Genomic DNA, 57,671 nt, shown 5'->3' with positions numbered 1-57,671 from the left:
ATCCTTTCGTTAGGCATCTCTTTTTGAACTTCTAAAAAACTGGCTGAATATTTATGCTACTTAAGGTGTTCCACTTCTACTTCATCAGCCGGATCGACTGGCCCACGCAAAGCCCGTTGGTTGGCCCGGTGAAGGTGAAATGCTTCCAGGATCGGAACCAATATCGAAGCGACAAGTCCGCCCGAAAAGCCATTATTGTAGAGGTTGACGCCGCCATGGAGATAGCCGATATTCATGACCAATGTCAGATGCATGGCTCCGGCGATGATGCCCGCTATGTTCCCGTAGCGACCGGCCAAAGGTGCCAAGGTTGTACCGAACAGTGCCGAAATCAGCACGATGGTTGACTGATTGTCCTGATAGTTGAGTCGGCCCATCAGAGTGACCCCAATCAGGATCGGCAGGACATTCTTGACGTTTTTCCCGAAGGCTCCAAAACCTATAACTGTGAAGATTCCTCCCAAAACGGGACCGTTGATTTCTCCCCCCATCAAAAGAATGTAAGTCGTAGACAGGAATCCAAGAAAAGACATGTTGATGAGCGTCGCACCCAAACCGCCAAGCTCCAGGTAATCAGTAGACAATTGGCCCGAATGGCGCATGATTCGCTTCAACCCCTTGAAGCTCCATCCGTTGAGCCACAAGCCAATCAGGAACATGCCACTGAACAATGAAAAGAGCAGCACTGAAAATGGGCCATTGTAGCCGCTGGCAAGGATATTTGCTGTTTTGATCTCGAAGCCGAAGTTGCGCATCAAAGAGATGAAGACCGTTCCGATGATGCCGCAGGTGAAGCCGACGTTATAGAGGCTGAATCCTCTTGTGAAGGTAACGAAATGATGCGCCAAGGGGGGGATCAGGAAGCCGGAAATGAAACCGGCGCCCAGCCCAAGAAGCACACCATAGGGTTGACCGATGCCGAGGCTGAAGGAGAGTTCACTGACCAGTGGTGCCAAGGCGGTTCCGAAAAGGGCGGCCAGCAATGATTTGTGCATCGGTACTTTTGTGACTCTTGCATAAGTGAAGGCACCGATGCTGATCGGCATGGAATTGAATAAGTTCTTTCCAAAAAAAGCGAATCCCGCAATCGTCAAAATGCCGGCTATGACCGGACCGTTAATCTTGGCATCCGCCATCCGGACAATCCAGAGAGCCTGCAAAGTCATCAAGGCAACGTTGAACAAGGCCGCGCCGACGTTCGTCAACGCCATGTAATCCGTAAACAGATTAGCCGGAGAGGCCAGTATGGTGAGGTTGCCTTCATAAATTTCGCGGGGGCTGTTGAACAGGAAGGCCACACCGCCCATCAATAGGGCAAAGCCGGTCAATAACCTAAATTTTAATCGCTCGTAGAGTTCCTCTGCGCCACTCATAGTAGGCTGTCTTTTCTGTATCATTAGTGTCCCCCAATCTTATAGTGTTGAAACTGATTAATGAAAATGAAATATGGAAATTGCTGTTTATCGGTATGGAACGACCCCAAGCTGACAAACTCATGTAAACGTTAACTTACATTTAATTATACAGGGCCGGAGCGACTCTCACAATATTTATTTTCAACTTTACTAAAATCCACTAATATTGCAACAGGAAATACACAAACGGAACAATCTGCGCTGAACATTTGGTCCAAAAGGCAGCACCCGAACCAAAAAAGACCGCACTTTTGTACCGATTCAGCTCGGATTTGTTTACATTCCGATATATACCGCTACAATATAGAGAGGAAGATACAATCATTTAGGAGGAGAAAATATGCTGACAATCGGATACATCGGAAACGGAAAAAGCACGAACCGTTATCATCTGCCATTTTCTTTATCAAGAAGCAACATCAAAGTCAAAACAATCTATAGCCGGAATCCGGAGAAGAGTGATTGGGAAAAAATCGAGGGCATCCACTACACTGGGAATATTGAGGATGTGCTGGAGGATGATGACATCCAGTTGGTGGTCATCTGTACGCATACGAATTCCCACTACGAGTTCGCCAAACAAGCTTTGGATCACGGCAAAAATGTACTGGTCGAAAAACCCTTCATGGCAACTTCCGAAGAAGCGGCCGCCATTTTTGCTTACGCGAAAGAAAAGGGCTTGCTGGTCCAGTGTTACCAGAACAGACGCTACGATTCGGACTTCCTGACGACGCAGAAAGTCATCGAAAGCGGCAAATTAGGCGATCTGTTGGAAGTCGAGATAGCAATCGATTATTATCGTCCGGAAATTCCTTTAGCGATTGACAGCTTCACCAAGGATACAAGCTACCTGTACGGAATCGGTAGCCATACCATCGATCAGGTCCTTTCCTATTTCGGCAAACCGGACAAAATCCACTATGATGTGCGCCAATTGTTGGGGCCGGGCCGGATGAACGATTACTTCGATTTGGATTTCCATTATCAGAATCTGAAGGTTTCCATCAAATCCAGCTTCTTCAGGCTGAAGGAGCGTCCGAGTTTTGTCGTATACGGGAAAAAGGGCATGTTCGTGAAACAGACCCGAGACCGTCAAGAAGAGCATCTGAAACAGTTCCACATGCCGAACCATTCCGATTTCGGGATCGACCTGCCGGAACATTACGGGGTTCTGACGTACATGGATGATGAAGGCGTCTACCATGAAGAGAAAGTGGTTTCCGAGAAAGGCGATTACGCCAGAGTCTATGACGATCTGTACAACGCAATCGTGAACGGTGCGGAAAAAGTTACCAAGGACGAGGAGACCCTGCTGCAGATGGAAATCATCGAAACAGGGATAGCGGGTATGGTCTAAAGAGTATGATAGTGAAAAAACCTTGAAATGGGTATGAATGCCCATTTTAAGGTTTTTTTTGATGTTTAGTTAATTTGCGCGAACATCCTTCATCGCATCCAAAATGGCTACATCTTCCGGCGAAATGGTGAAGTTAAGCTGTGTATTTTCGATGATGCGGGCCTCGTGCGTGGACTTCGGCAGAGGCAAAGTATCCTTCTCCAAGCAGTAACGGATGGATAATTGCGCCGGCGTCACGCCGTATTTTTCAGCCATCTGCTTGATTTCAGGGCTATCCAGAATAGCGCCGGTAGCTAAAGGTGAATAAGCTTCAACAACGATTTTATGCGTTTTGCAGAAAATCAGCAGGTCTTTTTGGTCACGGCCGATGTAGAAAGGAATCTGGTTCGCCATCGGTACGATGTCGCAGTTGTCCAGGATCGCTTGCAAGTCTTTGATGGAGAAGTTCGAAACCCCGATTGCGCGGATCCGGCCTTCGTCATAGAGCTGTTCCATGGCTTTCCAAACTTGGATGTTGCCTTCGGTGCAGTCCTTGCCGATTTCATCCCATGGCCATGGCGCATGGATCAAGTAAAGGTCCAAATAATCCAAGCCGAGATTGCTCATGGTTTCCTCGAAGTGCTGTAGCGCACCTTCGAAATCTTTGATTTGCGCCGGCAGCTTGCTGGTTACGAACACTTCTTCGCGGGCAATGCCGAAATCGCGGATCGCTTTCCCAACATTTTCTTCATTGTGATAAGCATGTGCCGTATCGATGTGTGTATAGCCGTTTTTCAAAGCCATCGTCACCGCTGCATAGGCTTCTTCGTTGGGGATTTGCCAAGTCCCGAAACCGATTGAGGGAATCGTCACACCGTTGTAAAAAGTGAATACATCTTTATTTGTCATTAAATAACCTCCTGATATGATAGCGTTTACTATTATTCAGTTTAGAGCAGTTGGAGGCAGATGTAAAAGAATACACCTCGAAAGGCCAAAAGAGACACAAATCAGATATGCCTATATAGAATAATTATCTCTACATGATCTAGTAATATATTACCGGTATGATAAACTGATGAGTAAAGACACAAGTGAGGTGAAGCCATGTATTCGTTGATAACCAACAGCAAAAAAGGGACCTTGTTGGATGAATTAGTCCAATCTTTGGAAACGTGCCAACGCTTTTACCTGAACGTGGCCTTCATCAACTTTTCCGGACTGCAATTATTGTTGGATCCTATCCAAAAAGCGGCTGAGAACGGTGCGTCAGGAAAAATACTGACCGGGACTTATTTGAATTTTACGGAACCGTATGCGTTGACCCGCTTAAAAGCATTTCATCATATCGATACGCGCATCTTTGTCGCCACTAAACAAACCGGCTTTCACCCAAAAGCCTATATTTTTGAATACACCAATTATTATAAAATCATCGTCGGCTCTTCCAATATCACTCAAAGCGCCTTAAAGAGCAACATTGAATGGAATCTTCAGATCATCACCAAGGACGGCAATGAGGACGAGGAATTCATTTCGGAAATTATGGAAGCCTATTCAATGATTTGGGAGAGCAGCGAAATACTGGATGATGCCTTCATCGACGATTACGCAAGTTTCTTAATAGATCGCAAAAAAGACCTCGTTGTCCAAGAGTCATATCCCATGGTTTTCCAGTTCACGCGCGTACCCTCGATCAAACCAAACATGATGCAGGAATTGGCGGTAGAAAAGCTGATGCGGTTGCGTGAAAAGCATCAGGATAAGGCATTAGTGGTCGCTGCGACCGGCACGGGCAAAACGTTCCTAGCGGCTTTTGATGTGAAACAAACAAAACCAGAGCGGCTTTTATTTCTGGTTCATCGGGAAGACATCCTGCACAGTGCAATGTCGTCTTTTAAAAAAATCATCAATCTGAAGGATAAATCGACCGGTATTTTATCCGGGACTTCCAAAGAGCATCAGTCTGATTATTTGTTTGCGACAATCCAGAGTATGAAGAATATTTATGCAGAATATGACCCGGGGCATTTCGACTATATTATCGTGGATGAAGCGCATCATGCGACCAGTCCGAGATATATGGAGGTTCTCGAGCATTTTAATCCCAAATTTCTGTTGGGGATGACTGCGACGCCGGAGCGGACGGATGGCGGAAACATCTTTGACTTGTTCGATAACAATGTGCCGGTTGAAATTCGGTTGCGTGAGGCTTTGGAATACGATTTGCTGGTGCCTTTCCACTATTTTGGTATCACCGATGAATCGGGTGTCGACTTAAAGGATTCGGAGAATCTGACGCCAGATCAAATTGCAGAGCGCCTCAGTGTTCATCGGCGAGTGGACTTCATCGTCGAAAAAATGAACTACTATGGGCATGATGGTTTGAAACGCAAAGCGTTAGGCTTCTGCATGACGATTGCGCACGCAGAATTTATGGCGGAAGAGTTCAATAAACGGGGGATCCCGAGCATCGCCTTATCCGGTGGCGATAAAGTTACCAGAAGAGAAGCCTACACGAAATTATTGGAAGCGGAAGATTCGGATTTGGAAGTGATCTTCACCGTGGATATTTTCAATGAAGGCATCGATATTCCCGGCGTCAATCTGGTAATGATGCTGCGGCCGACCCAGTCTTCCATTGTGTTCACACAACAATTAGGACGTGGCTTGCGCAAAAAAGACAACAAGGAATTCCTGACAGTTTTGGACTTCATCGGCAACTACAGCAAAAGCTTCCTGATTGCGATCGCTCTGAACGGGCGCCGTTTTTACGACAAGGACAGCGTCAAAACGTCAGTGAAACGCAATTTCTCGGATTTGCCGGGAGCGACCCATATCCAATTGGACGAAATCAGCAAACAACAGATTTTGGAACAGCTCGAACAGGAGAAGTTTTCGAGTCTGGCCTACTTGAAAAACAGTTATCTGGAGTTTAAGAACCTGAATAACGGGAAAATCCCTTGGTCATTGCAGGACTATTTGAAAGTGGACGCTGCTCCCGATCCGGTCACTTATTTTCACAGAGCCGGAACGGTATCCTCGAGAAATTATCTCGAGTTTATCAACAGGGTGGAAGAGAACAATGAATATGTACAAACCTTGACTTCAGATCCTTTGTTCATGAATATACTGTCGACGCTTTCCCAATGGCTGCCTTTGATCCGTCCGCATGAATGGATCATTTTGGAACTTTTATTAGCGCAAGAGACTTGTACGTTGGCGGAAGTGAAAAGCGAGTTGTTGGAATATGTCGATTCAGTGGATGATGCCACTGTATTGCATGCCTTCCGCACTTTGGCAATGGAATTTGCCGATAAAGGGGAAAGAGACAAAACAAGACCTATCGTTTCCTTGGACCACGACCTGAAACTGCACCGGACACCGGAGTTTGCGAAAATCCTTGACGATGAGACCTATCGTTTTTTCATCACGGATATCCTGCATTACGGACGGATGCGCTACTTGAAGGCTTTCGGTACCCTGAATTATGGAATTCCGCATCTGAAACTTTACGAGGAATACACCATGCGGGATATCGCGTTGGTGTCCAACTATCAAAAGACCCATTCTTCTTTCAGGGGACAAGGCGTCCTGAAGAATGATGAAATCAATCATTATTTCTTTTTTGTCGACCTTCATAAAGGCGAAGACGTAGAGGAACGGGTAAACTATAAGGACAAATTTATCAGCACCAAGCAATTCCAGTGGGAGTCGCCAAATAGCACAAAGGTTGCTACGGATCGCGGGCAAGACTTCGTCAATCCCGAAAACCGCGGCGTGACATTGCATCTGTTTGCCCGCAAATTCAAACAGATAGACAATGTCACTTCCAAGTTCATCTATCTCGGTGAAATCACACCAATATCCCATCGGAACGAAAAACCGATTGAAATCCAATACAAATTGGAAAAGGAAGTGCCTTGGGAATTGTATCAAGAGTTTGAACCGGAACTTTCCATCAAGTAGAGCAACTTATTGCAGGATTACCGGAAACTGCAGCCGCGATTATAGGCGAGCAACAGCTTCCGGTATTTGTCTGCAAACAAGCGATTGGATAGGGCTTCGTCAGATAATGATACAACCATTGTCAGGGTTAATTTGAGAACGCTTTAAAAAAACAGTATATTTTAGGCTAGGGTGGATGCTATAATTTCGCCAAGGGGGAATGACCATGAGCTTCGATAGGAATCAGTATTTACGTGAATTGGAGACGATCGTCAATATCGACAGTGGCAGCAGAAATGCTGCGGGCACACAAAAAGTGGCGACGTTTTTGGAAGAGAAATATAGGCAGCAAGGTTTTCTGACCGAGCTGGTTTCGGTCGGTCCGGAAGTGGGCCCTGTTCTGGTGGCGATGAATGCTCCGGACGAACCCATCGATCTGCTTTTCATCGGCCACACTGATACTGTGTTCCTGGATGGGGAAGCGACCAGACGGCCTTTCAAGATAGAGGGAGAGCGGCTCTATGGTCCGGGCGTCTATGACATGAAAGGCTGCAGCCTGTTGACGGCTTATTTGCTGGAAAATTTGCCCGCAGAATTGAAGCAAAGCCTCAATATCTGTGTGATCCACAATCCGGATGAGGAGATCAGCTCCTTTTATTCCCGCGAAGTGATCATCGAGAAAGCGAAAACGGCCAAGTTCGCCTTCGTCATGGAGCCGAGTTCAGCGGACGGTTCGATGATCAAGGAACGGAAAGGCATCGAAAAACTGAAGATCCATTTCAAGGGCCGACCATCCCACGCCGGCGATGCTCCCCAGGAAGGGCGCAGTGCCATCAACGAGCTGGCTCATTGGATCGTTCGCATGAATACTCTGATCGATTACAATGCCGGTGTGTCGGTCAATGCGGGCACGATCCAAGGCGGCAGCGTGCCGAATGTCGTTCCCGAGCATGCCCAGATGGAATTGGACTACCGTTACTCAAATCCTGCGGACGTCGCGGCTTTCTTTGATATGCTGGAGGAACTGCAGGCGCATGCCGCCGCAATGGAGATCGGCATCGACATCGAAGTCATCGGCAAGCGGCCGCCTATGGTCGACGTGCCGGGTGCAAAAGAATTACGGAGCGTCTTCGAGGATGTCGGCAAGCAAATGGACACAGTCGTTTCGTTCAAGAAATCGGGAGGCGTATCTGACGCCAACTTCACGACTAGCGTCGGGGTTCCGACGGTCTGCAGCATCGGTCTGATCGGCGGCGCTTTCCATACCGACCACGAATATGTGGAGCTGGATTCCATTCAGCAACGCTTGGATCTTTTGACGGCAGTTATAGCGGAAATGAGCTGCAGGAAGATGTTCTGCGAGAGCGCAGACCGGCTTTCTGTAAAATGATTTAGACATGAAAAATTATAAATAGAACAGCAGCGCGAAGGTCCTTTTCAGGTCCTCTGCGCTGCTGTTTTTTTGGATGGACGACACAGTGCTCCGCGGCGGAAATACTTGCCGAAGCACACTGGAAGAACAGCACTTTTGCCGCTCCGGATGCGATAATGGATGTATAGTATTTCAGCCTTAGATACCGATACGCGTAGCCTGCAGGCCGAGCAAATTGGTGATTGAATTGGATGATTCCGGGGGATTAAGCAGAAGGGGTGGTAACATGGTGAAGATTGGTGAGAAGACAGTTGTGTCCGTAACGTGCCAAGATGTTATTCTGCAATTAGCTGAGCAGTATTGTTCTGAAGGGGAGTACCTTCATTTCGGGATGAAAGAGAATCCGAAAAAATACGTATTGGTGACCGATGAAAAAATATATCTGATCAAATCCAAAGAGATGGCGGATGATAGGCATAAAGAGGATGTTTTCAGCATCCAGTACACGCAGATGCGAAAAGAGGAATTAAGGATGAAGTTTGAGGGCTGGTTTGTGGAAATGTCCACCAACAGCCTCGCGAAGAAAGAACCTCATTTCCATGTCATTTTGGACAAAATCCAAGGCTTCCGTCCGGACGAAAAAGAAACTACCTTAGAGAGTCCGCAACCCGTCTTGCCGGATTATCTGGATGCGGAAATCAACTGCTTAAAAGAAATATTGGCGGAAGGACTCATTACGCAGGAAGAATTCGAGAGCGTGAAGGACAGGCTGTCGGAATTGTAAGCAAGCAGCCGGTTCCGCCTAGTCGCGATACAGAACAACAAAAGAAAAACATGGAGCTGCCTCATTTTGAGGCAGCTCCATGTTTTTCTTTTGTTTGGTGCTATGATTGTCTAGTCTGGGGTTCAAGCTCGTGGCGGAATTACCCGCCAAAATGGTTTTGAAGGGGAATCTCGTGTTGTCCGAGGACGTTTTTCCCCGCCAAGGTGGTTTTGGCGGGGAACCTGACCGTGATTTAAACTGTTTTCCCCCGCCAAACCGCTTTTGGCGGGTTATCCGACAATTTCTTATGGAATTAAAATCAGACTGCCAAGCTCGTTCTTTTGAATGTATTGAACTGATCACGCAGAAGGGCGCGCGTCAGATGGTCTTCGAATGTCACGTTCAGATTCGGCAGCTTTGCGATATTGTAGATGTCGTTTGTATCCTCAACAAGCACCCAATTGTTCAATACCTTCACGACGATGGAAGACAGCGGTTCTGCGTGGCTGCACTTGAACAGCGTATCATCCACAAATTTTTTGAAAGGATTGGCCAGTTGCGTTTCCGGCAACATGTTCTCTGCCAAGTCCAGGGCATCATCCCGATAAATCGTGAATTCTTTTTCAAATACGGGAGGGGATTGTTTGATGAGTTCGTAATCCCGTTCCTTTATGTACGCCAAGGCATCCTGGTATCCTTTGCGGTATTCCTTAGTGGATTTGATGCCGCTACTCATATATGTTTTGGCTGCGATGACTTCTTCCAATGAATCTTCTGGAATCAACCAACCCTCTTTATTGCTGAATTTCACGGCGTCCTTGATTTTCCCTTTGCGGATCCATCTGCGAACCATTTCTTCTGAATGGGTTATATTTTTTTTGCTGAGTATTTTGACTGCTTCGGCTACGGTAAGCACTATTCATTCCTCCGTTATTACTTGTTTAGTTGATTCTATAGTAGCATTAAGCTTTCGGGATGTGGTGTTTCTTTTGTGTACTCCTAAACATAGTACAGTGAAAAAACACTTCACGGATGTGAAAAAGTCTAATACATCAAGAAAGTGTTTTTTTTCTGTTCAAAATATCAAGCACATCATAAGTACACCTCAATATCGGTACAAATACAGAAAAGCATACTATAATGAAGGCATTAAAACTACGGAGGTCGAGTATGGCAACAATTGAAACGTACCAAAGATCTGCATTGAAGAAAACCAATCCACTGTTAACTAAATTACGCACAACAGTCGAAACTGCTTTCTACGGCAGCAATATGCATGAAGTGGCGACACTTACAGAAGCTTATGAGTTGGCTAAAGCATCCCCAGGGGTCATCGTAACCGACCTTCCCATCAAAGAGACGGAAAAATTGGGACTGCCTGAAGATGCCAAAGTGCTGGTCGAAAATGGCGGAAAGATAGTCGGACGTACCGCTAAAGCAAGAAGGATCGTAGGCGAGGACAAAGCAGAGGACGAGCAATTGATTGCAATCGTCCGTGATGTCATCTACCAGAACCGTACCAAGAAGTACCACCATGCAACTGGCTATGTCGGATTGGATGAAGCGTTCATCATTAAAGCGCATATCGCATTTCCGGAAGGGAACGAAAATAATCTTTATTCTTGGTTGTTGAACTTCCAATGGGCCAATGACAGTTACAACGAATTGTACGCGCATTCAAAGAAGTATGATGAAGGGGATATCTACATCTATGCGGATCCTGATTGGCGCCATCCCGATTATCCGCTTGGCCTTGCTTACTTTGAACCCGATCATAACGTCGCCTGCATTTTGGGCATGCAGTATTTCGGGGAATTCAAAAAAGGCACGCTATCCCTGGCATGGGGTACCGCGCATCGCAACGGCTACGCTTCCTGCCACGGTGGCCTGAAGAAATTTGTGTTGGAAGACAAGAAACGCGTCTTTGCGTTCTTCGGTCTGTCCGGTTCGGGCAAGTCCACTTTGACGCATTCGAAGCACAACGGAAAGTACAAAGTGAAGGTATTGCATGATGATGCCTTCATCATCGATCTGGTTGACGGCTCCTCGATTGCGTTGGAACCGGCTTACTTCGACAAAACGCAGGATTATCCGGCTGACCATCCGGAGCAGGAATATTTCCTGACGGCACAGAACGTAGGGGTGACGAAGGACGTTGATGGAAAACGTGTCTTGGTGACAGAGGATATCCGCAACGGCAATGGCCGTACCGTCAAGTCCCGTTACGTGACGCCTGACCGAGTGGACAAGTTCCATTCGGCGATCGAGGGCATCTACTGGATCATGAAAGATGACGCCTTGCCGCCGCTCGTCAAAATCGAGGATCCGATCCTTGCCGCCACTTTCGGAGCAACGTTGGCAACGAAACGGTCGACTGCGGAAACTGCAAGAAAGGGCGAAGACAGAGACCGATTGGTTATCGAACCTTATGCCAATCCGTTCCGCGTATACCCGTTGATCGAGGATTACGAAGATTTTAAAGCCCTGCTGAGCAAAGAGGCAGTGGATTGCTACATCATCAATACCGGCGCTTTCCTGAATAAGGACATCACCAAAGATATCACGCTCGGCGTAATCGAAAGCATCGTCGAAGAGACTGCCATATTCAAACCTTTCGGGGACGGTACCGGCTTGGCGTACTTGGATGTGCCTGGCTATGAACCGCCGTTGGAAGACGAGAATTACAAGAAGCTGATCAAAGAACGGATGACAATGCGCACGGAGTTCCTGCAGACGTTCAACCAAGAACATCCCGACTGTCCGCTTCCGGATGAAGCCATCCATGCCTTTGACCAGATTGTCCGGTCTCTGTAAGTGCCAGCAGATCGGTTAATCCCTGATCTGAAAATAAAAAACCAACAACATTGTCCCCGTCAATCAGGAATAATGCTGTTGGTTTTCGTTTGTTGTTGTGTCAGCTTTTTTGGAGTGGGATATTGATGCAGACCGTCAAACCTTTTTGGGCTCTGTCCAGTCTGATTTGCCAATCATATTTATCAGCGATGGAAGAAACCACAAACAGTCCCAAACCGGACCCATTGCTGCCTTTCGTGGTGAAGAAAGGATCGAACAAGTCATTGCTCTCCAATCCTTCCGCGATTCCGGGTCCATCATCTGTGATGCATAAGACTGCGAATTCCTTGTCCTTCGTCACAATCGAACGCTTCTGCAATTCGGCGTTGCATTCGGCATCAGCTTTATTCAGCCGGATCGTCACATTGCCGGGACGCGTGTCGATCGCTTGGAAAGCATTTGTGAGAAGGTTATAAAGGACCACCTGCAAGTCCTGCTTATCGAAGCCTTCAACCAGGATGCCGGGAGCGATATCACTCTTGACTTTGATGCTCTTCGGCGTTAGGATCGTGATTTCGGAAATGGTGTCCTTGAGCACTTGCGAAAGATTGTGCGCGGTATCTTGTTGTCCTTCGCTGACCTTGGAAAAACGCAATACGTTCGTTGAGAGATCCTTTCCTTTTTCCGCCGCAAAGTAAATTTCCTGCAGTTCGCTGACCAATTCCTCGTTCTCGGCGTATTCATCCATCAACAACTGGGCGTTTCCCAGAATAGGGGTCAGGAAATTATTCATGTCGTGAACAATGGTCGTAGTCAAAAGTCCAATCGCTTCCAGTTTGCTTTCTTTCAAGATCCTTTTTTCCAATTGATGGCGCTCATTTTCGAATTTTTGTTTTTCGATGAGGCGTTGGCTTTCTTCATAAGCCTGATTCTTTTTGTTGTAACCCCTTATCAAAAGGATGAAGATGAGAATTATAGCAGAAATCAGCAATAATAGACTTAATAGGATATAATTGTTTTGAATAGGAACGCGGTTATGCTCGTAGAAATCCGAGTTCATTGCGATTACCCAGTGGGCTGCGCCGATATCAATCCACTCGAAGGCACCCAACTTCAGGACCTTGGTCGGATTTTCTTCGTCCCACCAATAGGAATAGTAGCTGAGCGTTCCTTGTTCTTGGGTGAGCTGAGCTTCCTCCAATCGCTTCAGATCGGAAAGATCCAGATCCGGGAACTGCTTTTGACGGTCGGAGATGATATCCAGTCCGACTTGGCTTTCGACAGGATGGATGACGACTTCCATATTGGCATTCTTCACCAAGGGATAGCCGCTGTAAACACTCGTATCGCTGAATATTTCCGCCTTGAACATATTCTCAAGGTTCAAGGGTGCAACAAAATAACCGGTGACTTGGCCATCGGTTGCAACAATGGTGGAATAAAGGTTCACGAAAGATTGGTTTTCCAGAAAATAATCGCTGCTGTTTTGGACGACTGGCCCGCTGTCGCGTAACGATTCCAGACTCGGGTCCGCTTGAAGCTGCATTTCGGCGATATCTCTGGGAAGTTCCTGAAGGATGCCCTCTTTGAACTGCCAAGCCTTCGCAAAAACACCCTCAGCATCAAGTTGGATCAGCACATTCATTTGATCTTCATGGGAACCGAGGTATGCGGCGACGAGAGCATCTTTTTCGGCTTCGGTGAGAGGTGTTTCCGGTAAATCCGTGGAACGCAACTTCTGGGAAAATTGCTGAAGCGATAAGGACCGGTTCTCGATGATAAGCTTCAGATTGTTGGTCACATAATTCAAGGTCTGCATCAGTTGTTCCTGACCGCTCTTCTTGGCATTTTCTTCCACGGTGTAGAAGCTTCCCGTGATCGTGACCAAGGTAATCGCGATGATGATGAATAACCCTGTCATGATGATATTGATGATACGTGTCGTCGGTTTGTTTTCCATCATAAAAGCCCTTTCTTAAAAAATGCACAGTATTTAAATAATCAGTTGACAAAACGATGTTCCGCTTGCGAAACTAGAGAACATTGAGGAGGAAAAATATGAACAACCAAAAAATTCTCGTCGTTGATGACGATATCGCAATCAGGCGGCTTATTTGGAAGTCGCTGCAATCAACGGGCGTGCTTATTTACCAAAGTGATTCCATCGAAAAAACATTGGATATCATGACTCGTGTGACTTTTGATCTTTTTCTGTTGGATATCAGTCTGGAATATGAGAATGACGGCTATCATTTGGCGCAGCTGATCCGCGCCGACTACCCGTTAACCCCTATTATATTTATAAGCGGCAAAAAAAGCGAGACCGATATCATCAACGGTCTCGAAACAGGGGCGGATTATTATATTACGAAGCCGTTTTCGCCCAATCTTTTGCGTGCTCAAATTTTGAGCACGTTGCAAAGAATGAAGACCATCCAGTCACAAAAAACAAATCCGAACAGCCGTGTATTGAAAGTGGGCGATTTTACTTTCGATAAAAACCTGTACCAACTGCAGAAGCGGGGGCAAGATATCGCCCTGTCATCCAAAGAAATCCAATTGATGCTGTTTTTCCTGGAAAATCCGAATCAAGTGTTTTCAAAGGAGCAGATCTATGCGAATGTATGGAACGATGGGGAGATGGACAACAACCTGATCATGGTATACATCAGCTACCTGCGCAACAAGATTGAGGATGACTCGAAAAAGCCGCGTTATTTGAAGACTGTCTGGGGTATTGGCTATACGTTCAGCCCGGACGGCGAATAAAAATCAGAAAAGATTTTCCAATTTTGCAAAAAAGACACCTAAAGATAAAAGATCGGCAGCTCCGCCTGGGCTCAAGTGTCTTTCTATCAAGACCAGGTCATAGCTGTACAGCAACTCTTTCAGGTTTCCTTCATACGAATCTTGCAGGAGTTGTTTTGCTTCCGTTTTGACTGTCTGCCAGGCGTCGATGCCTCCGCGGTGTATGATGTTGCCATCTTCAACTTGGCTCATCAACAGGAGCAGCGCCTTTAATAATAGCGTTTCAATGGGCTGGCTTTGATTTGCTCTTAAAAACGGCAAAATCAGTTCGCTCAAGGCAGGGTAGCCGGCTTCGGCTTCGCCGCGGATGCCGGTGATGCCGTAGCTGAGGTATAATTTTTCACCATACGTCAAGGAGTTTTTGGCTGCGAGATCGGCAAAATCATCCGTCACCAATCCATGACTCATTTCTTGGGCATAGGAGAGTACTTCTTGTGTATCATTTTGTGTGAAAGGAGGCTGCAGACCCCGACCGATGCAAGCACCGGTCGCCCCCAACAGTACAGCGAAAGAGAAGTTGGCGCCTTTGTGCGTATTGATGTTTTTGGTGGCAGCCAGCATCGCTTTTTCGGCATGAACGCCCATTGAGCGGACTTTATGGAACAACTCTTTTGCTGTTCCTTCATGTTCCATTCCTAATTTTACATATTGGTACAGGTAAGGGCTCAGGCTGACGATGCTGTCCAAAAAAGTAAAGAAGTTCATGTCAGAGTGGGCGCCGCTGTTGTTGCGGTCAACCAGACCGGGTTTTGGCGTCAATGCTACCTCATAAAGGAGAGCTTTCTCGGCTTGCCCGGCAATTTCGACAAGCAGCTCATTCATTGGTTTCAAAGTCAATTTTACGTTTCTCCATTTCTTTGACGATAAAATTCAGCGAGTGATCCAAATGTTCATGGGTGATGAGTTGGATCTGGAGCGCATCCTGTGTCTTCATCCCGCGGTAGATCAACCAGTGTTCCGCCAATGCAAAATCACGTCTTTCCTTCGAACTGATCGAGATGTCCCTGAAGTACATCAAGTATTCCGAAAGCTTCAAAACGATGGACTTCAAACGTTGCATCTGGCTTTTTTCGTATATGAAATCATTGAATTCCAAAAATTTCTGCTGTAATTCTTCAACTTTATCTTCCTGATTCAGCATTTCGCAATATTCCAAATGCAGGCGCATCACTTTGAAATCCTCGGCTGTCATCAGCTTCATAGCTGTTGTGGTAGCGAGGGTATCCAGCGCTTTGCGGATATCATAAATTTCGTACGCATCTTTTATGCTGATGCCTTTTACGACAACACCGACTCCAGGGACGTGTTTCACTAAATCTTCTTCGGTCAACTTTTTCAGAGCGTAGCGGATGGGTGTACGGCTGATGTTCATGTTTTCGGAGAATTCTTTTTCGTTGATGCGTTCTCCGGCTGGGATTTCGCCTAAAATGACGGTCTTGCGGAAAGCCTCGTAAATCAGGTCTTTAAGCGGCTTGTTTTGGCTAAGGTCTAAGTTTTTGCTGACTGCTTTGATTATAGTGCTCATCTTTTTCCCCTTCATCCTATTATTTTTTGGTTAATTGTTGGTTAGTTCTTTATGAGAGCGATTCCTTTATACTAAAAAGCCGAGCAGAGTCGCCCGGCTTTCCAGTCCTTATAAGGATTATACGTTTCTTTATTGTGGGATGTAAAGCGGCATTCCGCCGAACAATACGATTGTTACTACAAAAATAATGAAAACACCAAGCGCATATTTTGCAGCTTCTTTTTGCCAAGCACCCATATCCAAACCAGTCAAACGAAGTAACAGGTAGATGAATGCTACTAATGGGCTCAGTAAGTGGAACGCTTGTCCCATTAGAGAGGCTACAGCCATTTGCATGTTTGTAAAGCCATAAGAGCGACCTGCTTCTGCCAATACTGGCAATACACCGAAGTAGAATCCGTCATTGGAGATGAAGAACGCACCTGGCGCAGAAATCAGGGCAATCACGATTCCCCAGAAACCTGCCAATTGTTTAGGGATAACTTGTGTGAAGCTGTTCGCTAATGCGGTTGCCATACCAGAGCCTTGGAACAAGCCCATGAAGACACCAGCTGCTAGAACTAAGATAACAACTTGTACAGCATCGCCGCCGTTTGCGCCGATACGGGAAGATTGATCTTTAAGGACAGGATAGTTGACCATCAAAGCGATACAAGTACCGATCAAGAACAACATCAATGGCGGCAAAGCAATAGCTTCGATAAATGATCCAGCAATCAACCAAGCAATCAAAAGGATAGTTACAATACCGTTGAAAGCGAAGTTTTTTGGACGACGAATTTCTAATGTTTCAGGATCCGTCACAGTCGTCATTTCATCAATTTCAGCATCGGATAATATCGTTATGCCTAGACGAGCGCGTTCTTTGCGGCCCATGTGAGGAGCAACCCAGAAAGTTACATAAAGTAAAGCTAGAACCATACCCGGAGCAAGATAAGAAAGGATGCTTGCATCGACTTCCAAAACAGCCATAGCTCGAGCAGTAGGACCGCCCCAAGGAAGCAAGTTCATGATTGTGTTTTGCAGAATGACCAACACACCGAGATTCATCATGTTCATATTTAACTTCTTATAGATAGGAATGAAAGCAGAACAACAAATCAAAGTTGTTGTCGTTCCATCACCATTCAGGGAAACAGTGGCAGCAACGACAGCTGTTGCCATCAATACTTTCATCGGATCGCCTTTAGCGAAGTGGATCATTTTTTTAGTGATAGGGTCGAATAGACCGGCATCCAACATGATTGAGAAATAAAGAATAGCGAACAATAACATGATCCCTGTTTTAGAAGTGGTGGTAACCCCATCTAAAATAAAATCTCCGATATTTCCTTTTTCGGCAACACCCGCTACCATTGCAATGAGCGTGAAAATAAGTGGGATGATGACTAATGAGGTGAATGGTGATAATTTTTTCTTCATAATCGCAAACATGAACACTGCGATCATTCCATAAGCTAATACTGTAAGTAACATTTTTTTTCTCCTTCCGACTATAAAAATTTTTTTTGAGAGTGCCTGACCGCTTCTGTATTTAAATAAGTAAGTGAATCGATTCACATTTCTTCTAATTTAAAAAACCCGAAGTTGTTTGGGCTGTCTCTCTAAGAGCAATAATAGTTACTTTTCAAGTCAATTGAAAGCCGTTACTTTAAAAAAACACGAAAAACACACGCGAATTGAAACGCTTTCTTAAATGCGGCTTAACCAAATATTAAAAAAGTCTTAAATGCCTGTAAACGTTGATTTGACAACGTTTGTAGTGTTTGGTCGTTTTTGAGAACATAAAAAAAACAATAAAACAGGCGTAATGACCTGTTTTTAATGAGAGAAATTTCTATAATGGGATTAAATCCATAGAAAGGACGTGAGAAAATGATTTTTTTCAAAGGTTTCTTTGGGAAAAAGGACACAATAGCGCCTAAGCCAGTACCGCCAGTAACTGTTTCAGCAAGTGCACCCGTGAATGACCTGATTGAAATTCCGGCTTTTATACCCACTGATCCGAATGAATATGAATTAGTCAGTGTCATAGCGACAGCAATCGCTGCAGGAGATCATCCTAAATCGCAGTTTGTGGTAAAGAATATTATGAAGCGTAATCCCGAGGCTCATCTTGTTTCGCTGATTTCCGCAAGTATTGCGGCAGGCACTATGCCTGAAAGTAAATTTGTCGTAAAAAAAATAAGTCAGGTTAAATAATAAGGAGGAATTATAAATGTTAAGAAAATTCAAGATTGCAATCGATGGTAAGGAATACTTAGTAGAAATGGAAGAAATCGGCGGCGTGCAACAACCGGTTCAAGTACCAGTTGCAGCAGCACCGGCAGCTCCAGTAGCGGCACCAGCAGAACAAGCAGCACCAGCACCGGCTGCAGCGCCAGTTTCAGCGGCTTCAGGAGATGCAATGACGTCCCCAATGCCAGGAACGATCCTAAGACTGTTAGTGAATATCGGAGATGAAGTAAAAGAAAACCAACCATTGATGATCCTTGAAGCAATGAAGATGGAAAATGAAGTTGTTGCAAACCATGCTGGTAAAGTAGCTGGAATTCATGTGAACCAAGGTCAAGTCGTAAATGCCGGCGATGCATTAATCACCATCGCATAATTATTTTATTAGGAGGAAGTGAATAAATGGAGACATTATTAGCAGGAATTACATCCATTACGATGGGCCAAATCGTGATGATGCTTATCGGAGCCACCCTGATTTATTTAGGGATAAAGAAAGAGTACGAACCTACATTACTAGTGCCTATGGGACTTGGTACCATCTTGGTCAACTTCCCAGGGACAGGCGTTCTGACCCAAATGGTCAACGGATCTGAATCAGAGGGCGTTTTGGATGTTCTCTTCGAAGCAGGTATCAGCACAGAGCTGTTCCCGTTACTGATTTTCATCGGTATCGGTGCCATGATCGATTTCGGTCCGCTGTTGCAAAACCCATTCATGTTATTATTCGGAGCTGCCGCTCAATTCGGTATCTTCTTTACAATCGTTGTCGCTATCTTCTTCGGATTCGATATCAGAGAAGCCGCTTCAATCGGTATCATCGGAGCTGCTGATGGCCCAACAGCCATCTTCGTATCCAACCAGTTGGCGCCTAATCTACTAGGACCTATCACGGTTGCCGCTTATTCCTATATGGCGCTTGTTCCGATCATCCAACCGATCGCGATCAAAGCTGTCACTACCAAAGCAGAACGCCGCATCCGCATGACTTACAAAGCGGAAGGCGTATCTAAAATGACAAAAATTCTTTTCCCGATCATCATTTCAATCGTAGCCGGTTTTATCGCACCAATTTCCCTTCCGTTGGTAGGTTTCCTGATGTTCGGTAACTTGTTGCGCGAATGTGGCGTGTTGGACAGACTGTCATTGACTGCACAAAACGAATTGGTAAACATCATCAGTATCCTGTTGGGCCTTACGATTTCCGTCAAAATGCAGGCTGATTTGTTCTTGAATTTCCAAACATTGATGATCATCGCTTTCGGTTTGGTTGCCTTCATCATGGACACAATCGGCGGCGTGTTGTTTGCAAAACTGCTGAACTTGTTCAGAACTGAAAAAATTAATCCGATGATCGGTGGAGCCGGTATTTCCGCATTCCCGATGTCAAGCCGTGTAATCCAAAAAATGGCTACTGACGAAGATCCTCAAAACTTTATCTTGATGTATGCGGTCGGTGCGAACGTATCCGGACAAATTGCATCTGTTATCGCTGGTGGTTTAGTACTTGCCTTCTTTAGTTAAGAAGGTTCATTGAAAGGAGAATTATTATGGTATATGATCCAGAAGCTTTAAAAATTGCATTTGAATTAATGATTTTCGGTATGGGCGGCATCTTCCTAGTCCTATTCCTCCTGTATGCAGTATCGATTGTACTGATCAAACGTTTTCCAGCCTAAAAATAAAAAAAAGAAGGCTTACCTATGTATGAACTGAAAAGAATCTGGATAACGCGTGTTCCAGCGGACAAAAAAGCTTGGGAGGATTTATTGTTCTTAGGCGGACTTGTCCCGGACGAGCAAGTCGACTATACAGTAGGCCTCTATGACCGAAACAAATTAGTCGCTACCGGATCGACTTATCAAAATATCATCAAACTAGTCGCTGTCGATCCTGAGTATCAAAGCGAAAATTTATTGACAAAAATCGTGATGGCTTTATCTTCCAAGCTTCACGATGAGGGCATTATCCACTTCTTTTTGTACACGAAACCCTGCGTGGCGATTTCGTTTGCGTCCCTTGGCTTTAAAGAGATCATCCGCACAAACACGATTCTCTTTATGGAACAAGGATCTCCTGATTTTTCGGACTACTTGGCCTTGCTAGAGAGCCGCAAGAGGGATGCCGATCATGCGGGAGCCATCGTAATGAATGCGAATCCGTTCACTAAAGGTCATTTGTACTTAGTCGAAACGGCTGCTGCTCAAGTTGATGTTCTCTATCTTTTTGTCCTGTCCGATGATCGCTCCGAATTTTCGACGGAAGAGCGATCAAAGCTTGTCAAGGCGGGCACACAGCACCTTCCAAATGTGGTCATTCTCCCGACAAGGGATTATCAAGTGTCATCCGCTACTTTCCCATCCTACTTTCTGAAGGATCAGGCAGTAGAAAGCATAGCCCGCGTACAGGCAACGCTGGATGCAACCTTGTTCAAGGAGAGGATCGCGCCTGCTCTCCAGATCAAAACGCGCTTTGTAGGGGAAGAACCATTATCCCCCGTTACAGAGGTATATAACGAGAGTATGCGTGAGATTTTTTCTGATACCCTTGCCCTGACAGTCGTTCCCCGGATCGAACTGGATGGACAGGTCATCAGTGCTACACGTGTACGAAAAGCATTGAAAGAAGATGATTTTCAAACAATTAAAAAACTTGTACCAGCAACAACGTATTTGTATTTAATAGAAAATTATGGAAAAATTAATAGGGGTGAAAAAAGTGGAAATTAAAAAATATGCAGTAGCGGGAACGACTGAATCAAGTGACATCATGATCGTCGTTGAACCTAGTGATAACAATGAAGTTGCAGTGACACTGGATTCAAGCGTGGAAAAACAATATGGCGATCGTATCGAGGAAGTCATCATCGCAACACTTAAAAATCTGGGCATCACAAGCGCGAAAGTATCCGCTGTTGACAAAGGTGCATTGGATTGCACGATCGAAGCGCGTACAGTAACAGCCATTCATCGTGCTGCTGAAAACGACGACTACAACTGGAAGGAGATGGACACATGGAACGTTTAAGAAGAACGATGATGTTTGTCCCTGGCGCAAATGCTGCAATGCTTAGGGATGCCCCCCTGTATGGTGCTGATTCAATCATGTTTGACTTGGAGGACGCTGTTTCTCTGAAAGAAAAAGATTCAGCCCGCACATTGGTGCATTTTGCATTGAAAACATTTGATTACAGCAAATCAGAAACAGTTGTACGTATCAATAGTTTAGACACTGTTGGAAAACTAGACATTGAAGCTGTAGTTTTGGCTGGCGTAAATGTTATCAGACTCCCAAAAACAGAAACTGCTCAAGATATCATTGATGTAGATGAAGTAATCACTGAAGTCGAAACAAAATATGGTATCGAAATCGGAACAACTAAAATGATGGCAGCCATCGAATCTGCTGAAGGTACATTGAATGCTCGTGAAATCGCAAAAGCATCTACTCGTTTAATCGGGATTGCATTAGGCGCAGAAGACTACGTAACAAACATGAAAACAAAACGCTACCCTGACGGACAAGAATTGTTCTTCGCAAGAAGCTACATTCTTCATGCTGCTCGTGCAGCTGGAATTGCTGCTATTGATACAGTTTACTCTGACGTTGACAATGTACAGGGCTTCTCCAGAGAAGTTGAACTTGTTAAACAACTTGGTTTTGATGGTAAATCTGTTATTAATCCTCGTCAAATTCCAATCGTGAACAAGATTTACGCACCAACAGAAAAAGAAATTCAAAATGCAAAAGAAGTTATCTGGGCAATCAGAGAAGCAGAAGAAAAAGGTTCCGGCGTTATCTCATTGAAGGGTAAGATGGTTGACAAACCAATTGTTGAACGTGCACAACGCGTTATTGCATTGGCCAAAGCGGCTAAACTGATTAACGAGGAGGAAATTTAATAATGGCCATCAATAAAGTTGGAAAAGACATTCCTGAAGTATTTGCTCAACAATACGGTGTTTATGACGGGGAATTAGCAAACATCGCTGATTACGAAGAGTCTACTCGTAAACTTCATCCTGTAAAGCCTACCGACAAAAAGATGTTAGGTAGCATTCGTGAAGCGATTGAAAAAACAGGACTTAAAGACGGCATGACAATTTCTTTTCACCATCATTTCCGCGAAGGCGACTTCGTAATGAACATGGTTATGGATCAAATTGCTAAAATGGGTTTCAAAAACATTTCTATCGCACCAAGCTCCATTGCAAATGTTCATGAACCATTAATTGGACATATTAAATCAGGTGTTGTGACAAACATTACATCAAGCGGATTACGTGATAAAGTTGGGGCAGCTATTTCCCAAGGTATCATGGAAAACCCTGTTGTGATTCGCTCTCATGGTGGGCGTGCCAGAGCAATCGTCCGTGGAGATATCCATATCGATGTTGCTTTCTTAGGTGCTCCAAGTTCTGATGAATATGGAAATGTGAATGGAACATCAGGAAAAACAACGTGCGGATCTTTAGGCTACGCTATGGTAGATGCAAAGTATGCTGATAAAGTTGTCGCTATTACTGACTCATTGATGCCTTATCCAAACACACCAATCAGTATTCCTCAAACAGATGTTGATTATGTTGTTGTCGTTGATGCAATTGGCGATCCTGAAGGAATTGCTAAAGGGGCAACACGGTTCACTAAAAACCCTAAAGAACTATTGATTGCAGAATATGCTTCTAAAGTAATCATTAATTCTCCTTATTATAAACAAGGTTTCTCTTTCCAAACAGGTACCGGTGGAGCATCTCTTGCTGTAACGCGCTTCTTGAGAGATTCTATGATTGAAGATGGTATCAAAGCTAGCTTTGCTTTAGGTGGTATTACTAACGCAATGGTAGAATTGCTTGAAGAAGGACTTGTTGGAAAAATCATCGACGTGCAAGATTTTGACCATCCATCTGCTGTTTCTTTAGGAAAAAATGCGAACCATTATGAAATTGATGCAAACATGTATGCTTCTCCATTAAGCAAAGGCGCTGTCATCAATCAATTGGATACAGCTATTTTATCTGCGCTAGAAATCGATACCGACTTTAACGTGAATGTTATAACAGGTTCTGATGGTGTTATTCGTGGCGCTTCAGGCGGACACTCAGATACAAGTGCAGCATGTAAAATGAGTTTGGTTATTTCACCACTTATTCGTGGACGTATCCCAACAATTGTTGATACAGTAAATACTGTCGTTACACCAGGTGCTAGTGTAGATGTAGTTGTTACCGAAGTTGGTATTGCTATCAATCCTGAACGTAAAGATTTAATTGAACACTTCAGTAATCTTGATGTTCCTCAATTTACAATTGAACAATTAAAAGACATTGCATATTCTGTAGTAGGAGCACCAGAACCTATTGAATACGGAAACAAAGTAGTTGCTTTAATCGAATACCGTGATGGCACGATAATCGATGTGGTAAAAAATGTCTAGTACAACCCTTTTTACTGAAGGAGAACGCGTCACTTTAGCAGAAATGTTGGCGGTGCGTGAAAAACGTGTCGCCATCCAACGGGAATTATTGAGCAGCCAGAAAGAGGACAGCCTCTTGATGGCACTCATGAATATCCCAGGCCCGATAAAAAACAATCAACAGTTGGAAGCTGTCTTTACTGAGGTTCTGGAACGCATAGAAGAAGTGTTGGGCAATGATCTGCCGCAAGCTTCCCTCTACCGGAACCTGAAGACAGGTGCGGAATACTTTTTCCTTTCGTCATTGACGCCTGCACAACTGAAGGAAAAAATGGTAATGATCGAAGAAACGCATCCTTTCGGGCGATTGTTTGACCTGGATGTTCTTTGGATGGAAGGCAATGATCTGAAGAGCATCAGCCGAACCAAATTAGGGTTGAACACGAGACGTTGCTTCATCTGCAATCGTGACGCAAAAGATTGCGGACGCAGCCGTCGCCACACCATTGAAGAAATGCAAGATGCCATTTCTAAAATAATACAAGAAGGAAGTGACCAATTACATGACTAAAGAAATCCGTTTTATGGAAACGGTCTTGCGTGATGGTCAACAAAGTTTGATTGCAACACGTATGCCACTATCAGATATGTTGCCGATCATCAAAACCATGGATGAAGCCGGCTACCACTCCATCGAAATGTGGGGAGGGGCTACCTTTGACTCTTGTATCCGTTATTTGAATGAGGATCCTTGGGAACGTCTGCGCACGATCCGTAAAGAAGTCAAACATGCAAAACTGCAGATGCTTTTGCGTGGCCAGAACCTATTGGGATACAAACACTATTCCGATGATGTCGTCAGCGCATTTGTCGAAAAATCGATCGAAAACGGAATCGATGTTGTGCGTGTCTTCGATGCATTGAATGACTTGCGCAACCTGAAGACAGCCATCGATATCACCAAAAAAGCTGGCGGCCATTGCCAGACAGCAATTTCTTATACAACCAGCGAATTCCACACAGTTGACTATTTCGTCGGTTTGACGAAGGAAATGGCTAAAATGGGCGCAGATTCCATCTGCATCAAGGATATGGCCGGCGTTTTGACGCCAGCTGTCGCTTTTGAATTGGTAAGCAAAATAAAAGCAGCCGTTGATTTGCCCTTGGAAGTCCACACCCATGCGACAAGCGGCATTGCTGAAATGACGTACCTGAAGGCTGTTGAAGCCGGTGCTGATATCATCGACACAGCTATCTCCCCGTTTGCTGGTGGCACAAGCCAACCAGCTACGGAATCCGTTGCAATCGCTTTGGAAGGTCTGGGCTACAACACGGGTCTTGACATGAACAAACTTGCAGAAATCGCCGATCATTTTGCACCGATCCGGGATCGTTTCCGCAACGACGGCATCCTGAACCCTAAAGTGAAGGACGTCGAGCCGAAAACATTGCTGTACCAAGTACCAGGTGGCATGCTTTCCAACTTGTTGAGCCAACTGACTGAACAAGGCCTACAGGACAAATATGACGATGTATTGGCAGAAGTTCCGAAAGTGCGTGCGGACTTAGGCTACCCTCCATTGGTTACACCGTTATCGCAAATGGTCGGTACGCAAGCCTTGATGAACGTCATCTCAGGCGAGCGCTACAAACTTGTGCCTAACGAAATCAAGGAATATGTAAGAGGTCAATACGGCAAACCGCCAGTAGCGATTTCTGCAGAAATCACGAAAAAAATCATTGGCAACGAAGGCATCACAACTGTGAGACCTGCCGATCTGATCTTGCCGCAAATGCCTAAATTTGAAAAAGAGATCAAACAATACGCTAAATCCACAGAAGACGTCTTGATGTACGCTTTGTTCCCGCAACAAGCAAAAGACTTCCTGGGACGCAGAGAAGACAGATTCTACGATGTTCCAGTACAAACAATCGATGTTTCAATCGACGTACAATAATCCTAGAGTGATCCAAAAAACTTCAAGCCAACCCTAATCGGTTCGCTTGAAGTTTTTTTGTGCGGCGGATGTTAAAATGGATGTATACACAGCCGATAAGCCGAGTTTGTCGGCGGGAAAGAGGAGGGCTAAAATGTTCTGCGATTATCATGTCCATACGTATTACAGCGACGATTCCGTGTACCCGATGGAAGACGTCGTAACGGATGCCATCGGATTGGGGATGGCGGAGATCTGCTTCACTGATCACGTCGATTACGGTATCAAGGTCGATCCGGAAAAACTGACGGAAGAAGAAAAAATCGGGAAGATCCTGAACGTCGAGTATCCTGCCTATTTTGAAGAACTGGACCGCTTGAAGGAAAAGTATGCAGAAAACATCGCCATCCGGGCGGGCTTGGAATTCGGCATGCAAGTCCATACCATCAACGATTTCCAAAAGCTCTACGATCGTTATGCACTGGATTTTGTGATCCTTTCCTGCCATCAGGTCGGAGACAAAGAATTTTGGACCCAGGACTTCCAGAACGGGAAAACACAAAAAGAATACAACGATAGTTACTATCAAGAAATCCTGGATGTCATCTCCCGCTACAAAGACTACAGTGTGCTGGGGCACCTTGATCTGATCAAGCGCTACGACATGCAAGGCGATTACCCATTCGAAGCGGTGAAGGAGATCATCGCCGAAATTCTGAAGCAGGTCATCCAAGACGGCAAAGGGATCGAAGTGAATACGTCCTCGCACAGATATGGCCTGAAGGATCTGACGCCATCAAGAGCCATTTTGAGGCTCTACAAGGACTTGGGTGGCAGGATCGTGACGATCGGCAGCGACAGCCATGAAAAGCACCACCTAGGAGCATATATCGAAGATACCAAGTTGGAATTGAAGGCTTTGGGGTATGAACAGTACTGCACCTTCGAAGGCATGCAGCCGATTTTCCATGAACTATAGGAGCAACAATTTTAAGTAAAAAAAAACGAAAATACTCGTTTGAGCATTTTCGTTTTTTTTTTAGTTCATTGGCTTAAGAACATTGTCCTTTATCGGACAGGAATAAACTTATGCTTCCGGGAACAACAGTGCCACGATATCGTTTGTTGTGATGCAGTACAGCTGCCCTTCAGACAATACTGGCGTTAAACGGTTTGTTACATCTGATTTGTCGAAACGGGAACCGCGCAGGGCGGACTCGAGCGTATCGATGTCAATCGAACTGAAGAAGTCACCGGAAATTTGACAGTCCTGGATGACGTAATGATCGAGCTGGAGAGCGATTTCTATGCGTCCCCCGGGCAATCGGCCGGTAACACTGAAGTTAGCTTCCCGTGACTGGCCATAGTTCCATTCCCAACGGCGATATTTTTGTTCGGCAAGCTTCTGCACGGCATCGTACTGTTCCGGAGTGAGTTCAAGGATGTTCGCTTCCTGGCCCAAGATGTTCCGGCGAAATTCGTCAGCAAACCAGTTGCGTTCAGTCGTAGGTGCTACATGGTCGGTGATAAGGGCGGTGCGTTCACGTACCGAATCAACGCCCTTGCTGCGCAGTTTTTCGGGATCGACCTTCAAGGCAGCCGCCATATGATCGATATTCGTATCGAATAGGAGGGTCCCATGATGGACGGTAAAGCCCGCCTTCATATATTGGGCATTTCCCGATATTTTTTGACCGTGGATGGCGATATCGTTCCGGCTGTTCCGCTCTGCTGGAATACCAAGCGTCTGCAGGGTATGGATAATTCTCTCCATATAAGGTTCGAAATCTATGGCTTGATTTTGGCCATCCACGATGAAGCTGTATTGGTAGCACCCTCCATCGGTGTAAATGGCACCACCGCCGGAAGGACGCCGGACAACATCGATTGATTCAGCCTCGATGTAGGCTGAATCAATTTCCTTGAACGCATTCTGGTATTTTCCCAGCATCACGGTAGGGCGCGTCTGCCAAAGTAAAAACAGGGCGTCCGCCTCTGCCGGGAAGTTTGTTATGCAGTATTCTTCCAAGGCAAAGTAGAAAGCGGCATCCCGTTCCTCGCATGAAATCGTATACATTAATTTCCCTCCTTATTGGGTATGAGCGGATTCGACAGCGGCACGGGCACGGTAAGAGCTTCGCACAAGCGGTGAACTAGCTACATATTTGAATTTTTTCGCCATGCCTGTCCGTTGGTATTCAGCAAAAGTTTCCACGGGGACATATTCATGCAACGGATAATGTTTCGGAGAAGGTTGTGAGTACTGGCCGATCGTCAAAAAGTCCACATCGACTGCACGTAAATCATCCATCAATTCATTGATTTCATTGGCGGTTTCGCCTAAGCCAAGCATAATGCCCGTTTTTGTCAAAATACTGGGATCTTGTTTTTTGACATATGCCAGTACGTCCAAAGAACAATCGTAAGTGGCGCGGTGACGGATTTTCGGTGAAATGCGGCGCACGCTTTCCATGTTATGGTTAAACACGTCTGGTTTTGCCGCAATGACTTTATCGATCGCCAACTGGTCTCCCTGGAAGTCGGGTGTCAGCACTTCGATCATCGTGTGTGGATTCTGTTTGCGAACTTCTTCGATGACTTCTGCGAAGTGACCAGCCCCGTAATCCGGTAAATCATCGCGGTCGACGCTTGTGATCACGACATATTCCAATCCCATTTTTTTGACTGCTTGAGCCAGTTGCTGAGGCTCATTTTCGTTGACAGGGCCTGGCCTGCCATGGGTAACATCGCAAAAACGACAACTGCGCGTGCAAATGCGCCCCAAAATCATAAAGGTTGCCGTACCGCTGCTGTAGCATTCGCCCATGTTTGGACAGCTGGCTTCATTGCACACAGTATTCAATTCGAGTTCATCCATTAATTGCGTTACTTTTTCAACGGCTTCTGGGTTATAGCGCACTTTGAACCATTGTGGTTTTGTTTCCAAAATCATTCCTCCTGATGTTTAGAGTATGTCGATAATAGCGATAGCTTCACCGGTTTGGACGGCATCATTTTCCTTGACCAAGGTTTCTACAAGCACGCCGTTAAAATTACTCTCGACTTCGCTGACGACCTTATCTGTTTCAACCTCGAATAATACTTCGCCAGCTGCGATTGTATCTCCAACGCTTTTCGTCCAGATTCCAAAAATGACTTCATCGCTTTTCGGGTTAATTTTCGGCATCGTTACCGTTTGCTGCATGAGTGTTCCTCCATTTCTTTTTTAGCGTACACAGTGATAATTTTGGAATGGTACAGTTTTCGTTTCGTTTGAAAACATTGCATCCGGGTTAGGGATAAGATAATATTTTAACCACTTTATCATTTTAACGGTTCGCTCAGCTTAATTCAAGGGGGGATGGCGAAGAATGATAAATATGCTGAACACCTCCCATCTTCGCCATTATACTAATGGAGAGGACAGGAGGTGTTCATTTTATTCTTACTTTGGCTCGGCGGCAAAAGGTATGTCAGAATACTTGCGCCGGAATTCCATCCAGTAAGGATGTATTTGATTTTTGCCGATTCGAAAACGGTGAAAATCGCTGAATAATAATACAGATATTCAAGGTGTTTGATCAGGGGGTGAGCACCCGTTGGCAGTGTCTGGTTGCATGTCAGCGTCTTTCTTGACTGTGTCATAGTATCATCCTTAGCTTGTTTTTATCATTTCCAGTCTATCATATTCTGTCGCCTTCCATGCCGGCTGTAAGTATATTTTCTGATGACGGAGCTTATATTTTTTGCAGCGAATAGTTTGGCTGCCATCAAGGTGTTCCGAATCACTGCTTTCTATTCTTTGTAGTATAATGAGGGGTAAATAAGACTGTACGGTCACTGGTAATTCAACAACCCATTCCAATAACCACAACCATGATTTTCCGCAGCTGAATCCAATCAACGAATGTCACATCGTCCAAGAAGGGATCCTATATGATAGTTATTATTGCATTTTCTGTCCTTTTTTTGATGCTTGGCGCACGTGAAAAAGCCCAGAATCAAAAAAATATTGACGCGATACCCGTTCGCATTGTTGTAAATGGTATCCGAGGCAAATCGACTGTGACGCGGCTGATGACGGGGGTATTGGCTGAGGGTGGCTACAAGGTTGTTGGGAAAACAACGGGGACGGCTGCCCGCATGATATTTTGGAACAACGATGAAGAATTAGCGATTGAAAGAAGACCCGAAGGTGCCAATATTAGTGAACAAAAAAAAGTGACGGCATATGCTGTCAAACTGGGAGCGGATGCCCTGGTCAGTGAATGCATGGCGGTCAATCCAGATTACCAGATCGTTTTCCAGGAACAATTAATGCAGGCGAATATTGGCGTCATCGTCAATGTGGTAGAGGACCACATGGAAGTGATGGGCCCAACCTTGGATAATGTAGCCGAGGCATTCACGGCCACCATACCCTATGATGGAAAGTTGATCATCGCAACAGGTCCTTACGAGCAGTATTTCAGAAATATCGCGGAAGAGCGCAGAACGGAAATCATTGTAGCCGATACGGCTCAGATCAACGAGGACCAACTGAAAGCATTCAGCTATGTCGTATTCCCGGAGAATGTGGCTCTCGCTTTGGCATTGGCCAAAGCTCTGGATGTGTCTGAGGCTGACGCATGGAGAGGCATGCTGAGAGCCAATCCGGATCCGGGTATATTAAAAATACATACAATCAATGTTTTGGGGGAGGACACCTATTTTGTCAATGCTTTTGCTGCCAACGATGCAACCTCCACCTTGGCTATCTGGCAGAGGGTAAAGGACTTGGGGTATCCAAACGATAAGGTAGCGGTCATCATGAACTGTCGGCAAGATCGCATGGATCGCACGATGCAGTTTGCTGAAGATGTTTTGCCCCTTATGCCAGCTGAACTCTTCATTTGTATGGGTGAGGGGACAAAACCGGTACGCGATGCCTATCATAAAGGCATGATTATCACTGAAGAATTCATTACTTTTAAAGGGGAGGATGGGTTCGCCATCTACAAAGAAGTGGAAGTGCGGATTGCTGGGAAAGTGATATTCGGAGTCGGTAACATTCATGGCACTGCTGAGGAATTCATCGAGGCGTTACTGCGTGTTAAACCCGAGGGGGAAAAATTATGTACGGGACAGAATTATACATCGCCATTATAATTGGCACCTTTCTTAGCTTGCTTTATACGGAAATAACCGGGATATTGCCGGCGGGTTTGGTTGTAGCCGGGTATTTCGCCTTGATGTTCAATCATCCCTATGCAATCTTGGGGATATTATTCATCAGTTGCTTGACATACTTGATTGTGACACATGTCGTCTCACGTTTCGTCATTCTGTATGGTCGTCGAAAATTTGTTGCGATGATCACGGTGGGGATCCTCATCAAGCTGTTACTTGACTACCTCGTACCGTACATACCCTATGAAATATACGAAATAAGTGGAATCGGCGTCATCATTCCCGGGATCATTGCGAACACGATTCAACGCCAAGGTTTTGTCCATACCATGACCAGCACATTGCTGGTGAGTGCTACGACTTATTTCGTTTTGTATGGGTATAATGCCTTCTTCCAGTAATGTGAGGTGATTCTGTATGGATAAAAAAATGACGTTCAAAATGAAATCCCTTCTTTTCATGAAAAAACACAAAAAAAATACTACGCGCCATACGCTGCTTGCCACGGTCGTGCTGCTTTTTCTTTTGATTTTGTTCCCTGTCTGGAACTACTTTCTGGGCCAGAAAACTCCAGTGCATGAAGATGCGCGGAATACGTTCACAGGAAGTTTTGTAGGGGACGTGGCGTTTAATGCCTATTATGAAACGGTCGTTGCGAAAGGCAGGGACAAAGAATTCAGCAGGCATCTCGATAGTTACCTTGGAACATCCGATTATGTCGCCGGAAATATCATCGGCCTGACGACAGACAAAGAAACCACATTGTTGAAAGATTTTAACATCTCAACGGTGAATATCTTCAATGACTCAGAGTTTTCTGCCTCAGCCGTTCAAATGGCGAATACACTGGAAATACTGGATGAAAAAAACATTACACACGTCGGCCAGGATGCGGCCGCCACAGTGAAAATCATCTATCAGGAGATCAATGGAATCAAAATGGCGACAATTGGCATAAATGAATCGCGGTATGCCACTACCCTGAAGGTGATAGGAGAGGCGCACCGCGATGCAGATCTCGTTATTGTCCATTTAAATTGGGAAGAGCAGTACTCCTCCTCTGTCGAAACCGAAGACAGACGGATAGCCGAAGCAATCAGTGACGCGGGGGCGGATATCATTGTCGGACATAATACGGAGGTCCTGAAGCCTATCGAAATCTATAATGACACGGTCATTCTGTACAGTCTGGGAAATTTTCTGCACGGAGAAGTTTATTCGGCCACGAATGAGAGCGCCCTTGTACAATACGTCATTGGACAAAATGGTTCTTCGCTGAAGGTGATACCGTTGAATTTGGCATTTGGTCGTCCAGAGCCGGCTTTGGGCATCTTTGAAGTCCTTACACGCTATAATATTTTCAAAATCCTAACATCTGAACTGCCCGAGGATTCATCATGGTCAATCGAGGGAGGCATATTGAATGTCGAACTGGATTGATCCTGACTTACCTCGGCAAGTTATAAAAAAAATCTGTACAGAAAACAGGCAGGTCAGCCCTTATTTTATAAGGACTGACCTGCCTGCACTATTATTAATGGGCTGCAAGTGACGTTTCAATGGCGGTTGTATAGGCCTCGAAGGCGCTTGTCGTTGTTTCTCGACCTGCCTCATCAAGACTCTCGAATAGCTTTAGCCGCTGCGAAGAAGATATTTCAATCTGTGCCCCTGCTTTACGGGTATTGTTATTGCAAATATTCCAATCATCGGTGGCTGCAAGCTTCATCGGTGCATCCGCTACTTCAAAACCTGCTGCCGTCAGACCTTTCTTGAGCTGAGCGACCAATTCTTTATCACGGCCCCCAACATAAGTGAGTTCGCTTGAACCTGCAAAACCATGGATGGATAAGGTACGATCAGATTCCTGGACCAAAGCCCGCGCAATCGGTTCGTCAAAATTGGTGGACGTTATGCGCAAGGACAAATTATCGCTGCCCATAATGCCATAGAAGGTGTAGAAGTCATAGTCATCCCCCGCGATGGCATCCGCCAATTCGCTTGTTCCCGGCTCAATGGATCCGCCGTGAATGGCGATGACAGCCAAATCAGAATCGGTTTTTCTTGAAATGATTTCATAATCGACGCCCTCAGCCCGTTCATCAGCAAGTTCGCTGTAATCCTCATAGGATCCGCCATTCTCTGTTTCGATGTCCGAATAGTCGTTCCCGGGAAAAAGGGCGATGACGAGCAGTCCGCTCATCGCGATTAAACCTAAAAATTTCTTCACCAGCGCCCCCCCTCTGCAAAAGGATTCCATGCTATAAATAAAAGGTTGGAAAATCAAGATGCATCAGATTTTTTCATGTAGTCATACTTCTGTATTTGCTTCCATTATATACGAAAACTACCCAATGAGAATCCGATATGAATTATTATGGGGCAGTTTATTTATTTGTCAAATCGATTCAGGCATCCCAAATCTGTTTGGTGGAAAGGCCGGAAAGCAGTCGGCTGTTCTGGTTGCGTTTGACCAGATTGTTGATTCTGCGTTCCTCGTAGCCGGAACAGATCATCTTTTCTTCTGCCGACTCGGGCTGGATCAGCGGCATCATAAAGTCGGGATCCGAGCTGTCGGTGATGACGAAAGTCAGGAAGGCGTAGGCGCAGATGCGGCTTTCGCCTGTGCGTACATCCGTGGCGGTCAGCTTGGCGAAGGCTTCCACAGATGTGTTCCCGCAGCCGGAAACATAAGCCTCCACGTAGATGGCCTCATTTTTCCGGACGGGTTGGATAAAAGCGACCAAATCGACAGTCGCAGTGAAGGAAGGCCGTTTGACGAAATTGAACACGGCCCTGCCGCAGGCTGAGTCGAAGTGCGACATGATTTCGCCGCCGAACAGGGTATCTTTATCGTTCAATTCGCTGTAGGACACGAACGCAGTGCGTACGTTCCGCGTCTGGTTGCATGTCAGTTCTTTTTTTGTATGGTCCATATTATCATTCCTTGTTTGGATTATTTTTTTCATTGTATCACAGCTTTTGGCTTCAGAAGTGTCTTCCGATTGCTTTTGCATTTTGTCGGTCGAGGCTTCTGGTTTGTATCCGTTTGCATAACGTTATAAAATGGACACAAGAGATGCGTTTCCTTTGGGTAAGAAACGCTTCTTGCATCTGTCCTCCGAAACCAGCAGAAGAAAAGAGGTCTCAGTAATGAACAGAAAACTGATGCGCATGCTGATTGTTGTCGCTTATATCCTTCTCCCTGTACTTATCGCCGCAGTCGCACTCAGGAACAGGAGCTTCCTTTCCGCAGGCCCGCCTTTTCTGGGAATTGTGTCCTATACTTGGCTTTTGATGGGAGTCATCATCGCATCCCGTCCGAGGTTCATCGAACAATACTTCAGCTTGGACAAGCTGAATCGATTCCATGCCATCATGGCCGTCGTCGCCTTGTCTATCGGGGTCACCCATAAATTATGGGTAACGGTTCTCTGGGGCTGGGTATACCGCTATTCGACCATTTTCGGGGACTTGGCCATCATCTTTTTTTTGACCATCGCCGTCCTTTCTGCCCTCATCCTGACGAACTGGTTCGGACGAAAAAAAATCGTCAAAACAGCCAAAACAACCCTCAAAAAATATCCCATCGCCAACTACGAGAAGATGAAATTCGTCCATAATTTCAACATAATCGCCGCCACTTTTTTGGCTATCCATGTCTTGACCATGACCGTGATCGTGCAGGGAGACTACCTTTCTGCCGCCATTCTCGGAGGCTATTTTGTTTTGGCGTTTGGCCTGTACGTCAACCACAAATTCCTCAAACCCACCAGACTCAAGAAAAACCTGTTCACCGTCACTGCCACAAAACCGGAAAACGGCAATGTCCTGGAAGTCCATCTGAAGCCGGACAATGGCGAAGTATTCCCTTACCAAGCCGGACAGTTTGTCTTCCTGCGCCTCTATGACGCGCAGTATTCATCGGAAGAGCATCCTTTCTCGCTGATCAGTGCCCCGCAGGATCGGGATGAGGTCGCACTGGCCATCAAGGATTCCGGGGATTACACGCACCGGTTCCAAACGCTGCAGCCGGGAGTCAAAGCGTCGCTTGAAGGCCCTCATGGCGGTATGTGGCATGTTCAGGAAGGGATGCACGATAAAGCGGTGAGTATGGTCATGTTTGCGGGAGGCATCGGGATCACGCCAATGCTGGGAATATTGGAAAACAGCGCCCGCCTAAAATTTCCGAACAGGACGGTACTGGTCTGGAGCCTGAAAAATCGGGATGAATATGGTTTTACCGATAAGCTCCAATCGTTGAAGGACAGGCTCCCTGATTTCCGTTTGGTGCCATTCTTTTCCAATGAGAGCGGCTTCCTGGATGAAGTAAAAATCGAGAAGATTCTCCAGGATAATGAAATCCGATTTGAGGCTACAGAATACTTGTTATGTGGACCGCCGCCATTCATGAATGCAATCGAAGCAGCTTTGTTTAAAAAAGGCGTGTCCAAAGGCCGCATCCATTATGAAACATTTGGTTTATGATGAAGGAGGATACAACATGTCCAGAAAAAAAATGAGTATGATACTGCAAGCAGGGTTAGCCGGCTTGTTGTTGGTCGCATGTGCGCCTGCCACAGTAGAAGATAGCGCAGCAACGAGTTCCGAAACTGTATCGGTCAGCAGTTCAGCTGAAGAAATGCGGACCTTCACGCTCGAAGAACTCAGCCAATACAACGGTAAAAATGGACAGCCGGCTTATGTAGCCGTCGATGGGGTAGTCTACGACGTCACAAACGTGGAAGCTTGGAAAAACGGAGAACACAAAATGGGCTTGACTGCCGGCAATGAACTGACGGAAGAAATCACCAACCAGTCGCCTCACGGCAAAAAGGTTCTTGAGGAACTGCCGATCGTCGGCGAGTTAGTCGAGTGATTTTTACATTATTTGAGAGAAAAGGAGCCTTCCGTCTGGAGCGCTCCTTTTCTTGTTGATCGGATACTGTGACAAAAAAATGACACTCCGACAAGGCTTGCTTTTTGTACGTTGGGACTTTTTAATGCATTTTTTTATCGATTGAAATGGCTTCACAGAGCGATTTTTGAGGCCGTAAAGGGCTTGCCGTTAACTACTTTTGTCTAATGATTCAATTTTGAACAGAATCCGAACCTTTCAAAAATTGGGTGAAAGTGCCTTCATTTTTTTTGGTAAAATGCCTATACTTGTTCTTGTAGGAAAGACGGTGCTGACGCCAACGCGCTGGTATCGATCTGTTCCAGAACTATTTGAGAGGGGACAAATCATGAGAGTCGATTTAACTACTAAACCATATAACTTGGATGCAGAGGGAATCAAATGGGTCAAAGATACGATTGCAGGCATGTCTGTCGAAGAGAAAATCGGACAACTGTTCATCAATATGGGATCAGAGCGCACGGAGGAATATCTGACTGGCGTATTGAATAATTATCATATCGGCGGAGTCCGCTACAATCCAGGTAAGTCAGAAGAAGTATATTTACAAAACAAAATTCTGCAGGAAAACAGCAAAATTCCTTTGTTGATTGCTGCCAACACAGAGGCAGGAGGCAATGGTGCGTGTACGGATGGCACGTATGTAGGTGTTGAAGTGAAAATTGCGGCTACAAATGATGCGAAATATGCATACGAAATGGGGCGTGTTTCCGGAGTTGAAGCTGCTGCTATCGGCTGTAACTGGAGTTTTGCACCTATCGTGGATATCAACCGTAACTGGCGTAACCCGATCATCGCAACGCGTACGTGGAGTGGCGACGTGGACAAAACCATCGAAATGTCATTAGCGTATATGAAAGGGATTCAAGAGAGCGGTATCGCACCAGCAGCAAAACATTTTCCTGGTGACGGAATTGATGAACGCGATCAACATTTATCATTTAGTGTTAACCCATATTCAACTGAAGAATGGGATGATACTTTTGGCAAAGTTTACGGAACGCTGTTTGAAGCAGGCTTACCATCCATCATGGCAGGGCATATCTCTTTGCCTGAGTATGTTAAACACTTCAAACCTGAAGCGACAGTTCAAGAACAAATTTTACCCGCTACATTGAATAAATATATTCTTACAGATCTTCTTCGCGATAAAATGGGCTTCAATGGTCTAGTTGTTACCGACGCTAGCCACATGGTTGCGATGACTTCAGCGATGAAACGTCAAGACATGCTGCCTACGGCTATTGCAGCAGGTTCTGATTTATTCCTATTCTTTAATGATCCAGATGAAGATTTCCAATGGATGTTGGATGGCTACAACAACGGCGTCATCACGGATGATCGTTTGGAAGAAGCGTTGACGCGTATCTTAGGTACTAAAGCTGCTTTAGGCCTACACAAAAAAGCGAAAACCGAAATCTTGCCATCAAAAGAAGAAGCGATGGCTAAAATCGGCTTGCCGGAAAACAAAGCAATCGCAGTTGATGTTGCCGACAAAGCGATCACCTTGGTCAAAAACAACCAAAATATCTTCCCGATCTCACCAGAAAAGACAAAACGGGTCTTGTTGGTTAACGTTGAAGGCCATAAAGGCGGATTCGGCGCAATGATCGGCGGCGAAGCTGTTCGCCCTGTTGATACCTTGAAAGGTATCCTGGAAGCTGAAGGCTTCGAAGTTTCTATCTGGGAATCTACCGAAGAAAGAATCAACAAATTACCAGAAGAAGAAAGAGCGGCCGCTGTGATGAACGTATATGCTCAAAAACGTCCAATTAAAGATTTGATTGCAGCCTACGACTTGATCATAAATGTAGCATCGGTACAACCGAATACGGATCAACGCATCCAATGGCCTGCTTCGAAAGGAACACCTGATATTCCTTTCTATATTCATGAAATACCTACTATCTTTGTTTCTGTAAACGCACCAAACCACTTGGCTGACGTGCCGCAAGTACAAACATACATCAACACATATGACAGCAAAGACTTCACCTTGCAAGCCCTTGTCAACAAAATGGTTGGTCGTTCCGAATTCACTGGCGTTTCTCCAGTTGACGCATTCTGCGGATTCCTGGATACGCGTTATTAATCGTTAAGAGAAAACTTCACAAGTTCGCACTTCGCGAGCCTGTGGAGTTTTTTTTTGCTTTTATTCCAGTACAGATGCGCCATCCCACCAGCCAATATTCCCGAAAACTTATTTGCAAGTGCCTGTTAGTGGTGATAAAATGAAAGAAATTTCATTTATCAAATAATGAATAATAGAGCCTGAAAATGGCCCGAATGCGTACAGCCAGAGGAGGCAAAACGATGAATAACGAATTGAAGGAAAAAATCCTGAAAATTATTGAAAAGAACAACAAGCTGACTGATGAAGAAGTCGCAGTCATGTTGGGTGTAGCCACAGAAGAAGTGGCGATTGCCGTGAAAGAACTGGAAGCGGACAAAATCATCTGCGGGTACCATACCCTGATCAACTGGGACAAGACCGGCGATGACGAAGTTTCTGCCATCATCGAGCTGCGCGTAAACCCGCAAAGAGGGTCCGGCTTCGACCGTATCGCGGAAAAAGTCTACCAATTTCCGGAAGTGGAGACTGTTTTCCTGATGTCCGGTGGTTTTGATTTTATGGTGCAACTGAAGAAAGCGCCGATGAAGGAGATTGCTTTGTTTGTAGCGAAACGCCTTTCAGTCATCGATGAAGTTCAATCAACCACTACCCATTTCGTATTGAAACGTTATAAAGATCACGGCACGCTGTTCGTGGATGAGGGTGAAGACAAACGGATGGTGCTGACTCCATGAGAAATCCGATAAATGCTAAGGTGCGCGAAATCAAACCTTCCGGCATCCGGAGATTTTTTGATATTGCGAATGAGATACCTGGAGTGATCTCGTTGGGGGTTGGCGAGCCCGATTTTGACACCCCTTGGATTGTGCGTGATGAAGGCATGTATACCCTTCAAAAAGGGCGTACCTTTTATACTGCCAATGCCGGTTTGGCCGAACTGCGCCAGGAAATCTGCCGCTATCTGGAACGCCGCTACAATCTGCACTATTCCCCCGAAGATGAAACCGTCGTTACGGTGGGTGGAAGCGAAGCCATCGATTTGGCTTTGCGGGCCATGTTGGATCCGGGCGACGAGGTCGTCTACGCGGAGCCATGCTATGTTTCCTATCTTCCGTGCATCGTATTGGCTGACGGGGTTCCCGTCGCTATCCCGTTGCAGGAGAAGAATCAATTTCGTTTGACGAAAGAAGAACTGGAAGCGGCGATAACTCCGAAAACAAAAGTACTGATTCTTTCTTATCCCAACAATCCGACTGGGGCCGTTATGTCCAAAGAGGACTTGGAAGCAATCGCTGAAGTCATCATCGCAAACGATCTATTCGTCATTACCGATGAAATCTATAGTGAACTTTCCTACAATGGAAATCACTTCAGCATTGCCGCTTTGCCGGGAATGAAGGAACGGACCGTGTACATCAATGGCTTTTCGAAAGGGTATGCGATGACCGGTTGGCGTCTGGGCTACGCAACTGCTCCGCCGATCATTATGGAACAGATGATCAAAATTCATCAATTCGCCATCATGGCCGCACCGACGACAAGTCAGTACGCCGGCATTGTTGCATTGAGGAACTGTGATGACAATGTAGCTGAGATGCGTGAAAGTTACAATCAACGTCGCCGTTATCTACTGAAAGTCCTAAAAGATTTGGACTTACCGTGTTTTGTACCGTATGGCGCCTTTTATATCTTCCCAAACATAACCGAATTCGGTTTGACTTCGGAAGAGTTCGCTACACGTTTGGTTCTGGAGGAAAAAGTGGCCGTTGTGCCAGGCACAGCCTTCGGAGAGAGCGGAGAGGGATTCATCCGTATTTCCTACGCTTATTCAATCGAAGAGCTGAAAGAAGCCTTCAAACACATAAAAAGCTTTATCGAACGCCTACGTGCAGAGAATAAAAGCAATCAATAAGAAGAAAGACTGCAGAGTTGCGTCCCTACGCAACTTTTGCGGTCTTTTTTGATCGATGGCTGCGGAAATGGCTATGTATCAGGCTATTTGAACATTTTAAAAAATTTTGAATAAAAATGGTTTACAAAATATACCCTATGGGGTATTATAGGTTCATAAGCGATTGATACTACTTACGAAAAAGGAGCCAAGTATGCTATTTAATTTATTCAACAGTATGCCTTCCGTATCCACTAAGGAATTGGAAGCCAACTTAACCGAAAAACCACAAATAATCGATGTCCGTGAACCGAACGAATTCATCGCAGGACATATTCCGGGCGCAAAAAATGTTCCGTTGCGAAAAGCGGAGACATATACCCCTAAGGGTAAGGTTTATGTGATTTGCCAATCAGGCGGTCGCAGCAAACGTGCAGCAACTATCTTAAAATCCAAAGGCTACGATGTAGTCAATGTCAAAGGCGGCATGTCCGCATGGTCAGGCCCTACAAGAGGAGGAAAACTATGATGAAAATTGTTATTATCGGTGGAGTGGCAGGCGGTATGTCCGCTGCAACACGTTTGAGAAGATTGAATGAAGATGCAGAAATCATTGTATTGGAAAAAGGACCTTTCGTTTCCTTTGCGAACTGTGGCTTGCCTTACTATGTATCAGGCGATATACAAGAACGCAGTGATCTATTGGTCCAAACCCCTGAGCAATTGCGCGCACGTTTTGACTTGGATGTCCGTCCTTTCAGCGAAGCGACCGCAATCGATCCGGATAAAAAAGAAGTGACAGTCCGCTCTAAAGATGGCGAATACCAACTGGCTTACGATAAAGTCATTTTATCCCCAGGAGCAAAACCATTCGTACCGCCAGCAGAAGGTCTGTCCGAAGCCAAAAATATCTTCACAATGCGCAATGTACCGGATGTGGATGCTGTCACAGGTTTCATCCTTGAGCACAAACCGAAAAAAGCGGTCGTCATCGGAGCGGGATTCATTGGTCTTGAAATGGCTGAAAGTTTGGCGCACCGTGGTTTGGCTGTAACGATCGTCGAAAAAGCACCGCATGTCTTGCCTCCATTCGATGAAGAAATGGCTGCTTACCTGGCGGATGAATTGAAAGCGAACGGCGTCACGCTGTATACAGGCGTTGCGGCTACGGCTTTCCAAAATGAAGGCAAAACAATCGTCCTTGAAAACGGCGTGACACTGGAAAGCGATTTGACGATCATGTCAGTCGGCGTCCAACCTGAGAACAGCCTAGCAATCGCTGCGGGTATCGAAACAGGCATGCGCGGCGGTATTCTGGTCGATGAAAATTATGAAACAAGCAAAAAAGACATCTACGCAGTCGGTGATGCAATCATCGTGAAACAACAAATCACTGGTGAAGATACGATGATCGCTTTGGCTTCGCCAGCGAACCGTCAAGGACGCCAGGTAGCCGATGTCATCAGCGGCTTGAACAGAAAAAATAAAGGCAGCATCGGTACCGCAATCGTGCGTGTATTCGGTCTGGCCGGCGCTTCCACAGGTCTGAACGAACGCCAATTGCAGTTGTCGGGCAAAGAATACGCAGTCGTGCATATCCAAGGTAAGAGCCATGCCGGATATTATCCGAATGCATCAGCAATCGTCCTGAAATTGATTTTCCATCCGACAACCGGTGAAATTTACGGAGCGCAAGCTATCGGAGCGGATGGCGTAGATAAACGCATCGACATCATCGCTACAGCAATCAAAGGCAATTTGACGGTCCATGATTTGCCGGAATTGGAATTCACATACGCACCTCCGTTCGGTTCAGCCAAAGATCCAGTCAATATGGCCGGATACGCAGCCATGAACATCATTGAAGGCATTTCTGAATCCATCCAATGGTATGAATTGGAAAAGATGCAAGAAGCAGGCTACCAACTGTTGGATGTCCGCGGTGAGGGCGAAATCGCAAGACTAGGCTCCTTGAAGGGTGCCATCAATATCCCTGTCGACGATTTGCGCGCACGTATCGGGGAATTATCGAAAGAAACACCGATCATCGTCAGCTGTCTCAGCGGTTTGCGCAGTTACATCGCTGAACGTATCTTGAAGCAAAATGGATTTACAGTCAAAAATTTAGATGGTGCATTCAGCTTATATGCAACCGTCAGACCAGAAAAGGTGGTAAAATAATATGTATCAATCAATTACAATGCCGGAATTCGAACAATTATGGAAAAAAACTCCTGTCAAACTAGTGGACGTACGTGAAGATGACGAATTTGCACATGCACACGTTGACGGTGCCATCTCTATGCCTTTGAGCGGCTTAGAAGACACTGTGGATCAACTGGATAAGGATGAAAATTACTATGTTATGTGCCTGAGCGGTGCTCGCTCAACTGCAGCTTGCCAATATCTTGCTTCAAAAGGCTACAAAGTAACGAACGTAATGGGAGGCATTTCGGCCTGGAGGGGTGAGGTTGTGTGAACCAATACAACAAAAATATAATCAACCGCATTAAGCGCGCGGAAGGACAAATGCGTGGCATCCTTGCCATGATGGAAGACGGAAAGAACTGTTCCGATGTCGTGACGCAATTATCCGCAGTCCGATCAAGCATCGACCGCGCAATGGGCATCATCGTTGCGGAAAATCTGGTCGCCTGCGTGAATGACCAGGAAAAAGACAACATTTCGAAAGAAGAAAGCGTACAACAAGCAATCAATCTATTGGTTAAGAGTCGATAGAACGAGAGAGCGTGATGGTCTGCGGTAGGGGGGAGCATTAAGAGGGCAAGCGCAAAGTGGTCGCTTTTTGACCATGTGCGCTTATCAGCTTAAGCGCAAACCCCTGCAGACCAGAACGCATTTGCGAGAGAACGTGATGATTTCCAGGTAGGAATCATCACGCGTTTGATAGAACGTAACAAATGTAAGCAGGGGCTGTCTCAAAAAGAGATGGCCTCTGTTTTTTTGTTAGCTGCCAGCAATATGCTGTGGAGAGCTGTCGCTGACCAGAGGAGAGCAGTTGGAGCGATTGCCAGCTCCTGCGAGGATCCGCACACCGGAGTACGCCTGTAACTTTCGCACTTACCTCCGGCCAAACTGCCCTCATCGGAGGAAACAACTCAGAATGTTGGCTGAAATCCGACGAAGCCTCCGCTCGCCGGAGCACACATGAAAAAAATGAATACCGTACTCCGGCCCATAATTATTTTGTCTTCAATCCCCATTCTGATACACTGAACATGAAGAAGTTTTATATATTCTGGAATAGCAGTACTGCGCTATCAGAGAGGGTGTTTTCAGTTGGAAAAAATCATAGAAGTCAAAGGCTTAGCAAAGCGTTTCGGAGATGTGCAGGCGGTCAAGAACATCGATTTCCATGTGAATGCCGGTCAGCTTTTTGCATTTTTGGGGCCTAACGGAGCAGGCAAGTCGACGACGATCGATATCATCTGCACGCTGCTGCAGGCGGACAGTGGGGAAGTCAGGATCAACGGTTATACTCTAGGAAAGGATGACTTTGCGATCCGTTCCAATATAGGCGTCGTCTTCCAAACAAACTTGTTGGACAAATTGTTGACCGTCAAGGAAAATCTTGAGGTGAGAGGGAGTTTTTACGGATTGCCCAAAGCTGATTGGGAACCGGCATTCCTCAGAGCGACCGAGGCTGCCGGAGTAACGGATTTTTTGGACAGGCCGTACGGAAAGTTGTCCGGGGGGCAGAAGCGGCGAGCCGATATCGCGCGGGCCTTGATCAACACACCAAAGATCCTCTTTTTGGATGAACCAACAACCGGATTGGATCCCCAAACCCGTAAGAATGTTTGGGATACAATCCGGCAACTTCAAGCTGAACATGGGATGACGATTTTTCTGACGACGCATTACATGGAGGAGGCAGCCAGCGCTGATTATGTCGTCATCATCGACGAAGGGGAAATCATCGCAGAAGGGACCCCTGATGCACTAAGGGAAAAGTACAGCTCTGACGTATTGAAGATGCGTACCGAAACAGTTTCCGAAGTGAGCCGTATTTTGGATGCTCATCAGGCGCAGTATGAGCTGCAGCAAGATCTCTTCCGTGTGAAATTAGGCAAAACAATGGATGCACTGCCCATTCTGGAGCAATGCAAACCTTACCTGACTTATTTTGAGGTGGTGGCAGGTTCCATGGATGATGCCTTTATTGCGATTACAGGAAAGCAGGTGCAGGAATGATACCGATCGTTGGCCGCAACATCAAAATATTTTTCAGGGACAAGGCGAATGTCTTCTTCTCCCTGTTGGCAGTGCTGATCATCATCGGACTCTACGTCTTTTTCTTGGGAAAAAATTTGACCAACGCTCTGGGGGATTCGGTTGGTGCGCAGTACGTCATGGACAGCTGGATCATGTCCGGTGTCATCTCGGTCTCCGGGGTCACGACAACGATGGGTGCATTCGCTGTCATGATCGATGACCGGGCCAATAAAATATTGAAGGACTTCACGGTCTCGCCGATCCGTTCGAGCAGATTGGCGGCAGGCTACATCCTGAGTTCGGTGGTTGTGGGTTTCATCATGAGCATCGTAACGTTTGTGTTGGCCGAAGCGTACATCTTCCTGAACGGAGGAGAACTGTTGGCTCCGCTTGCCATGCTGAAGATGATCGGACTGATCCTGCTCACCGTATTGACGAGCAGTGCGATGGTCTATTTCCTGACTTCCTTCTTCCAAAGCCAGAACGCTTTCGCAACAGCCAGCACGATCCTCGGCACCATCATCGGCTTCCTTGCCGGTGTGTATGTGCCGATCGGACAGTTCTCGGATAATGTGCAGACGATCATCAAACTTTTTCCGATGACCTATTCGGCTTCCTTGATGAGGCAAGTGATGATGGAGGAACCTTTGAAAATCTCGTTCGAAGGGGTTCCGGTTGAAGGGTTGGATGCCTTTAAACTGATGATGGGCCATACCATCCGCTTCGGGGAAATCGCAGTTACTCCCTTCACCAGCATCCTTATCCTGATTGGAACAGCGTTGTTGCTTTACGGCTTGTCCATCCTGAACATCTCCAGAAAAGCGAAATAAACAAAGAACCGATGGCACTCAATGTGAGGTCATCGGTTCTTTGCTGATCAGAATAAGTTTTTGATTTTCTCAATATTTTTGATGATGACGGATGTTGTGCCGTCAGGATTGTTGATGAATTCCACAACGTCCGGGTCTTTGTAAAGCTCCAGCGGAATGCTGATTTCGATGCCGTTATCGAGTCGGAATTTTTGTTTGGAATATTTCGGTCCGGCGATTGCCGCTTCCGCAGGGGCGCGATCGACATAGCCCAATTCCTCGACCTGTTCGAAATATTTCTGCTTTTTGGCGAAGTTATCGCCGAACAAGGCTTCAGCGATTTTTTCGTTATCGATGAGATTGTCTTCCTGCATGCTGGTGACGATGGCTTCCTTCGTTTCGGCCAATACCTGGAATTCTTCATCGTTGAAGGCTTTGCTTGTCTTTTGGACAGCCTTTTTGATGATTGAGATATTCTCCTTCAGGCTCGGTTTCGGCGTGTCTTCAAGGAACATTTCCGTGAAGTAGTTAACCTTTTCACCTAGCTCAGCGATCATGTGTTTTTTTTCGATGACGTGGTATACCATCTGATCCAGATTCACAACAAGGCCTTCCTGGATTGCTTGTCTTTGCGAAGGCAGAATGGCGCGGTTCAGGATGATCTGATTGGTCAGGACATCCCCTTCGTAGGAGACAAAGTGCGTATAGCTGTCTGAGTAATTCAGCTTGAACACCCCAAGGCACGGCACTTCATCCAATTCAAAATGCGCAATCAGCAGATCCGCAGGCGGGATTTCGGGATTCAATTTGGTTACATTGAAGAATTTTTCCGACAAGGCTTTCGTGCCTTCAACAAAATCGCTTTGGCAATTTTTAAACAGGGAAGTCATCGGATTGTCCTCTTCCAAGATCCCATCCTTCATGCTGTCGGAATCTTCGACCTTTGCGACCATCGCTTCGATATATTCGATCATCATGCGTTCTGACGTATCCAGTCCAGCGTAGGAAAAAATCGGTTCATTCGTGTTGATGTCCAAAATGTGTAAAATGGCTTCTTTAATGCGTATCAATTTTTTCGACCTCCGTTTTCGTTCACGCTTATCAGTATCCCACAAAATCGCCTTTCGGACAAAACAAAAAATATCAGCTTTCTATTTATCTAGCCATCACATATAATGATGTTATTTGAAAAAAGTAAAGGATTGGAGGAATGAAATGTCTCAATATAAATCCGGCGTGCTGTTCACCGTTGTAGGGGCTCTGCTGTGGGGGCTTTCGGGAACCAGCGGGCAGTTTCTGCTGCAGCAGCGTGGGTTGACATCCGGCTGGCTGGTTGCCGTCAGGATGCTGATGGCTGGCCTGATTTTGTTGGTGCTATGCTACAAAAAAGAAAAGGATGCCATCTTTCGGGTCTGGAAAGATAAGCGGGACCGCAAGGATTTGTTCCTGTTTGCGGCTTTGGGACTGTCCTTTTGCCAATATACGTATTTTGCGACGATCAGCCATTCAAATGCTGGAACGGCCACAGTTCTGCAATTTTTGGCCCCGGTCCTGATCATGGTTTACCTTTCCGTCAAGAACAGAAAATTACCGCGGCCAGCTGAAATGGCAGCCATTGTCTTTGCGGTTGCCGGCATTTTCCTTTTGGCCACACATGGCCGCTTTGACAGTCTGGCCATTTCGCAGGAAGCATTGATGTACGGTTTATTGTCGGCGGTTTCTGTCGTCATCTACAATCTGCAGCCTGCCCGTCTCATCAAAATTTATGGAACGCTGCTCTCATTGGGTTGGGGGATGCTGATAGGTGGCGTTCTGCTTTCAATCGTGTATCAGCCTTGGCGGATCATCGGTACTTGGGACCTCTCTGCGTTTGCTTCATTGCTGGTTATCATCCTGTTGGGTACGGTCATTTCCTTCAGTCTCTATTTGGAAGGGGTGCACCGCATCGGCGCAACTGTCGGAAGCCTGCTTTCATCGGCCGAACCGCTTTCTGCAACGTTCCTTTCCGTTTTTTGGTTAGGGACCAGTCTCCACTGGACGGATCTGGTCGGTATCTCCTTGATCCTGTCCACCGTGTTCCTGTTGACGCTGAAATCAAAGCCAGTGAAGTCGAACGAAGCTATCCAAACCGAATCGAATATCTGAATTCCGCAAAGACGTGATGACGAAAAGTATCACGTTTTTTGCTTTCCATAGCGTCATAATTTCTAAATAGGGACATTTGTTCTATAATGAAGATAGGTAAATGTCAGGGTATGAGGATGGTCAATTCAGAAATGAGGGGCTAACATGGTGAAAAAGACGAAGATAGTCTGCACGATTGGACCAGCCAGCGATTCCGTCGATGTGCTGGTAAGGATGATGAACAGCGGCATGAATGTGGCGCGGTTGAATTTTTCGCACGGCGAACATGAAACGCATATGGTCAGTCTGAATAATGTCAGGGAAGCTGCACGGTTGGCGAATAAAAATATAGGGATCATGATGGATATCCAAGGACAGAAAATCCGGACAAATAAAATGACGAATGACGCCGTTACCTTGGTCTCCGGGGAGTCGGTAATCATCAGCATGGAACCCGTGCTGGGAACAAAAGAAAAATTCTCTGTCACTTATCCTGAGCTGATCAATGATGTGACGATCGGCATGCATATTTTGATCGATGACGGACTGTTGGTTTTGGAGGTTACGGACATCAATTATGAATCCAAAGAAATCATAGCGATTGTCCAAGTGGATGGCATCCTGAAGAATTCAAAAGGCATCAATGTGCCGGAAGCTAAATTCAGTATGCCTGGGCTGACGGAAAAGGATGCTTCGGATATCCGCTTCGGTGTCAAGCAGGGAGTGGACTTCATCGCTGCCAGCTTTGTCCGCAGGGCCAGTGATATTCTGGAAATTATCGAGATCCTTGAAGAGATGGATGCGACGCACACGCAGATCATCGCCAAAATCGAAAACCAGGAAGGCGTCCAGAATGCCGAAGAGATACTCAAGGTGTGCAGCGGCTTGATGGTTGCGCGCGGCGATTTGGGTGTGGAAATCAATGGGGGTGACGTGCCGATCGTCCAGAAAGACCTGATCCGGAAATGCAATCTGGTCGGAAAACAAGTCATCACCGCCACTCAGATGTTGGACTCCATGCAATGGAATCCGAGGCCGACAAGGGCAGAAGCGAGCGACGTCGCGAATGCGATATTTGACGGAACAGACGCAGTCATGCTTTCCGGAGAGTCGGCTGTCGGCCAGTACCCCGTCGAAACTGTCGCGATGATGGCGCGGATCGCGGAACGGACGGAAGAAGCTTTAGAGGCAAATGGCGGCAACCTGTCTACCATGTCTTTGTTCGATAAGGCATCCGTTACCGAAGCTATCAGCCAAGCTGCAGCGCGCACAGTCATGAATTTGGGCATCAAGACCATCGTAGCGGCAACAAGCTCCGGGCATACGGCCCGCATGATTTCCAAATACCGGCCGAAAGCGAATATTTTGGCGGCAACCTACAGCGAAAGGGTCCAAAGAGGGTTGACGCTTGTCTGGGGTGTTCAGGCTTTCGTCATCGAAGAACCGGAAACTGTGGATGATATGCTGAACAAGGTAACCGCATTGGCGAAAGAAAAGGGCTTTGCGCAACCTGGAGACGCCATCGTCATCACTGCTGGGACGCCGATAAAAGAAAGCGGCACAACCAATCTGATGAAGATCGAACGGATACCTGAGTGAATACACTGAATTGATCAGAAATTTTTTTAAGGGACACAAAAAATGCGGGGCCACCAAAAACTGGTGGTCCCGCATTTTTATGTTAATTTTTGGTGATTAGGAAATGATTTGGTAGTCTTCTAATTTTGTTTTGACTGACTCGATGTGCTCTTTCACGCGTTCCGGTGCCGGTCCGCCGGCTACATTTCTGCGGATGACGCATTCCTTCAGGTCAACCTTTTTGTAGATGGTTTCATCAAAAGCGTCCGAGTGTTTCTTATACATCTCCAACGGGAAGTTTTCCAGCGTCAGGTTCTGTTCCTCGCACTCCTTCAGGATATTTCCGGTGATCTGGTAAGCGTCACGGAAAGGGATGCCTTTTTCAACCAGGAAGTCTGCACAGTCAGTGGCGTTCAGATAGCCTTTTTGCGAAGCCTTCAGCATGGCTGCTTCCATCACGTCCATATCGTTCAGCATTGCAGGCAGAATCTCCAGACAGAATGTGACCGTGTCGATCGCTTCGAACAGCAATTCCTTCTCTTCCTGCATATCTTTGTTGTACGCGAGCGGCAAGCCTTTCATCAAAGTCAATACGCCAATCAAATCGCCGAAGACACGGCCGGATTTACCGCGCAGCAATTCCGCGATGTCCGGATTTTTCTTCTGCGGCATGATGCTGGATCCGGAAGAGAATGTATCCCGGATTTTCACAAAGCCGAATTCCTGCGATGACCAGAGGATGACTTCTTCAGCCAGACGGGAAATGTGGACCATGATGATCGACATATCCGCCAACATTTCCATGGAGTGGTCGCGATCGGATACGCCATCCAGACTGTTCCGAGAAAAATCCTTGAAGCCGAGTGCTTCAGCAGTGAAGGCGCGGTCCAAAGGAAGAGTGGTAGTCGCAAGTGCGGCGCTGCCCAACGGCAAGTAATGCAGCACCCGTTCTTGGGCATCATCCAGACGGGATTTGTCCCTCAAGAACATCTCCGTGTAAGCCATCAGATGATGGGCAAAAGTGATGGGTTGTGCACGTTGCAGATGGGTGTAACCAGGCATGATCGTTTCCAGATGCTGTTCGGCTTTCTCGCTCAATGCGAGGGCAACATTAGCGGTAAGGCTGGACAAATGCTCCAATGCAGAAACAGAATACAACTTCAAAGCAGTCGCTACTTGATCATTGCGGCTTCTACCGGTGTGGACTTTCTTGCCGATAGCGCCAAGACGACGCGTTAATTCCGCTTCCAAGAAGCTGTGGATATCTTCTTCCGAGAAATCGATGGTCAGATCGCCATCCTGCAGTTCATCATTCATTTTGCCCAGCTCATTGACGAGTGCATCCGCTTCTTCGCGGGGAATAATTTCGGTTTTGCCCAACATTTTTGCGTGAGCGATACTTCCGGCGATATCCGCATAAACCAGACGGGCATCCGCATCGATGGATGAATTGAATTCAAATGCCTTTTCATTCATGGAACCGTGATAATTATTTGACCAAATTGCCATAATTTCCTCCTCGGCAGGGCGTTTGTCTGGATGTGGATTCCCACTCTAGACTCCCTGGCTCTTTACTGTAGTAGTTTAATACGCTTCATTATTGATTGCTGCTTTTTTCTTTTGCTTCTGTCAATTGTACAATTGTTTCGAAGGCGAGTTCAATCCCTTTTTGCAAATGCGCATAATCTGTCTATTTTTAATGCTACCCAGTTCAATAAAAACATTCCCCGCACATAATTTCTCATTTTTTTTTAATTTTATTTTCTATCTTGAATCCTAGAGCAAAAGCGTCCAAAAAGCAAGAGAAATCAAGGGTATTCATGAAAAATTGAGAATAAAAATGAGATGCTGCAATGGAAAACACCAGAACTCGTCATTGACAGAGGCATGGCAGCACGTTACAATAGCATTAATTTATTTTTAAATGTGAATTTGGTGAAAAAATTTATCGAATAGCAATAATAGAGGCGGCGGAATGAGAATGATGGACAGCTGCATGGACATGTATATGTGTTGCGGTAAAGTTAAGCTTGTACGTCGTACGCTCATTTGAACAGCCTTTTTGGGAAGTGTCTGCAGATCATGACCGCACTTCATTAGAAAAAAATGTGACGGGAGGAATAAGGGATGAAACCGATTATAGGAATTGGAGGCAACCATTTGAGCGCTGAACTCGGCAATCAGATGGAAAAAACCTACACACCGCAAGGCTTTATCGATGGTGTACAAGTAGCAGGAGGGATTCCGCTCGTGATTCCCATCAGCGATCCCATGGATGCAGAGCATTACATCAATGCTGTGGACGGATTGATTTTGGCAGGCGGGCAGGACGTGTCCCCGATCCTCTATGATGAGGAGCCTACGCATCGCTTGGGTGTCACACATCCGGCGAGGGACGCTTTCGAGATTGCTTTGGCTAGAGAGGCGTACAATCAATGCAAACCGATTTTTGCGGTATGCCGTGGGATGCAGCTGATCAATGTCGCTTTTGGCGGAAGTCTGCATCAGGATATCAGCCAGCTGGAAGAGTATGATGTCCAACATGACCAAAAAACGAACATCCAGTATGCTTCCCATTCGATTGCGATTGCGCCGAATAATTTCTTGCGTTCCTTTTTAGGGGAGAAACATCTTGTCAATTCTTTCCATCACCAAGGCGTCAAGGAATTGGCGGAGCCATTTGAGGCAATCGCGTGGAGCTCCGACGGGTTGATTGAAGCCTTCCAAGCAAAAGAAAGAAGCCAAAACATCTTCGCAGTGCAGTGGCATCCGGAATTTATGCTGGCATCTTCCCAGAAAATGCAATATTTCTTCGATGAGATCGTCTTCCTGGCGGGGACAGGCATCCATTATCAAGACAACGTGATGCATTATTGAGAATCGTTCAGAAATCTGCTGCCATCCGGTTGCTTGGTTTCTGAATTTTTTTTGTTCGACTCTGTTAAAAATAGCTAAAGAACGCACTATAGATTAAAATATGTATAAGAAGAACGCCAATGGTAGCTGGGAGGCCAAATTTATGAAACGTGTACCGAACATCCTGACGCTGATACGCCTGTTTTTGATCCCTTTTTATTTGATGGTCTTCTATTCCGATGTGGCGCATCCGGTCCGTTGGGCGATGATCATTTTTCTGATTGCCAGCCTTACCGACATCATCGATGGCTACATCGCCAGGAAATATGATGCCATCACCAAATTCGGGCAGGTGGCTGACCCGTTTGCGGATAAAGTGATGCAGATTTCTGTTCTGTACACCTTGATGGACATCGGGTATATCGCAAGCTGGTTTTTCCTGATCGTATTGATAAAAGACGGCCTGCAGATACTGCTGGGTGTGGCTTTGCTGAATGTCGAGCCGAAGATCATTGTGCCGGCGAATGTATTCGGAAAAGCCACAACTGTCCTGCTTTTTGCCACGATCCTGCTTTCCCTGTTCCGTCTGCCTGGACTGGTTTATCTGCAGCTGTTCGTCGGGGGGTTGGCTGTCATCACCTTCTCGCAGTATGCCTACCATGTCTGGCAAGCATGGAAAAAAAACAAGTCAGCCAAAATCGATATTTAGCAATCAAAAAAAACGACGAGGAGACTCGTCGTTTTTTTTATCTATAAATTCGGATAAGCCTTTATGGTATAGGCTTTGATGCGGTCAACGGCTTCCTGCAGGACCTCTTCCGATTCGGCGAACGGAATCCTCAAGTAGCCTTCGCCCATTTTCCCGAAAGCGGAGCCCGGCGTGAGCGCTACGTGGGTTTCGGTCAAGATTTCCATCGCAAAATCATAGGAAGTCTTGCCGAATGCCTTGATGTTCGGGAAGGCATAGAAGGCGCCTTCCGTATTCAGACAATGGAAGCCCGGGATCTGGTTCAAGCCATCGACGATGATGTGGCGGCGACGGTCATATTGTTCCAGGAAATAACGGACATCATCCTGCGGTCCGGTGATTGCAGCGATTGCGGCTTCCTGGATGAAGGGGGGAACGCAGAATCCGATGCCTTCCCGGAACTCGGCCATGCGATCGATGGCTTCCTTATTGCCGACGACATAGCCGATCCGCCAACCCGTCATCGCATAGGTTTTGGATAAGCTGTTCACCACGAAATGATTTTCTTTTGCTCCTGGTATCTGGAACAGGCTGAAATGTTTCTTTCCATCATAAATGAGGCTTTCATAGACTTCATCCGACAGAATCGCGATCTGATGGCGATCGGCCAATGCCACGATGGCTTCCATATCGCTTTGATCAAGGATCGACCCCATCGGATTATTCGGCGTATTCAGAATGATTAAACGCGTTTTGTCGGTCAGTACTTGCTCAATGTCGGATGCCTGCATCTTGAATGAATTTGCTTCGTAGACGGGTACCGGCACGACTGTGGCTCCCAACAGCATGATCTGGCCGAGGTAATTCGGATAGCTCGGGTCGGCGATGATCACCTCATCGCCGGGATTCAGGATCGCCATCATAACGTGCAGAATGGCTTCCGTTCCGCCGAAAGTCGCCATGACTTCACTCGGATCGAAGGGGATACCGGTCTGGTCCGTATATTTTTTCGCAACGGCTTGCTGAAAAGCGAGCTCGCCGACATTGGGGCCGTAGTGCGTATGATTGGCGGCGATGGCATCCTGCCCGGATTTTTTGATGTATTCGGCCGTCTCGAAATTCGGTTCGCCCATCGTCAGCATCAGCGTGTCATCAAATTGGGCGGCCAGCTTCGCCATCTTTCGGATGCTGGATGCCGGATAGTTTTTGGATAATTCAGACCAATGGTACATGTATGTTTGCTCCTTATAATCAACTTTTCTTCTATTTTATCAGATATTCTTCGACTATCCTAGTGTCGGGAGCGGAGGAGACGAATGGAATCAAAAGGAAGATAAAGATAATTTTCTGAAAAGTTGCATTCAGCCGGACTGTTTTTGGTATAATGAAAGGATGGATACAAAAACAGAACGACTTTTCCTTTTCTGCAACGGGATGGCCTATCTTATCGTTAATTTTATTTAAATGGGTGGAAGTCAGGTTTTGTAATAACAATTTAGGAGCACAAGGATGTCAGACCAGAAGATTTATTTATTATTGACGGATACAGGGTCTATGTTGACTCGGACCATCAAACTGTTTACGAGAAAAAAATACAACCATGTATCCTTGGCGTTTGATGCAGAACTGGCGGATACCTTCAGTTTCGGCCGAAAGAAAGCCAATAACCCTTTTATAGGAGGGTTCATACACGAAGATGTTACATCTGCTTTCTACAGCCAGGCAAAATGCGCGGTGTATTCGTTGACTGTGTCAGAGGAACAGGCAGCAGTGATGAGAGGCTATGTATCGTCATTCGAAAAGGACAAAGAAAAGTACCATTACAATCTGCTGGGGCTATTTCCCGCCCTATTTAATAAGGTATGGGATAGGGAAAATTATTTTTTTTGTTCACATTTTGTTTCGACTGTATTAGTGGAGGGGGACGTGCTGCAAGCCAATAAGCCAGTGGCCCTGATGAGGCCGGCAGACGTTTTGGAAGCACTGCCGTTTGTACCTTTGTATGAAGGGGTTCTTTGTCATTTCAATGAGCTGTCGATGAGTGCGGTCGGGCAAGGTTTGGCATATGAAGCTGAAATGATGATCGAATCCATTGATTCGGATGGTGCTGATCTCCGCTTTCCGGACAACTTCTCGCCTGTCCCTGTCCTTTAGGAGACACGATGGATTGAGTCAGTTGAACGGATTATGAAAGAAAAATAAAAGCATTGACTTATTTCTAATTTAGATTTAATATTTAAAGAAAGATAATGAAAGGAGTTGCAGTATGATGAGAAGAATGAACGCACACAGTACGAGAGCTTACCATGCTGTAAACACTTTATTAGTCATTATTATGCCCTAGGATTCAAACTATTCAATTAGTTGAGTCCTATTCTTAGTGAATCAGGGCTCGACGCAAGCTGGAGCCCTACATCACATGAGGGCTTCTTTTTTATAAATATACGGAAAAAAGGGGAGACAGCAATGCGTAGTGATAAAATCAAAAAGGGAATAGATAAAGCGCCACATCGTTCCTTATTGCGAGCGACCGGACAAATCAGGGAAGAAGGAGATATGGACAAACCGTTCATAGCTGTCTGCAATTCCTATACAGATATCGTACCTGGTCACGTGCATTTGAGAGAATTAGGCGATATCGCCAAAGAAGCGATCCGTGAAGCCGGCGGGATTCCTTTTGAGTTCAACACTATCGGTGTCGATGACGGGATCGCGATGGGGCACATCGGGATGCGTTACTCATTGCCATCACGCGAAATCATTGCCGATGCCGCTGAAACAGTCATCAACGCACACTGGTTCGACGGTGTTTTCTACATCCCGAACTGCGATAAGATTACCCCGGGTATGCTGTTGGCTGCTGTCCGCACCAACGTTCCGGCGATTTTCTGCTCGGGCGGCCCGATGAAGGCTGGGCTTTCCGCTACTGGACAGGCTCTGACATTGTCATCCATGTTTGAAGCGGTCGGCACTTTCAAAGAAGGCAACATGACCGAGGAAGAATTCTTCGATATGGAAGCCAACGCTTGCCCAACATGCGGTTCTTGTGCGGGGATGTTCACCGCCAACTCGATGAACTGTTTGATGGAAGTATTGGGATTGGCATTGCCATACAACGGTACTGCTTTGGCAGTCAGCGACGAGAGAAAAGAACTGATCCGCGAAGCGGCTTTCAAATTGATGGACTTAGTCAAAAAAGACATCAAACCGCTTGACATCATCACTGCTGATGCAATCGATGATGCCTTCGCCTTGGATATGGCGATGGGCGGCTCAACGAATACGGTGCTGCATACATTGGCTTTGGCGAAAGAAGCCGGAATCGACTATGACATGAACCGTATCAACGAGATTGCGGAAACAACTCCGTATCTATCAAAAATAGCACCATCATCTGTTTACTCCATGCATGATGTGCATGAGGCGGGCGGTGTGCCGGCAATCATGAACGAATTGATCAAACACGGTAATCTGCACCCGGACCGCATCACAGTCACCAGCAAGACGATCCGTGAAAATGTCGCGGGCCACGAAATCAAAAATGAAGCAGTCATCCACAAATACGAAGATGCCTATTCTCCGGTCGGTGGCTTGTCCATCCTGAACGGGAATATCGCTCCTTTCGGCGGCGTCATCAAAGTAGGCGGCGTGGATGCCGACATCAAAAAGTTCGTTGGAAAAGCGATCTGTTTCAGCAGCCATGATGAGGCAGTGGAAGCCATCGATAACCGTACTGTCAAAAAAGGTCATGTTGTCGTCATCCGTTATGAGGGCCCTAAAGGTGGACCCGGGATGCCGGAAATGCTGGCTCCAACGTCTTCCATCGTGGGACGCGGATTAGGCCGCGAGGTTGCACTGATCACGGATGGCCGCTTCTCAGGTGCCACACGCGGTATCGCGATCGGACACATCTCTCCTGAAGCAGCTTCAGGTGGTCCTATCGCATTGATTGAAGATGGCGATGAAATCGTCATCGATCTGGAGCACCGTACGATCAACGTAAGCGTCCCTGATGAAGTGCTGGAAGAAAGAAAGAAAAAACAGACGCGCTTTGTGCCTAAAGTGAAGACAGGTTGGTTGGGACGTTACGCAGCTTTGGTTACATCAGCCAATACCGGCGGCGTTCTGAAGACACCAGAAGAGTTCTTTGCCGAACACGAATAATACAAAAAATCCCAACCGGAAGTAATGATCCGGTTGGGATTTTTTTGTTGTGGACGGGTTATTCTTCGTCACGGCCTAAAGCGACTTGCATCTCTGCAACTGTTTTTCTGTCCAAGTTGAAGATGAACTTTAAGCATATGAAGATCAGGATATAGCCAATCAGTGGGAACAGGGTAGCCATATTCCGGATGGCCAGTGAGTTTTCGGCGGTCCAAGTCACAGGATTTTTGACATCCAATGTTGGAATCAGGATAGCGATGGCTGCAGGGATGAAGGATTGTCCGAAGCCTTGTGCGACTTTACGTAGCATAGAGTAAGTAGCGTAGACCGAACCTTCGTTTCGGATGCCGGTCTTCCACTCTTGAAAATCGATCGCGTCAGCAACCATACCCCACGTGTAGATTGTCAAACCGAAGGCGAAACTGTTTGCGATGATCTGCATCGCAATCCAAAGAATCGGGTTTGTGATTTCGACCAAGTAAAGGAAAGCATAGACTGCGATGGAGCCGATCAATGGCCAAGTGGATAATTCCTTTTTGCCCAGATTTCCGACCAAGGCACCCCCGATAGCAGTACCCACGAACAATGGGATAACTTGCGTCAGGATGGAGTAAGAACTCAAAGTTCCGTCCCCAAAGTACATCTGGTAAGTCAATTGGTGCAACTGGTTCCCGCCCATGATGAACAGTATCTGCGCGATGGAAGCAAGAGCGATACCCAGAATTGCGCGGTTGCGGAAGAAGTCTTTTAATGTATTGAAATAGTTGAATTTCACTTCTTCGCCTTCAATCCCTACGTGTTGGATGCGTTCTTCAGTGTTCAGATACAGAAGGGCAAAGGCGACGATGGAAACGACACCCAAAATGACAGCAATCGGGAACATTCTTTCGCCGCGGAAAATACTGGCTGTTTGGCCATTTTTTGTGACCTGTTCGTAAGCGAACATCGGAATCAGGATGCCTAGAGGAACACCGGCGATGATGTATCCCCAAGAACGTGCATTGGATAGAGCAGCGCGTTGTGAAGGTTTGGAAGTCATAACAGAGCTTAAGGCTCCGTAAGGTACGTTAACGACTGTATAGGTGACATCCCATAAGATGTAGCCGCCGATACACAAGCCAAGTTTAGCAGGATAGCTCCAGTCGGCTGCGTCGATGAACATAACGGTTGCTGCCAATGCCAAGAAAGGAGCCCCGCGGATAATCCATTGTTTGAATTTTTCGCCTTTTTTGTTTGCACCCATGCGGTCGACGATTGCGCCGATGATCGGATCGTTGATGCCATCAAAGATCTTTGTGATCAGAATGATGATGGAATAGTGGGCCAATGAAATCCCGATGTACTGTGTGTAGAAGATGAACATGTAGCTGGAAATTAGCGTGAAACTCATATTGCAGCCGAAGTCACCCATGAAATATCCGAGTAAGTCACGGAATCCGAACGGACGTTTTGTAGCCCCTGTTATTTGATTTTGAGCCATTTTTAAAACTTCCTCCCATAAAAGATTATTTTTGATAAGAAGGGTGAAAATAATGATAGCGGAAATTTTGTATCACAATATGAAATTGTTTTTCTTAATCTGATATTAGTATAGTGAGAAAACGTATTCAAGTCAAAGG

General features: G+C 46.1%; 52 protein-coding genes and 1 pseudogene. 37 read left to right on the top strand and 16 right to left on the bottom strand.

Annotation, left to right across the window (positions count from 1 at the left end):
* Window positions 1–56: 56 nt before the first annotated feature.
* Window positions 57–1,397, bottom strand: coding sequence for a DUF1576 domain-containing protein (locus WBM30_RS02365; RefSeq protein WP_407433291.1), 1,341 nt, complete (start codon window positions 1,395–1,397; stop codon window positions 57–59).
* Window positions 1,398–1,755: 358 nt separating this feature from the next.
* Here WBM30_RS02365 and WBM30_RS02360 point away from each other — a divergent pair, with 358 nt between their 5' ends.
* Complete coding sequence (locus WBM30_RS02360) at window positions 1,756–2,772, top strand: Gfo/Idh/MocA family oxidoreductase (RefSeq protein ID WP_424899190.1); 1,017 nt, start codon at window positions 1,756–1,758, stop codon at window positions 2,770–2,772.
* A 69-nt stretch (window positions 2,773–2,841) separates the two neighbouring features.
* Here WBM30_RS02360 and WBM30_RS02355 read toward each other — a convergent pair whose 3' ends face one another.
* On the bottom strand, window positions 2,842–3,660 hold the full coding sequence (locus WBM30_RS02355) for an aldo/keto reductase (protein WP_424899189.1): 819 nt from the start codon (window positions 3,658–3,660) through the stop codon (window positions 2,842–2,844).
* Between the two features lie 198 nt (window positions 3,661–3,858).
* Here WBM30_RS02355 and WBM30_RS02350 point away from each other — a divergent pair, with 198 nt between their 5' ends.
* The 3 genes from WBM30_RS02350 to WBM30_RS02340 all read left to right on the top strand — a co-directional run bounded on the left by WBM30_RS02350 (window position 3,859) and on the right by WBM30_RS02340 (window position 8,855).
* A complete protein-coding gene (locus WBM30_RS02350) occupies window positions 3,859–6,720 on the top strand; it encodes a DEAD/DEAH box helicase (RefSeq protein WP_424899187.1) in 2,862 nt (953 codons plus the stop codon).
* Window positions 6,721–6,925: 205 nt separating this feature from the next.
* Window positions 6,926–8,089 carry a M20 family metallopeptidase gene (locus WBM30_RS02345; RefSeq protein WP_424899186.1) on the top strand — a complete coding sequence of 388 codons (1,164 nt, stop codon included), beginning with the start codon at window positions 6,926–6,928 and terminating at the stop codon, window positions 8,087–8,089.
* Between the two features lie 268 nt (window positions 8,090–8,357).
* Window positions 8,358–8,855 carry a hypothetical protein gene (locus WBM30_RS02340; RefSeq protein ID WP_424899185.1) on the top strand — a complete coding sequence of 166 codons (498 nt, stop codon included), beginning with the start codon at window positions 8,358–8,360 and terminating at the stop codon, window positions 8,853–8,855.
* Between the two features lie 298 nt (window positions 8,856–9,153).
* Here the strand turns inward: WBM30_RS02340 and WBM30_RS02335 are convergent, their stop codons facing one another.
* Window positions 9,154–9,750: a helix-turn-helix domain-containing protein gene (locus WBM30_RS02335; RefSeq protein ID WP_424899184.1), complete on the bottom strand. Its 597-nt coding sequence runs from the start codon at window positions 9,748–9,750 to the stop codon at window positions 9,154–9,156.
* A gap of 254 nt (window positions 9,751–10,004) precedes the next feature.
* Between WBM30_RS02335 and WBM30_RS02330 the strand changes: the two genes are divergently transcribed.
* Complete coding sequence (locus WBM30_RS02330) at window positions 10,005–11,648, top strand: phosphoenolpyruvate carboxykinase (ATP) (protein ID WP_424899183.1); 1,644 nt, start codon at window positions 10,005–10,007, stop codon at window positions 11,646–11,648.
* 100 nt (window positions 11,649–11,748) lie between these two features.
* Here the strand turns inward: WBM30_RS02330 and WBM30_RS02325 are convergent, their stop codons facing one another.
* Window positions 11,749–13,590, bottom strand: a complete 1,842-nt coding sequence (locus WBM30_RS02325) for an ATP-binding protein (protein WP_424899182.1) — start codon at window positions 13,588–13,590, stop codon at window positions 11,749–11,751.
* Window positions 13,591–13,685: 95 nt separating this feature from the next.
* On the opposite strand from WBM30_RS02325, the gene WBM30_RS02320 reads away from it, so the two are divergent.
* The gene (locus WBM30_RS02320) at window positions 13,686–14,396 is read left to right on the top strand and encodes a response regulator transcription factor (RefSeq protein ID WP_107994846.1); all 711 of its coding nucleotides are present in this window, start codon (window positions 13,686–13,688) and stop codon (window positions 14,394–14,396) included.
* A 3-nt stretch (window positions 14,397–14,399) separates the two neighbouring features.
* On the opposite strand, the gene citG is transcribed toward WBM30_RS02320, so the two are convergent.
* From citG to WBM30_RS02305, 3 genes are all read right to left on the bottom strand, one after another.
* Window positions 14,400–15,272, bottom strand: a complete 873-nt coding sequence (gene citG / locus WBM30_RS02315) for a triphosphoribosyl-dephospho-CoA synthase CitG (RefSeq protein ID WP_424899181.1) — start codon at window positions 15,270–15,272, stop codon at window positions 14,400–14,402.
* Window positions 15,250–15,960: a GntR family transcriptional regulator gene (locus WBM30_RS02310; RefSeq protein WP_424899180.1), complete on the bottom strand. Its 711-nt coding sequence runs from the start codon at window positions 15,958–15,960 to the stop codon at window positions 15,250–15,252. Before WBM30_RS02310 ends, citG begins: the two co-directional genes overlap by 23 nt.
* Window positions 15,961–16,089: 129 nt before the next feature.
* Complete coding sequence (locus WBM30_RS02305) at window positions 16,090–17,436, bottom strand: CitMHS family transporter (RefSeq protein ID WP_424899179.1); 1,347 nt, start codon at window positions 17,434–17,436, stop codon at window positions 16,090–16,092.
* A 399-nt stretch (window positions 17,437–17,835) separates the two neighbouring features.
* Between WBM30_RS02305 and WBM30_RS02300 the strand changes: the two genes are divergently transcribed.
* The 11 genes from WBM30_RS02300 to WBM30_RS02250 all read left to right on the top strand — a co-directional run bounded on the left by WBM30_RS02300 (window position 17,836) and on the right by WBM30_RS02250 (window position 26,527).
* The gene (locus tag WBM30_RS02300; protein ID WP_424899178.1) at window positions 17,836–18,162 is read left to right on the top strand and encodes a hypothetical protein; all 327 of its coding nucleotides are present in this window, start codon (window positions 17,836–17,838) and stop codon (window positions 18,160–18,162) included.
* Between the two features lie 16 nt (window positions 18,163–18,178).
* Window positions 18,179–18,571, top strand: coding sequence for an acetyl-CoA carboxylase biotin carboxyl carrier protein subunit (locus tag WBM30_RS02295; protein ID WP_424899177.1), 393 nt, complete (start codon window positions 18,179–18,181; stop codon window positions 18,569–18,571).
* A gap of 26 nt (window positions 18,572–18,597) precedes the next feature.
* Complete coding sequence (locus WBM30_RS02290; protein ID WP_424899176.1) at window positions 18,598–19,719, top strand: sodium ion-translocating decarboxylase subunit beta; 1,122 nt, start codon at window positions 18,598–18,600, stop codon at window positions 19,717–19,719.
* A gap of 26 nt (window positions 19,720–19,745) precedes the next feature.
* Window positions 19,746–19,874 carry an OadG-related small transporter subunit gene (locus WBM30_RS02285; RefSeq protein WP_424899175.1) on the top strand — a complete coding sequence of 43 codons (129 nt, stop codon included), beginning with the start codon at window positions 19,746–19,748 and terminating at the stop codon, window positions 19,872–19,874.
* Window positions 19,875–19,898: 24 nt separating this feature from the next.
* Entirely contained in the window at window positions 19,899–20,924 is a 1,026-nt protein-coding gene (citC, locus tag WBM30_RS02280; protein WP_086626834.1) for a [citrate (pro-3S)-lyase] ligase, read from the top strand.
* The gene (citD, locus tag WBM30_RS02275) at window positions 20,914–21,222 is read left to right on the top strand and encodes a citrate lyase acyl carrier protein (protein WP_086987251.1); all 309 of its coding nucleotides are present in this window, start codon (window positions 20,914–20,916) and stop codon (window positions 21,220–21,222) included. The genes citC and citD overlap by 11 nt, the downstream gene beginning before the upstream one ends.
* Window positions 21,210–22,097 (top strand): citrate (pro-3S)-lyase subunit beta, encoded by an 888-nt coding sequence (gene citE, locus WBM30_RS02270; protein ID WP_424201561.1) that lies wholly within the window; start codon window positions 21,210–21,212, stop codon window positions 22,095–22,097. The genes citD and citE overlap by 13 nt, the downstream gene beginning before the upstream one ends.
* A gap of 2 nt (window positions 22,098–22,099) precedes the next feature.
* Entirely contained in the window at window positions 22,100–23,632 is a 1,533-nt protein-coding gene (gene citF / locus WBM30_RS02265; RefSeq protein WP_424899174.1) for a citrate lyase subunit alpha, read from the top strand.
* Complete coding sequence (citX, locus tag WBM30_RS02260; protein WP_424899172.1) at window positions 23,625–24,182, top strand: citrate lyase holo-[acyl-carrier protein] synthase; 558 nt, start codon at window positions 23,625–23,627, stop codon at window positions 24,180–24,182. The genes citF and citX overlap by 8 nt, the downstream gene beginning before the upstream one ends.
* Window positions 24,175–25,569: an oxaloacetate decarboxylase subunit alpha gene (locus WBM30_RS02255; protein ID WP_424899171.1), complete on the top strand. Its 1,395-nt coding sequence runs from the start codon at window positions 24,175–24,177 to the stop codon at window positions 25,567–25,569. Before citX ends, WBM30_RS02255 begins: the two co-directional genes overlap by 8 nt.
* Before the next feature lie 133 nt (window positions 25,570–25,702).
* A complete protein-coding gene (locus tag WBM30_RS02250; RefSeq protein ID WP_424899170.1) occupies window positions 25,703–26,527 on the top strand; it encodes a histidinol-phosphatase HisJ family protein in 825 nt (274 codons plus the stop codon).
* 108 nt (window positions 26,528–26,635) lie between these two features.
* On the opposite strand, the gene WBM30_RS02245 is transcribed toward WBM30_RS02250, so the two are convergent.
* The 3 genes from WBM30_RS02245 to WBM30_RS02235 are packed head-to-tail and all read right to left on the bottom strand — an operon-like array spanning window position 26,636 to window position 28,753.
* Complete coding sequence (locus tag WBM30_RS02245) at window positions 26,636–27,625, bottom strand: lipoate--protein ligase (RefSeq protein ID WP_424899169.1); 990 nt, start codon at window positions 27,623–27,625, stop codon at window positions 26,636–26,638.
* Between the two features lie 12 nt (window positions 27,626–27,637).
* The gene (lipA, locus tag WBM30_RS02240; RefSeq protein ID WP_424899167.1) at window positions 27,638–28,495 is read right to left on the bottom strand and encodes a lipoyl synthase; all 858 of its coding nucleotides are present in this window, start codon (window positions 28,493–28,495) and stop codon (window positions 27,638–27,640) included.
* A gap of 18 nt (window positions 28,496–28,513) precedes the next feature.
* A complete protein-coding gene (locus WBM30_RS02235) occupies window positions 28,514–28,753 on the bottom strand; it encodes a biotin/lipoyl-containing protein (protein ID WP_424899166.1) in 240 nt (79 codons plus the stop codon).
* Between the two features lie 731 nt (window positions 28,754–29,484).
* Between WBM30_RS02235 and pgsB the strand changes: the two genes are divergently transcribed.
* The 3 genes from pgsB to WBM30_RS02220 are packed head-to-tail and all read left to right on the top strand — an operon-like array spanning window position 29,485 to window position 32,157.
* Window positions 29,485–30,696, top strand: a complete 1,212-nt coding sequence (pgsB, locus tag WBM30_RS02230; protein WP_424899165.1) for a poly-gamma-glutamate synthase PgsB — start codon at window positions 29,485–29,487, stop codon at window positions 30,694–30,696.
* The gene (pgsC, locus tag WBM30_RS02225) at window positions 30,663–31,118 is read left to right on the top strand and encodes a poly-gamma-glutamate biosynthesis protein PgsC (RefSeq protein WP_424899164.1); all 456 of its coding nucleotides are present in this window, start codon (window positions 30,663–30,665) and stop codon (window positions 31,116–31,118) included. Before pgsB ends, pgsC begins: the two co-directional genes overlap by 34 nt.
* Before the next feature lie 16 nt (window positions 31,119–31,134).
* The gene (locus tag WBM30_RS02220; protein WP_424899163.1) at window positions 31,135–32,157 is read left to right on the top strand and encodes a CapA family protein; all 1,023 of its coding nucleotides are present in this window, start codon (window positions 31,135–31,137) and stop codon (window positions 32,155–32,157) included.
* Between the two features lie 94 nt (window positions 32,158–32,251).
* On the opposite strand, the gene WBM30_RS02215 is transcribed toward WBM30_RS02220, so the two are convergent.
* Window positions 32,252–32,944, bottom strand: a complete 693-nt coding sequence (locus WBM30_RS02215) for a poly-gamma-glutamate hydrolase family protein (RefSeq protein WP_424899162.1) — start codon at window positions 32,942–32,944, stop codon at window positions 32,252–32,254.
* A 178-nt stretch (window positions 32,945–33,122) separates the two neighbouring features.
* Complete coding sequence (locus WBM30_RS02210) at window positions 33,123–33,650, bottom strand: acyl-CoA thioesterase (protein ID WP_424899161.1); 528 nt, start codon at window positions 33,648–33,650, stop codon at window positions 33,123–33,125.
* 217 nt (window positions 33,651–33,867) lie between these two features.
* On the opposite strand from WBM30_RS02210, the gene WBM30_RS02205 reads away from it, so the two are divergent.
* The 11 genes from WBM30_RS02205 to WBM30_RS02155 all read left to right on the top strand — a co-directional run bounded on the left by WBM30_RS02205 (window position 33,868) and on the right by WBM30_RS02155 (window position 44,663).
* Complete coding sequence (locus tag WBM30_RS02205) at window positions 33,868–35,202, top strand: ferredoxin reductase family protein (RefSeq protein ID WP_424899160.1); 1,335 nt, start codon at window positions 33,868–33,870, stop codon at window positions 35,200–35,202.
* Window positions 35,203–35,218: 16 nt separating this feature from the next.
* Window positions 35,219–35,593: a cytochrome b5 domain-containing protein gene (locus WBM30_RS02200; RefSeq protein WP_424899159.1), complete on the top strand. Its 375-nt coding sequence runs from the start codon at window positions 35,219–35,221 to the stop codon at window positions 35,591–35,593.
* Window positions 35,594–35,960: 367 nt separating this feature from the next.
* A complete protein-coding gene (locus WBM30_RS02195; protein WP_424899158.1) occupies window positions 35,961–37,724 on the top strand; it encodes a glycoside hydrolase family 3 protein in 1,764 nt (587 codons plus the stop codon).
* Between the two features lie 233 nt (window positions 37,725–37,957).
* A complete protein-coding gene (locus tag WBM30_RS02190) occupies window positions 37,958–38,440 on the top strand; it encodes an Lrp/AsnC family transcriptional regulator (RefSeq protein ID WP_424899416.1) in 483 nt (160 codons plus the stop codon).
* Complete coding sequence (locus WBM30_RS02185; protein WP_424899157.1) at window positions 38,437–39,618, top strand: aminotransferase class I/II-fold pyridoxal phosphate-dependent enzyme; 1,182 nt, start codon at window positions 38,437–38,439, stop codon at window positions 39,616–39,618. Before WBM30_RS02190 ends, WBM30_RS02185 begins: the two co-directional genes overlap by 4 nt.
* A 193-nt stretch (window positions 39,619–39,811) precedes the next feature.
* On the top strand, window positions 39,812–40,126 hold the full coding sequence (locus WBM30_RS02180; protein ID WP_424899156.1) for a rhodanese-like domain-containing protein: 315 nt from the start codon (window positions 39,812–39,814) through the stop codon (window positions 40,124–40,126).
* Entirely contained in the window at window positions 40,126–41,778 is a 1,653-nt protein-coding gene (locus tag WBM30_RS02175; RefSeq protein WP_424899415.1) for an FAD-dependent oxidoreductase, read from the top strand. Before WBM30_RS02180 ends, WBM30_RS02175 begins: the two co-directional genes overlap by 1 nt.
* A gap of 1 nt (window position 41,779) precedes the next feature.
* On the top strand, window positions 41,780–42,076 hold the full coding sequence (locus WBM30_RS02170; protein WP_107994869.1) for a rhodanese-like domain-containing protein: 297 nt from the start codon (window positions 41,780–41,782) through the stop codon (window positions 42,074–42,076).
* A complete protein-coding gene (locus WBM30_RS02165) occupies window positions 42,073–42,336 on the top strand; it encodes a metal-sensitive transcriptional regulator (protein ID WP_084253961.1) in 264 nt (87 codons plus the stop codon). Before WBM30_RS02170 ends, WBM30_RS02165 begins: the two co-directional genes overlap by 4 nt.
* Window positions 42,337–42,897: 561 nt before the next feature.
* The gene (locus WBM30_RS02160) at window positions 42,898–43,812 is read left to right on the top strand and encodes an ATP-binding cassette domain-containing protein (protein WP_424899155.1); all 915 of its coding nucleotides are present in this window, start codon (window positions 42,898–42,900) and stop codon (window positions 43,810–43,812) included.
* On the top strand, window positions 43,809–44,663 hold the full coding sequence (locus WBM30_RS02155; protein ID WP_424899154.1) for an ABC transporter permease: 855 nt from the start codon (window positions 43,809–43,811) through the stop codon (window positions 44,661–44,663). The genes WBM30_RS02160 and WBM30_RS02155 overlap by 4 nt, the downstream gene beginning before the upstream one ends.
* Before the next feature lie 47 nt (window positions 44,664–44,710).
* On the opposite strand, the gene WBM30_RS02150 is transcribed toward WBM30_RS02155, so the two are convergent.
* Window positions 44,711–45,712, bottom strand: coding sequence for a nucleoid-associated protein (locus WBM30_RS02150; RefSeq protein ID WP_424899153.1), 1,002 nt, complete (start codon window positions 45,710–45,712; stop codon window positions 44,711–44,713).
* A 145-nt stretch (window positions 45,713–45,857) separates the two neighbouring features.
* Here WBM30_RS02150 and WBM30_RS02145 point away from each other — a divergent pair, with 145 nt between their 5' ends.
* Both WBM30_RS02145 and pyk read left to right on the top strand, forming a co-directional pair.
* The gene (locus tag WBM30_RS02145; RefSeq protein ID WP_424899152.1) at window positions 45,858–46,787 is read left to right on the top strand and encodes an EamA family transporter; all 930 of its coding nucleotides are present in this window, start codon (window positions 45,858–45,860) and stop codon (window positions 46,785–46,787) included.
* Between the two features lie 147 nt (window positions 46,788–46,934).
* Window positions 46,935–48,356 (top strand): annotated as a pseudogene (gene pyk / locus WBM30_RS02140) (pyruvate kinase); the annotation flags it as partial.
* A gap of 105 nt (window positions 48,357–48,461) precedes the next feature.
* On the opposite strand, the gene argH reads toward pyk, so the two are convergent.
* Window positions 48,462–49,853 (bottom strand): argininosuccinate lyase, encoded by a 1,392-nt coding sequence (argH, locus tag WBM30_RS02135; protein ID WP_424899151.1) that lies wholly within the window; start codon window positions 49,851–49,853, stop codon window positions 48,462–48,464.
* 618 nt (window positions 49,854–50,471) lie between these two features.
* On the opposite strand from argH, the gene WBM30_RS02130 reads away from it, so the two are divergent.
* Together WBM30_RS02130 and WBM30_RS02125 are read left to right on the top strand one after the other, a co-directional pair.
* Entirely contained in the window at window positions 50,472–51,221 is a 750-nt protein-coding gene (locus tag WBM30_RS02130; protein ID WP_086987268.1) for a gamma-glutamyl-gamma-aminobutyrate hydrolase family protein, read from the top strand.
* A 142-nt stretch (window positions 51,222–51,363) separates the two neighbouring features.
* Window positions 51,364–51,909 carry a CDP-alcohol phosphatidyltransferase family protein gene (locus tag WBM30_RS02125; protein WP_424899150.1) on the top strand — a complete coding sequence of 182 codons (546 nt, stop codon included), beginning with the start codon at window positions 51,364–51,366 and terminating at the stop codon, window positions 51,907–51,909.
* Window positions 51,910–51,950: 41 nt separating this feature from the next.
* Here the strand turns inward: WBM30_RS02125 and WBM30_RS02120 are convergent, their stop codons facing one another.
* The gene (locus WBM30_RS02120; protein WP_424899149.1) at window positions 51,951–53,120 is read right to left on the bottom strand and encodes a pyridoxal phosphate-dependent aminotransferase; all 1,170 of its coding nucleotides are present in this window, start codon (window positions 53,118–53,120) and stop codon (window positions 51,951–51,953) included.
* Window positions 53,121–53,397: 277 nt separating this feature from the next.
* Between WBM30_RS02120 and WBM30_RS02115 the strand changes: the two genes are divergently transcribed.
* Both WBM30_RS02115 and ilvD read left to right on the top strand, forming a co-directional pair.
* Window positions 53,398–54,042: a hypothetical protein gene (locus tag WBM30_RS02115; RefSeq protein ID WP_424899148.1), complete on the top strand. Its 645-nt coding sequence runs from the start codon at window positions 53,398–53,400 to the stop codon at window positions 54,040–54,042.
* Between the two features lie 312 nt (window positions 54,043–54,354).
* A complete protein-coding gene (ilvD, locus tag WBM30_RS02110; RefSeq protein ID WP_424899147.1) occupies window positions 54,355–56,052 on the top strand; it encodes a dihydroxy-acid dehydratase in 1,698 nt (565 codons plus the stop codon).
* 58 nt (window positions 56,053–56,110) lie between these two features.
* Here ilvD and WBM30_RS02105 read toward each other — a convergent pair whose 3' ends face one another.
* Entirely contained in the window at window positions 56,111–57,532 is a 1,422-nt protein-coding gene (locus WBM30_RS02105) for an MFS transporter (protein WP_424899146.1), read from the bottom strand.
* Window positions 57,533–57,671 lie beyond the last annotated feature (139 nt).

The sequence above is a fragment of the Trichococcus sp. genome, from assembly GCF_049684335.1.
In the GTDB taxonomy this organism is placed as follows: Bacteria; Bacillota; Bacilli; order Lactobacillales; family Aerococcaceae; genus Trichococcus.
Note: the sequence above shows the minus strand (reverse complement) of the source record. Positions and strands in the feature narration are given on the sequence as shown.

Bases quoted from the DNA above. Each gene is read 5' to 3' on its own strand.
- WBM30_RS02340 (WP_424899185.1), top strand. From the start codon at position 8,358: ATGGTGAAGATTGGTGAGAAGACAGTTGTGTCCGTAACGTGCCAAGAT.
- WBM30_RS02205 (WP_424899160.1), top strand. From the start codon at position 33,868: ATGAACAGAAAACTGATGCGCATGCTGATTGTTGTCGCTTATATCCTT.
- citC (WP_086626834.1), top strand. From the start codon at position 19,899: ATGTATGAACTGAAAAGAATCTGGATAACGCGTGTTCCAGCGGACAAA.
- WBM30_RS02310 (WP_424899180.1), bottom strand. From the start codon at position 15,960: ATGAGCACTATAATCAAAGCAGTCAGCAAAAACTTAGACCTTAGCCAA.
- WBM30_RS02130 (WP_086987268.1), top strand. From the start codon at position 50,472: ATGAAACCGATTATAGGAATTGGAGGCAACCATTTGAGCGCTGAACTC.
- WBM30_RS02365 (WP_407433291.1), bottom strand. From the start codon at position 1,397: ATGATACAGAAAAGACAGCCTACTATGAGTGGCGCAGAGGAACTCTAC.
- WBM30_RS02145 (WP_424899152.1), top strand. From the start codon at position 45,858: ATGTCTCAATATAAATCCGGCGTGCTGTTCACCGTTGTAGGGGCTCTG.
- WBM30_RS02295 (WP_424899177.1), top strand. From the start codon at position 18,179: ATGTTAAGAAAATTCAAGATTGCAATCGATGGTAAGGAATACTTAGTA.
- pgsB (WP_424899165.1), top strand. From the start codon at position 29,485: ATGATAGTTATTATTGCATTTTCTGTCCTTTTTTTGATGCTTGGCGCA.
- WBM30_RS02245 (WP_424899169.1), bottom strand. From the start codon at position 27,625: ATGTATACGATTTCATGCGAGGAACGGGATGCCGCTTTCTACTTTGCC.
- WBM30_RS02185 (WP_424899157.1), top strand. From the start codon at position 38,437: ATGAGAAATCCGATAAATGCTAAGGTGCGCGAAATCAAACCTTCCGGC.
- WBM30_RS02235 (WP_424899166.1), bottom strand. From the start codon at position 28,753: ATGCAGCAAACGGTAACGATGCCGAAAATTAACCCGAAAAGCGATGAA.
- WBM30_RS02115 (WP_424899148.1), top strand. From the start codon at position 53,398: ATGTCAGACCAGAAGATTTATTTATTATTGACGGATACAGGGTCTATG.
- WBM30_RS02345 (WP_424899186.1), top strand. From the start codon at position 6,926: ATGAGCTTCGATAGGAATCAGTATTTACGTGAATTGGAGACGATCGTC.
- WBM30_RS02290 (WP_424899176.1), top strand. From the start codon at position 18,598: ATGGAGACATTATTAGCAGGAATTACATCCATTACGATGGGCCAAATC.
- WBM30_RS02170 (WP_107994869.1), top strand. From the start codon at position 41,780: ATGTATCAATCAATTACAATGCCGGAATTCGAACAATTATGGAAAAAA.
- WBM30_RS02305 (WP_424899179.1), bottom strand. From the start codon at position 17,436: ATGTTACTTACAGTATTAGCTTATGGAATGATCGCAGTGTTCATGTTT.
- ilvD (WP_424899147.1), top strand. From the start codon at position 54,355: ATGCGTAGTGATAAAATCAAAAAGGGAATAGATAAAGCGCCACATCGT.
- WBM30_RS02175 (WP_424899415.1), top strand. From the start codon at position 40,126: ATGAAAATTGTTATTATCGGTGGAGTGGCAGGCGGTATGTCCGCTGCA.
- WBM30_RS02220 (WP_424899163.1), top strand. From the start codon at position 31,135: ATGGATAAAAAAATGACGTTCAAAATGAAATCCCTTCTTTTCATGAAA.
- WBM30_RS02355 (WP_424899189.1), bottom strand. From the start codon at position 3,660: ATGACAAATAAAGATGTATTCACTTTTTACAACGGTGTGACGATTCCC.
- WBM30_RS02300 (WP_424899178.1), top strand. From the start codon at position 17,836: ATGATTTTTTTCAAAGGTTTCTTTGGGAAAAAGGACACAATAGCGCCT.
- WBM30_RS02285 (WP_424899175.1), top strand. From the start codon at position 19,746: ATGGTATATGATCCAGAAGCTTTAAAAATTGCATTTGAATTAATGATT.
- WBM30_RS02105 (WP_424899146.1), bottom strand. From the start codon at position 57,532: ATGGCTCAAAATCAAATAACAGGGGCTACAAAACGTCCGTTCGGATTC.
- citF (WP_424899174.1), top strand. From the start codon at position 22,100: ATGGCCATCAATAAAGTTGGAAAAGACATTCCTGAAGTATTTGCTCAA.
- WBM30_RS02155 (WP_424899154.1), top strand. From the start codon at position 43,809: ATGATACCGATCGTTGGCCGCAACATCAAAATATTTTTCAGGGACAAG.
- WBM30_RS02255 (WP_424899171.1), top strand. From the start codon at position 24,175: ATGACTAAAGAAATCCGTTTTATGGAAACGGTCTTGCGTGATGGTCAA.
- argH (WP_424899151.1), bottom strand. From the start codon at position 49,853: ATGGCAATTTGGTCAAATAATTATCACGGTTCCATGAATGAAAAGGCA.
- WBM30_RS02120 (WP_424899149.1), bottom strand. From the start codon at position 53,120: ATGTACCATTGGTCTGAATTATCCAAAAACTATCCGGCATCCAGCATC.
- WBM30_RS02250 (WP_424899170.1), top strand. From the start codon at position 25,703: ATGTTCTGCGATTATCATGTCCATACGTATTACAGCGACGATTCCGTG.
- WBM30_RS02180 (WP_424899156.1), top strand. From the start codon at position 39,812: ATGCTATTTAATTTATTCAACAGTATGCCTTCCGTATCCACTAAGGAA.
- WBM30_RS02325 (WP_424899182.1), bottom strand. From the start codon at position 13,590: ATGATGGAAAACAAACCGACGACACGTATCATCAATATCATCATGACA.
- WBM30_RS02360 (WP_424899190.1), top strand. From the start codon at position 1,756: ATGCTGACAATCGGATACATCGGAAACGGAAAAAGCACGAACCGTTAT.
- WBM30_RS02320 (WP_107994846.1), top strand. From the start codon at position 13,686: ATGAACAACCAAAAAATTCTCGTCGTTGATGACGATATCGCAATCAGG.
- WBM30_RS02210 (WP_424899161.1), bottom strand. From the start codon at position 33,650: ATGGACCATACAAAAAAAGAACTGACATGCAACCAGACGCGGAACGTA.
- citX (WP_424899172.1), top strand. From the start codon at position 23,625: ATGTCTAGTACAACCCTTTTTACTGAAGGAGAACGCGTCACTTTAGCA.
- WBM30_RS02200 (WP_424899159.1), top strand. From the start codon at position 35,219: ATGTCCAGAAAAAAAATGAGTATGATACTGCAAGCAGGGTTAGCCGGC.
- pgsC (WP_424899164.1), top strand. From the start codon at position 30,663: ATGTACGGGACAGAATTATACATCGCCATTATAATTGGCACCTTTCTT.
- WBM30_RS02195 (WP_424899158.1), top strand. From the start codon at position 35,961: ATGAGAGTCGATTTAACTACTAAACCATATAACTTGGATGCAGAGGGA.
- citE (WP_424201561.1), top strand. From the start codon at position 21,210: ATGGAACGTTTAAGAAGAACGATGATGTTTGTCCCTGGCGCAAATGCT.
- WBM30_RS02330 (WP_424899183.1), top strand. From the start codon at position 10,005: ATGGCAACAATTGAAACGTACCAAAGATCTGCATTGAAGAAAACCAAT.
- WBM30_RS02125 (WP_424899150.1), top strand. From the start codon at position 51,364: ATGAAACGTGTACCGAACATCCTGACGCTGATACGCCTGTTTTTGATC.
- WBM30_RS02350 (WP_424899187.1), top strand. From the start codon at position 3,859: ATGTATTCGTTGATAACCAACAGCAAAAAAGGGACCTTGTTGGATGAA.